General features: G+C 74.8%; 45 protein-coding genes, 1 tRNA gene and 2 pseudogenes. 31 read left to right on the forward strand and 17 right to left on the reverse strand.

The annotated features are described in order from the left end of the window. From ACYVG5_RS18970 to ACYVG5_RS18985, 4 genes and pseudogenes are all read left to right on the forward strand, one after another. Nucleotides 1-792, forward strand: a pseudogene (locus tag ACYVG5_RS18970) (GTP-binding protein HSR1); the annotation flags it as partial. 72 nt (nucleotides 793-864) lie between these two features. Then, nucleotides 865-1,206 carry a hypothetical protein gene (locus ACYVG5_RS18975; RefSeq protein ID WP_222047265.1) on the forward strand — a complete coding sequence of 114 codons (342 nt, stop codon included), beginning with the start codon at nucleotides 865-867 and terminating at the stop codon, nucleotides 1,204-1,206. 65 nt (nucleotides 1,207-1,271) lie between these two features. Beyond that, nucleotides 1,272-2,786: a sensor histidine kinase gene (locus ACYVG5_RS18980; protein WP_222047264.1), complete on the forward strand. Its 1,515-nt coding sequence runs from the start codon at nucleotides 1,272-1,274 to the stop codon at nucleotides 2,784-2,786. Beyond that, nucleotides 2,783-3,445, forward strand: coding sequence for a response regulator transcription factor (locus tag ACYVG5_RS18985; RefSeq protein ID WP_222047262.1), 663 nt, complete (start codon nucleotides 2,783-2,785; stop codon nucleotides 3,443-3,445). The genes ACYVG5_RS18980 and ACYVG5_RS18985 overlap by 4 nt, the downstream gene beginning before the upstream one ends. 74 nt (nucleotides 3,446-3,519) lie before the next feature. Here the strand turns inward: ACYVG5_RS18985 and ACYVG5_RS18990 are convergent, their stop codons facing one another. From ACYVG5_RS18990 to ACYVG5_RS19020, 7 genes are all read right to left on the reverse strand, one after another. Continuing rightward, nucleotides 3,520-3,828, reverse strand: coding sequence for a hypothetical protein (locus ACYVG5_RS18990; protein WP_222047260.1), 309 nt, complete (start codon nucleotides 3,826-3,828; stop codon nucleotides 3,520-3,522). A gap of 85 nt (nucleotides 3,829-3,913) precedes the next feature. Continuing rightward, nucleotides 3,914-5,155: a phosphotransferase gene (locus ACYVG5_RS18995; protein WP_460683443.1), complete on the reverse strand. Its 1,242-nt coding sequence runs from the start codon at nucleotides 5,153-5,155 to the stop codon at nucleotides 3,914-3,916. A gap of 69 nt (nucleotides 5,156-5,224) precedes the next feature. Further along, the gene (locus ACYVG5_RS19000; RefSeq protein WP_460683444.1) at nucleotides 5,225-6,415 is read right to left on the reverse strand and encodes an MFS transporter; all 1,191 of its coding nucleotides are present in this window, start codon (nucleotides 6,413-6,415) and stop codon (nucleotides 5,225-5,227) included. A 95-nt stretch (nucleotides 6,416-6,510) separates the two neighbouring features. After that, nucleotides 6,511-8,055 (reverse strand): precorrin-2 C(20)-methyltransferase, encoded by a 1,545-nt coding sequence (locus ACYVG5_RS19005; RefSeq protein ID WP_222047254.1) that lies wholly within the window; start codon nucleotides 8,053-8,055, stop codon nucleotides 6,511-6,513. After that, complete coding sequence (locus ACYVG5_RS19010; protein WP_222047252.1) at nucleotides 8,052-8,672, reverse strand: precorrin-8X methylmutase; 621 nt, start codon at nucleotides 8,670-8,672, stop codon at nucleotides 8,052-8,054. Before ACYVG5_RS19010 ends, ACYVG5_RS19005 begins: the two co-directional genes overlap by 4 nt. After that, on the reverse strand, nucleotides 8,672-9,868 hold the full coding sequence (gene cobG, locus ACYVG5_RS19015) for a precorrin-3B synthase (RefSeq protein ID WP_222047250.1): 1,197 nt from the start codon (nucleotides 9,866-9,868) through the stop codon (nucleotides 8,672-8,674). Before cobG ends, ACYVG5_RS19010 begins: the two co-directional genes overlap by 1 nt. A gap of 13 nt (nucleotides 9,869-9,881) precedes the next feature. Continuing rightward, complete coding sequence (locus tag ACYVG5_RS19020) at nucleotides 9,882-10,721, reverse strand: DUF4383 domain-containing protein (protein ID WP_222047248.1); 840 nt, start codon at nucleotides 10,719-10,721, stop codon at nucleotides 9,882-9,884. A 205-nt stretch (nucleotides 10,722-10,926) separates the two neighbouring features. On the opposite strand from ACYVG5_RS19020, the gene ACYVG5_RS19025 reads away from it, so the two are divergent. Then, nucleotides 10,927-11,256: a tetratricopeptide repeat protein gene (locus tag ACYVG5_RS19025; RefSeq protein WP_222047246.1), complete on the forward strand. Its 330-nt coding sequence runs from the start codon at nucleotides 10,927-10,929 to the stop codon at nucleotides 11,254-11,256. A gap of 34 nt (nucleotides 11,257-11,290) precedes the next feature. On the opposite strand, the gene ACYVG5_RS19030 is transcribed toward ACYVG5_RS19025, so the two are convergent. From ACYVG5_RS19030 to ACYVG5_RS19040, 3 genes are all read right to left on the reverse strand, one after another. After that, entirely contained in the window at nucleotides 11,291-12,793 is a 1,503-nt protein-coding gene (locus ACYVG5_RS19030; RefSeq protein ID WP_222047245.1) for an alanine/glycine:cation symporter family protein, read from the reverse strand. Continuing rightward, a complete protein-coding gene (locus tag ACYVG5_RS19035) occupies nucleotides 12,793-13,230 on the reverse strand; it encodes a universal stress protein (RefSeq protein ID WP_222047242.1) in 438 nt (145 codons plus the stop codon). Before ACYVG5_RS19035 ends, ACYVG5_RS19030 begins: the two co-directional genes overlap by 1 nt. A 198-nt stretch (nucleotides 13,231-13,428) precedes the next feature. Next, the gene (locus ACYVG5_RS19040; RefSeq protein ID WP_222047240.1) at nucleotides 13,429-14,661 is read right to left on the reverse strand and encodes a cation:proton antiporter domain-containing protein; all 1,233 of its coding nucleotides are present in this window, start codon (nucleotides 14,659-14,661) and stop codon (nucleotides 13,429-13,431) included. 240 nt (nucleotides 14,662-14,901) lie between these two features. Between ACYVG5_RS19040 and ACYVG5_RS19045 the strand changes: the two genes are divergently transcribed. The 5 genes from ACYVG5_RS19045 to ACYVG5_RS19065 all read left to right on the forward strand — a co-directional run bounded on the left by ACYVG5_RS19045 (nucleotide 14,902) and on the right by ACYVG5_RS19065 (nucleotide 22,185). Then, entirely contained in the window at nucleotides 14,902-15,495 is a 594-nt protein-coding gene (locus ACYVG5_RS19045; RefSeq protein ID WP_222047238.1) for an FKBP-type peptidyl-prolyl cis-trans isomerase, read from the forward strand. Between the two features lie 104 nt (nucleotides 15,496-15,599). Further along, nucleotides 15,600-16,850 (forward strand): cytochrome P450, encoded by a 1,251-nt coding sequence (locus tag ACYVG5_RS19050; RefSeq protein ID WP_222047236.1) that lies wholly within the window; start codon nucleotides 15,600-15,602, stop codon nucleotides 16,848-16,850. Between the two features lie 221 nt (nucleotides 16,851-17,071). Next, nucleotides 17,072-20,728, forward strand: a complete 3,657-nt coding sequence (gene cobN / locus ACYVG5_RS19055; protein WP_222047234.1) for a cobaltochelatase subunit CobN — start codon at nucleotides 17,072-17,074, stop codon at nucleotides 20,726-20,728. 96 nt (nucleotides 20,729-20,824) lie between these two features. Continuing rightward, on the forward strand, nucleotides 20,825-21,904 hold the full coding sequence (locus tag ACYVG5_RS19060) for a WD40/YVTN/BNR-like repeat-containing protein (RefSeq protein WP_222047232.1): 1,080 nt from the start codon (nucleotides 20,825-20,827) through the stop codon (nucleotides 21,902-21,904). After that, nucleotides 21,901-22,185 carry a MoaD/ThiS family protein gene (locus ACYVG5_RS19065; protein ID WP_222047231.1) on the forward strand — a complete coding sequence of 95 codons (285 nt, stop codon included), beginning with the start codon at nucleotides 21,901-21,903 and terminating at the stop codon, nucleotides 22,183-22,185. Before ACYVG5_RS19060 ends, ACYVG5_RS19065 begins: the two co-directional genes overlap by 4 nt. 303 nt (nucleotides 22,186-22,488) lie before the next feature. On the opposite strand, the gene ACYVG5_RS19070 is transcribed toward ACYVG5_RS19065, so the two are convergent. Genes ACYVG5_RS19070 through ACYVG5_RS19080 form a run of 3 tightly spaced genes read right to left on the reverse strand, consistent with a single transcriptional unit; the run spans nucleotide 22,489 to nucleotide 24,340 of the window. Further along, the gene (locus ACYVG5_RS19070; protein WP_460683445.1) at nucleotides 22,489-23,217 is read right to left on the reverse strand and encodes an adenosylcobinamide-GDP ribazoletransferase; all 729 of its coding nucleotides are present in this window, start codon (nucleotides 23,215-23,217) and stop codon (nucleotides 22,489-22,491) included. A gap of 41 nt (nucleotides 23,218-23,258) precedes the next feature. Further along, the gene (cobU, locus tag ACYVG5_RS19075; RefSeq protein WP_222047227.1) at nucleotides 23,259-23,780 is read right to left on the reverse strand and encodes a bifunctional adenosylcobinamide kinase/adenosylcobinamide-phosphate guanylyltransferase; all 522 of its coding nucleotides are present in this window, start codon (nucleotides 23,778-23,780) and stop codon (nucleotides 23,259-23,261) included. Then, a complete protein-coding gene (locus ACYVG5_RS19080; RefSeq protein WP_222047612.1) occupies nucleotides 23,777-24,340 on the reverse strand; it encodes a histidine phosphatase family protein in 564 nt (187 codons plus the stop codon). Before ACYVG5_RS19080 ends, cobU begins: the two co-directional genes overlap by 4 nt. Nucleotides 24,341-24,445: 105 nt before the next feature. On the opposite strand from ACYVG5_RS19080, the gene ACYVG5_RS19085 reads away from it, so the two are divergent. Then, a complete protein-coding gene (locus ACYVG5_RS19085; protein WP_222047225.1) occupies nucleotides 24,446-25,246 on the forward strand; it encodes an oxidoreductase in 801 nt (266 codons plus the stop codon). A gap of 154 nt (nucleotides 25,247-25,400) precedes the next feature. Beyond that, complete coding sequence (locus tag ACYVG5_RS19090; RefSeq protein ID WP_222047223.1) at nucleotides 25,401-26,411, forward strand: aldo/keto reductase; 1,011 nt, start codon at nucleotides 25,401-25,403, stop codon at nucleotides 26,409-26,411. Nucleotides 26,412-26,422: 11 nt separating this feature from the next. Here ACYVG5_RS19090 and ACYVG5_RS19095 read toward each other — a convergent pair whose 3' ends face one another. Further along, nucleotides 26,423-26,698 (reverse strand): hypothetical protein, encoded by a 276-nt coding sequence (locus tag ACYVG5_RS19095; RefSeq protein ID WP_222047221.1) that lies wholly within the window; start codon nucleotides 26,696-26,698, stop codon nucleotides 26,423-26,425. A gap of 78 nt (nucleotides 26,699-26,776) precedes the next feature. Next, nucleotides 26,777-27,670: an HAD family hydrolase gene (locus tag ACYVG5_RS19100; protein ID WP_222047219.1), complete on the reverse strand. Its 894-nt coding sequence runs from the start codon at nucleotides 27,668-27,670 to the stop codon at nucleotides 26,777-26,779. Between the two features lie 126 nt (nucleotides 27,671-27,796). Here ACYVG5_RS19100 and ssd point away from each other — a divergent pair, with 126 nt between their 5' ends. The 7 genes and pseudogenes from ssd to ACYVG5_RS19135 form a co-directional block, all read left to right on the forward strand. After that, a complete protein-coding gene (gene ssd / locus ACYVG5_RS19105; RefSeq protein ID WP_222047217.1) occupies nucleotides 27,797-28,906 on the forward strand; it encodes a septum site-determining protein Ssd in 1,110 nt (369 codons plus the stop codon). Further along, entirely contained in the window at nucleotides 28,903-30,057 is a 1,155-nt protein-coding gene (locus ACYVG5_RS19110) for a TadA family conjugal transfer-associated ATPase (RefSeq protein ID WP_222047215.1), read from the forward strand. The genes ssd and ACYVG5_RS19110 overlap by 4 nt, the downstream gene beginning before the upstream one ends. Then, nucleotides 30,054-30,860 (forward strand): type II secretion system F family protein, encoded by an 807-nt coding sequence (locus ACYVG5_RS19115; protein WP_222047214.1) that lies wholly within the window; start codon nucleotides 30,054-30,056, stop codon nucleotides 30,858-30,860. Before ACYVG5_RS19110 ends, ACYVG5_RS19115 begins: the two co-directional genes overlap by 4 nt. Beyond that, nucleotides 30,857-31,624: a type II secretion system F family protein gene (locus ACYVG5_RS19120; protein ID WP_222047212.1), complete on the forward strand. Its 768-nt coding sequence runs from the start codon at nucleotides 30,857-30,859 to the stop codon at nucleotides 31,622-31,624. The genes ACYVG5_RS19115 and ACYVG5_RS19120 overlap by 4 nt, the downstream gene beginning before the upstream one ends. Nucleotides 31,625-31,777: 153 nt before the next feature. After that, complete coding sequence (locus tag ACYVG5_RS19125; protein WP_222047210.1) at nucleotides 31,778-32,068, forward strand: DUF4244 domain-containing protein; 291 nt, start codon at nucleotides 31,778-31,780, stop codon at nucleotides 32,066-32,068. 33 nt (nucleotides 32,069-32,101) lie between these two features. Next, on the forward strand, nucleotides 32,102-32,443 hold the full coding sequence (locus ACYVG5_RS19130; RefSeq protein ID WP_222047209.1) for a TadE family type IV pilus minor pilin: 342 nt from the start codon (nucleotides 32,102-32,104) through the stop codon (nucleotides 32,441-32,443). Then, nucleotides 32,440-32,799 (forward strand): annotated as a pseudogene (locus tag ACYVG5_RS19135) (Rv3654c family TadE-like protein); the annotation flags it as partial. The gene ACYVG5_RS19130 and the pseudogene ACYVG5_RS19135, both read left to right, overlap by 4 nt. 69 nt (nucleotides 32,800-32,868) lie before the next feature. On the opposite strand, the gene ACYVG5_RS19140 reads toward ACYVG5_RS19135, so the two are convergent. After that, complete coding sequence (locus ACYVG5_RS19140; RefSeq protein WP_460683446.1) at nucleotides 32,869-35,376, reverse strand: DEAD/DEAH box helicase; 2,508 nt, start codon at nucleotides 35,374-35,376, stop codon at nucleotides 32,869-32,871. Between the two features lie 190 nt (nucleotides 35,377-35,566). On the opposite strand from ACYVG5_RS19140, the gene ACYVG5_RS19145 reads away from it, so the two are divergent. The 12 genes from ACYVG5_RS19145 (at nucleotide 35,567) to ACYVG5_RS19200 (ending at nucleotide 54,725) form a co-directional block, all read left to right on the forward strand. After that, nucleotides 35,567-37,828: a sodium-translocating pyrophosphatase gene (locus ACYVG5_RS19145; protein WP_222047205.1), complete on the forward strand. Its 2,262-nt coding sequence runs from the start codon at nucleotides 35,567-35,569 to the stop codon at nucleotides 37,826-37,828. 131 nt (nucleotides 37,829-37,959) lie between these two features. Continuing rightward, nucleotides 37,960-38,280, forward strand: coding sequence for a hypothetical protein (locus ACYVG5_RS19150; protein ID WP_222047202.1), 321 nt, complete (start codon nucleotides 37,960-37,962; stop codon nucleotides 38,278-38,280). Next, nucleotides 38,277-39,875, forward strand: coding sequence for an alpha/beta hydrolase (locus ACYVG5_RS19155; RefSeq protein WP_222047200.1), 1,599 nt, complete (start codon nucleotides 38,277-38,279; stop codon nucleotides 39,873-39,875). Before ACYVG5_RS19150 ends, ACYVG5_RS19155 begins: the two co-directional genes overlap by 4 nt. A 196-nt stretch (nucleotides 39,876-40,071) precedes the next feature. Beyond that, nucleotides 40,072-42,927: a type I DNA topoisomerase gene (gene topA, locus ACYVG5_RS19160; RefSeq protein WP_222047198.1), complete on the forward strand. Its 2,856-nt coding sequence runs from the start codon at nucleotides 40,072-40,074 to the stop codon at nucleotides 42,925-42,927. 10 nt (nucleotides 42,928-42,937) lie between these two features. After that, a complete protein-coding gene (locus ACYVG5_RS19165; protein ID WP_222047196.1) occupies nucleotides 42,938-43,681 on the forward strand; it encodes a class I SAM-dependent methyltransferase in 744 nt (247 codons plus the stop codon). Between the two features lie 459 nt (nucleotides 43,682-44,140). After that, on the forward strand, nucleotides 44,141-46,375 hold the full coding sequence (gene tmk / locus ACYVG5_RS19170; RefSeq protein ID WP_460683447.1) for a dTMP kinase: 2,235 nt from the start codon (nucleotides 44,141-44,143) through the stop codon (nucleotides 46,373-46,375). Then, entirely contained in the window at nucleotides 46,372-47,583 is a 1,212-nt protein-coding gene (locus tag ACYVG5_RS19175) for a DNA polymerase III subunit delta' (RefSeq protein ID WP_460683448.1), read from the forward strand. Before tmk ends, ACYVG5_RS19175 begins: the two co-directional genes overlap by 4 nt. Nucleotides 47,584-47,651: 68 nt before the next feature. Further along, nucleotides 47,652-47,724, forward strand: a tRNA-Thr gene (locus tag ACYVG5_RS19180). A gap of 142 nt (nucleotides 47,725-47,866) precedes the next feature. Continuing rightward, nucleotides 47,867-49,105, forward strand: coding sequence for a PucR family transcriptional regulator (locus ACYVG5_RS19185; RefSeq protein WP_222047194.1), 1,239 nt, complete (start codon nucleotides 47,867-47,869; stop codon nucleotides 49,103-49,105). A 270-nt stretch (nucleotides 49,106-49,375) separates the two neighbouring features. Further along, complete coding sequence (locus ACYVG5_RS19190) at nucleotides 49,376-50,863, forward strand: sodium:solute symporter family transporter (RefSeq protein ID WP_222047192.1); 1,488 nt, start codon at nucleotides 49,376-49,378, stop codon at nucleotides 50,861-50,863. Next, nucleotides 50,853-52,328, forward strand: coding sequence for an amidase (locus ACYVG5_RS19195; protein WP_222047190.1), 1,476 nt, complete (start codon nucleotides 50,853-50,855; stop codon nucleotides 52,326-52,328). Before ACYVG5_RS19190 ends, ACYVG5_RS19195 begins: the two co-directional genes overlap by 11 nt. A 417-nt stretch (nucleotides 52,329-52,745) precedes the next feature. After that, on the forward strand, nucleotides 52,746-54,725 hold the full coding sequence (locus ACYVG5_RS19200; RefSeq protein ID WP_460683449.1) for an EAL domain-containing protein: 1,980 nt from the start codon (nucleotides 52,746-52,748) through the stop codon (nucleotides 54,723-54,725). 138 nt (nucleotides 54,726-54,863) lie between these two features. Here ACYVG5_RS19200 and ACYVG5_RS19205 read toward each other — a convergent pair whose 3' ends face one another. Further along, on the reverse strand, nucleotides 54,864-55,358 hold the full coding sequence (locus ACYVG5_RS19205; RefSeq protein WP_222047186.1) for an inorganic diphosphatase: 495 nt from the start codon (nucleotides 55,356-55,358) through the stop codon (nucleotides 54,864-54,866). Between the last annotated feature and the right edge of the window lie 735 nt (nucleotides 55,359-56,093).

Consider the following 56,093-nt stretch of genomic DNA (forward strand, 5'->3'; position numbering starts at 1 on the left):
GGTGAGCGCGGGCCGGGCAGCCGGGCACACGACGCCGACGAGCGGGCGGGGCTGGCCGACGCGCTCGCCGCCGCGGCCGGGGTGCCCTCGGTGGTCAGCGCGGTCGAGCGGTCCGCGTTGCGCCGCGGAGCCGCGCACACCGGCTGGCCGCTGCTGCGCTGGCTGGGCAGGCTGCGGCCCGACCCGCTGGGCCGGCTGCACCTGGGCGACGAGCGGGCCCGCACGTCGCTGCCGGCCGCCGGGGTGGTGCAGCGGGCGGCGGTGACGGCCGCGCTGCGCCGGGCCCGCGACACCGCCGGCGCCGGGCTGCCGCAGGCGTGGCGGGACGACCTGCGCCGCACCGCCGACCTCTCCGAGGAGCGGCTGACCGGCCAGCTGGACCGGGCCGTCGCCGGCACCGACCTGGGCCCGGGCCGGACACCGCTGTGGCAGCGCGGCGTCGGTGCCCTGCAGTGGCTGCTGCTCGTGGTCGCCCTGGCCGGCGCCGGCTGGCTGCTCGGGCTGGTGGCGCTGGGCTGGCTGCAGCTGGACGGCGTCGTCCCGCTGCCCCGGGTGCAGGGCATCCCGCTGCCGACGCTGCTGCTGGCCGGTGGCCTGCTCGCCGGCGCGCTGCTCGCCCTGGTGGCCAGACCCCTGGTCGGGCTGGGCGCCCGGCGGCGGGGGAGGGCAGTGCGCCGCCGCCTCACCGACCGGGTGCAGGACGTCGCCGACGCCGAGGTGCTGGAACCGCTGGAGGGCACCCGGGAGGACCACCAGCGGTTCTGCGCGGCGGTGACCCGCGCCGGGTCCTGAGCCGGCAGGTGGATGAGAGACCTCTCATCCACCTCTCACGGGGCCGTCACCGGGCGCAGCGAGGCTGAGCCGGTGCGCTCCCGTCCGGTCGTCGTCCTCGCGGGGGTGCTGCTCGCCCTGGTGCTCACCGGACTGGGATGGGCCGCGCTGCGGCCGGCGGGCGCCGGTCCCGGGCCGATGCCGCTCCCGATCACCGTTCCGCAGTCCCCGGCCGGACCGTCGGCCCGAACCCCGCCGACGGTTTCCACGGAGCAGGAGCCGGGGCCGGCCGCCCCGGAGCCGCCGGCCCCGACCCCCGGCGACGTCGTCCCGCCGCCACCCATCGACGACGACGATGATGACGACGACGGCGCGGACGATGACGCGGACGACGGCGCGGACGACGGGCCGGATGACGAGCGGGACGACGACTGACCACGACCCGGCCGCTGGGCGCCCGGACGGGGACGACCGGCGAACTCCGTGCGTTGAAGGCTCCGGTGACTCCGAGGCGGGCAGCGACGGGCCGGTGGCGGTGGGGGCCGCGCGCTGCCCGTACCCGGATCATCGGCTGGGTCCTGCTGCTGGTGCTGCTCGCTCTCGCCGTGGTCACGCTGGTCACCTGGCGGCTGCTCGTCAACGCCACCGACGCGCGCATGGATGCCGCCCTGGAGGGCGAGGTCTACGAGTTCCGCCAGATCACCGCGGAGGGCTTCGACCCGAGCACCGGGCAGCCGTTCGCCTCGGTCGCCGACGTCCTCGAGACGGTGATCACGTACAACCTGGCGCGGCCCAACGAGAAGTTCCTCGGCTACGTCGACGGGCAGTACCGCTACCAGAGCCGCCTGCAGGCGCCGGTCGTGCTCGGCGACGATCCCGCGTTCACCGCGCTGGTCGGATCGGTGACCGACACGGTCGCCGGCAGCTACCACAGCGGCGCGGGCGAGGTCCGCTACCTCGCGGTCCCGGTGACCTTGGAGGGCGACCCGGGCCAGGGCGTCGCCGTCGTCGCCTACTTCGCCGACCAGGAGCGGGAGGCCGCCGACGAGACGGCCCGGCTGATGCTGGGAGTCGGCGGGCTGACCACGCTGCTGGCCGCCGGCGGCGCGTGGGTGGTCGCCGGGCGGATCCTGCGCCCGGTGCGGGACATCGCCGCCACGGCGCAGGCGATCACCGACACCGACCTGTCCCGCCGGATCCCGGTCGAGGGCCGCCCGGCCGACGAGCTCGGCGAGCTGGTCGCCTCGGTCAACGCCATGCTGGACCGGGTGGCCGGCGGCGTGGCCGCGCAGCGGCGGTTCCTGGACGACGCCGGGCACGAGCTGCGGACGCCGATCACCATCGTCCGCGGCCACCTCGAGGTGCTCGACCCGGCCGACCCCACCGACGTCCGGGAGTCCGTGGCCCTCGTCGACGACGAGCTGGACCGGATGAACCGGATCGTCACCGAGCTGCTGCTGCTCGCCCGGGCGGAGCAGCCGGAGTTCGTCCGCCCGCAGCCGGTCGACGTCGGGGCGCTGACCGTCGACGTGTTCGACAAGGTCCGGCAGCTGGGCGATCGGGCGTGGGCGCTGGAGGCCACGGCGGACGTCGACGCCGTGCTCGACCCGCAGCGGGTGACCCAGGCGCTGGTCGCGCTGGCCGACAACGCCGTCCGGTACACCGCCCCCGGTGACCGGGTCGCCCTGGGGAGCCAGCTCACCGGTGGTGAACTGCGGCTCTGGGTGGCCGACAGCGGCCCGGGGATCGCCGAGGCCGACCGGGACCGGGTGTTCGAGCGGTTCGCCCGCGGGGCGGCCGGGATCCGGCGCTCGGACGGGGCGGGGCTGGGGCTGTCGATCGTCCAGGCGATCGCCACGGCGCACGGTGGCCGGGTGGTGCTCGACAGCGTCATCGGCCGCGGCTCGACGTTCGCCGTCGTCCTGCCCGCCGTGCTGGCCCCGCTGGCTCCCGACGACCCGGCGGCCTCGCCCGACGCCGGCACCGATCCCGCTGCCCGAGGAGGCCGATCATGAGCCGGGTGCTCATCGCCGAGGACGAACCCCGCATCGCCGCCTTCGTCGAGAAGGGGCTGCGGGCGCACGGCTTCACCACCACCGTCGTCGGCGACGGGGTCACCGCCCGGAACCTGGCCCGCAGCGGGGAGTTCGACCTGCTGCTGCTCGACATCGGGCTACCGGGCATGGACGGGTTCGCGGTGCTGCGCGCCCTGCGGGCCGAGCGGTGCGCCATCCCGGTGGTCGTGCTGACCGCGCGGGACAGCGTCCAGGACACCGTGGCCGGGCTGGAGGGCGGCGCCGACGACTACATGCCCAAGCCGTTCCGCTTCGAGGAGCTGCTGGCGCGGGTGCGGCTGCGGCTGGCCGGTGACCGGCTGGCCGAGGTCACCGTGCTCACCTGCGGCGACCTGGCCCTGGACCTGCGCACCCGGCGGGCCGACGTGGGCGGCCGGGTGGTGGACCTCTCCGCCCGGGAGTTCACCCTGGCCGAAACGTTCCTCCGGCACCCCGGTCAGGTGCTGGCCCGGGAGCAGCTGCTCAGCCACGTGTGGGGCTACGACTTCGACCCCGGCTCCAACGTCGTCGACGTCTACGTCCGCTACCTGCGCAAGAAGCTGGGCGCCGAGCGGATCGAGACGGTGCGGGGGATGGGGTACCGGCTCGTCGCGGACTGACCGGTCCGCACGGCAGTGCGGCCCCCGACCGGGGACCGGTCGGAGGCCGCGGGGTGCGGGGTGCGGGGACGGGGTCAGTCGTCGGGCGTGCCGTCCGGGCTGGCGTCGTCCGGGCTGGCGTCGTCCGGGCTGGCGTCCGGGCTGTCGGTGACGCTCTCGGCCGGGGAGTCGGCGCTCTCGGGGGAGGCGTCCGCGGCCGGCACGGCGGCCGGGGCGTCCGGGGCCGGGGCGTCGTCGTCGGCGGCGGCGGCCACCGAGATCCCGGCGGGCACCGGACGGGTGCGGTCGTCGTCCGCGGCGGCGACGCCGGCACCGGCGACGCCGAGACCGGTCAGCGCGACGCCGAGGGTGGCGATCTTCCAGGTGGCGGGGCGGGCGTTCATCGGGGGTCCTCTCGTCGGTGGGTGGTACGGGATCCAGGTTGTCCGCCGCCGATGAGGGCTCCGGGAGAGGTGGATGAGCACTTCCTCATGTGCGGTCCAGCTCGCGCTCGGCCAGGCCCAGTCGCGCCTCGGTGAGCTCGGGCCACCCACGCTGCTGCACCCGGAACGGGCCGGTCGCCAGCCCCAGGAGCACCGCGGAGATCCGCGGGGCGAGCTCGGCTGCGGGCCAGCGCACCGCCGCGGCGGCGCGCAGCTGCGCGGCGTACCGGTCGACGGTCGCCGGCTCGGGCAGCAGCTCCCCGAGCAGGGTCAGGTGACCCAGCAGGGTGGCCCAGTCGTCGAGCCGCGCACCGCGGCCGGCGGTGTCCACGTCGAGGAGCCCGGTCACCGTGCCCCCGTGGAGCAGCAGCTGGGACTCGTAGAAGTCACCGTGCACCGGCACCAGCGGGTGGTCGCCGGGGTCGGCGGCGGCGAGCCGGTCCGCCAGCCGGGTCAGCCGGGGACGCAGCGGAGCGGCGACCAGCCCGAGGACGGCGGCGTGCCGGGCCACCCGCGCCCGTGCGTCACCGGGGGTGGGCCCGACCGGTGCCGCGGCATCCGGCGCGGGGAGGGCGTCGAGCAGCGCGTCGATCGCGTCGGACGTCGGCAGCCCGGCGCCGTCGCCGCCGGCGAGCAGGTCGCGCATCGGGGTGCCCGGCATCGCCGGCAGGACGACGACGCCGTCCGCGGTGGCTGCCAGCACCGGGGGCACCGGGACGGAGCCGGCCAGGGCGGTGTGCTGGGCGGCCAGCCGCTCGGCGGCCCGGGGGCGCACCACCTTCAGGAACAGCCGCCGGCCGGGCGCCGTCACCTCGATGACCGCCCGCCGCCCCGGACGGTAGGCCCGCAGCCGCAGCCGGGGCCCCTCCAGCGGCAGGCCGAGCGCCGGCAGCCGCTCGGCGACGGCGGCCGCGGAGGCGGCCCAGGACAGGCCCGGCAGCGCCGGGTCCAGCGGCCACCGCCACACCCCGACCTCGACCGGCACGCCGGCCACCCCGCCGGCGACCACGGCGGCGCCGGCCGGGATGCGACTGCCGGTGACCGCGGCCAGGGGCTCGGTGGTCCGGCGCCCGCCGGGCCACTCGACCGTGGCGCTGTACTGCACCGTCGCGGCGGTGCTCGGCTGCAGGGTGACCGATGTCGACCGGAGGTCCTGCAGCCGGCCGCCGGCGGTGGCCAGCACGGTCGACCACAGGTCCTCGGCGGCGGGCCCCAGCAGCAACTGCAGCGACGGCGGCCAGCCGGCGGTCGGCTCGGTCCGGTCGGCAGCGGTCAGCGCAGGGGGCACCCCGTCACGGTCGGTGCGCCCGATGACGGCCCGGTGAGCTCCGGATGAGAAGGCGCTCATCCACCCGGCTCAGCGGGTGAGCACCGCCTCGGACTCGGCGGGCACGGTGCCGACCGGGGCGGCCGCGGTCCGGCGCCGGTCCAGGGTGAGCCCGACGACCGATACCAGGGTCAGCACGATCACCACGGCGCCGTAGACCTCCGCCGTCCGTCCCAGGCCGATCTGCGTGGCGGCGATGCCGGCGGCGATCGCCGGCAGGCTGAACGCCAGGTAGCTGAACGTGAAGACGGCAGCCAGCAGCCCGGCCCGGCGGCCGGGCTCGACGCCTGCGGTGACGGTGCCCATCGCGCCGGCGAACGCGGTGCCGAACCCGTACCCGGAGACCACGCCGGAGGCGAGGAAGAAGGCCACGGAGTCGGTGGACAGCGCGGCGATCGTGCCGGTGACACCGGCGACCAGGACCAGCCCGCCGACGGCCATCGCCGTCGGGCCGGCCACCCGCTGCGTGCTCAGCGACCCGGCCAGGCTGAACACGTTGAGGGCCAGGATCGGCAGCGCCCCGACCGCGTGGTCGTCGATCCGGTACACGTCGGCCATCACCGAGGGGGCCAGCGAGGCGTAGAGCCCGCCCAGCGACCAGGTCGCCAGCAGGCAGGGCACCACCAGCCAGAACGCCCGGCGCTGCGGCGCCGGCACGGCCACCCGGGGAACGAACGACGCGGCCGCGCCGGGCAGCCGCGGCGAGGACTCGGGCAGGAACAGTGCGATGCCCACGGCGGCCAGCAGGCAGATCGTGGTGAGCGCGCCGAAGACCCAGGCGGTCGGGGAGGGCAGGTGCTGCACGGCCAACCCGGCGCCGACCGCCCCCAGGGCCAGGCCGAGGGCTGGGGAGGCGGCGTTCGCCAGCGACCCGCGCGGCCGGTCGGGGTCCTGCAGGTCGAGCAGCGCGGCGCCGAACGCGCCGGTGATCGCCCCGGTGGCCAGACCCTGCACGATGCGGGCGGCGAGCAGCCAGCCGACGCCGTCGGCGACGAGGAACAGCACCATCGACGCCGCCTCGACGACGAGCGCCGCGGTGATCACCGGCCGCCGGCCCACGTGGTCGCTGAGCCCGCCGACCACCAGCAGGGCCAGCAGCAGCGCGAAGGCGTAGACCCCGAAGACGACGGTGAGCAGGCCGGAGCCGAAACCGAACTCCTCGGCGTAGACCCGGTAGAGCGGGGACGGCACGCCCGAGGCGATCAGCACGATCACCTGCACGATCGCGACCGTCCAGAATGCCGCGGGTCGGGACAGGCGACGGCTCGGCACGAGTGGTTGCAAGGCGGAACCGGTCTCCGGTGTTCCCGCCCGCCCTACCGGCAGGCGGGATAGCGGCGGGAGGTGAACACCTGGCCGGACGGCGTCACCCGCGTCTGCGACGAGCCGACGATCACCAGGCAGCGCATGTCGACGGTCTCGGGGTCGAGCTCGCCCAGCGTGGTCACCGTGACCGACTCCTCGGGGCCGCCGACGTCCCGGCCGACGACGACCACCGTCCCGGGCTCGCGGCCCTCCAGCAGCACGTCGCGGGCCGCGGCCAGCTGGTGCGGCCGGGCCCTGGACCGCGGGTTGTACAGCGCCAGCACCAGGTCGGCGGCCGAGGCGTGCCGCAGCCGGTCGACGACGACGTCCCACGGTTTGAGGACGTCGGACAGCGACATGACCGCGAAGTCGTGGCCCAGCGGCGCCCCCACCCGGGCGGCCACGGCCTGGGCGGCGGTGAGCCCGGGCAGCACCCGGACCTCGACGCCGGCGAACTCCGGTGCGGCCGCGACCTCGAGTACCGCGGCGGCCATCGCGAACACCCCGGGATCGCCGCTGGAGACCACCGCCACCCGGCGTCCGGACTGCGCCAGCCGCAGCGCCGCCGCGGCCCGCTCGGCCTCCACCCGGTTGTCGCTGGGGTGCCGGGTCTGCCGCGGGTTGGCCGGCACCCGGTCCAGGTAGGGGCCGTAACCGACCAGGTCGTCGGCGCGGGAGAGCGCCTCGGCGGCCTCGGGCGTGGTCCAGCTGCGCTGCCCGGGGCCCAGGCCGACGACGATCACCTCGCCGGTGCGCAGCGGCTCGTCGTCCGGCCGGTCGGGGTTGTTGCCCGGCCCGGTCAGGGGGGAGGGGAGCAGCGCGAGGGAGAAGTAGGGGACCGTCTCGGGGTCGACCTCGGCCAGCGGGGCGACCCTCTGCCGGTCGGTGGTGGCCCGCTCCACGTAGTACGCCCGGTCGAGCACGCCGGCGGCCTCGAAGGCGTCCCGGACGTTGCCGAACGTGCGGCCCAGCTTCAGCACCGCGGCGGAGTCGGTGGTGGCCAGCCACTCGGCCAGCTCCTCGGTGGGGAGTGTGCCGGGCAGCACGGTGAGCACCTCGTCCCGCTCGACCAGCGGCCGGCCGAGCACCGCGGCGGCGCCGCTGACGCTGGTCACGCCGGGCACCACCTCGGTCGGGTACCGGTGTGCCAGCCGCTTGTGCATGTGCATGTAGGAGCCGTAGAAGAACGGGTCGCCCTCGGCGAGGACGACGACGTCCCGGCCGGCGTCCAGGTGGGCGGCCAGCCGGGCGGCGGCGGCCTCGTAGAACTCGTCGATCGCGCCCTGGTAGCCGCCGGGGTGCTCGGTGGTCCCGGTGGTCACCGGGTAGACCAGCAGCTCCTCGGTCTGGCCGGCGCGCAGGTAGGGCGCGGCGAGCGCGCGGGCCACCGACCGACCGTGCTGTGCGGCGTGGAAGGCGACGACGTCGGCCGCGCCGATCAGCCGGGCCGCCTTGACCGTGACCAGCTCCGGGTCGCCGGGCCCCAGTCCCACCCCGTACAGCCGCCCGCTCGTCCCCGGGCCAAAGTCGCGACTTTGGCCCTCCTGGATGCTCATTCGGCGGTGCTCGCGATCGCGTTCACGGCGGCGGCGGTGATCGCGCTACCGCCGCGCCGGCCGCGGACGACCAGGTACTCCAGGTCGGCGGCGGCGAGCGCCTCCTTGGACTCCACCGCCCCGATGAAGCCGACGGGTATGCCGATCACGGCGGCGGGGCGGGGTGCCCCGGCGGCGACCATCTCCAGCAGGTGGAACAGCGCGGTCGGGGCGTTGCCGATGGCCACGACGGCGCCGTCCAGCCGGTCGCCCCACAGCTGCAGGGCCGCGGCCGTGCGCGTCGTCCCCAGGTCGGCGGCGAGCGCCGGCGTGCGCGGGTCGTTCAGCGTGCAGATCACGTCGTTGTCCTTGGGCAGCCGGCGACGGGTGATCCCGGCGGCGACCATCTGGGCGTCGCACAGCACCGGGGCGCCGGCGGACAGCGCCTCCCGGCCCCGGGCGACGACGTCGGGGGAGAACGCGAGGTCGGGCACCAGGTCCACCTGGCCGCAGGCGTGGATCATCCGGACCGCCACCCGGGCGACGTCCTCGGGCAGCCCGGAGAGGTCGGCCTCGGCGCGGATCGTGGCGAAGGACTGCCGGTAGATCTCGGCGCCGTCGTGCTCGTAGGAGTGCATCAGTCCTCTTCGACTCCGCTGCGTTGGATGTCATAGCCGGCCGGGGTCGCGACGACGTCGACCACCCCGCCCTGTGGTCGGCCGCAGCGGCGTCCGCAGCCGGCCCAGTGCTGACGTGCGCCGCCGGCCGGTAGCGCTCCGGTGGTGACCGCGGCGGTGGCGTCGCCCCGCACGTCGGCCAGCGACTTCGCGCAGCCCGGCCGGCCGGCGCAGGTGGTGACCCGCAGCCAGGGGCTCGCCTCGTCGAACACCATGCCGGTGCGGTGCAGGTCGACGGCGGCGTCGTCGACGGCGTCCTCGGCGAGGTCGGGCACGGCGACGCTGCGCCACGGGGTCAGCTGCACCTCGTCGGCCAGGCGGGCGAGGAGGTCGGCCTGGTCGGCGCCGAGCCGGCCGAGCCGGACGACGCCGAGCAGCGCCGTCCGGCCGTCCACCTGCGTCACCGCCCCGACCGGCCCCACCACCGGCGCGCCCGGCACCTCCACCGCGGGGCCAAAGTCGCGACTTTGGCCCCGGAGGCGGGTGGCGACGCGGGCTGGGCCGTCGTCGAGCTCGGCCAGGCGCCAGGCGGTCGCGCCCTGGGCGTCGCGTTCGGCGAGGAACGCGCGGGCGGCGGCCAGGGCCAGCGGAACGGCGTCGGCCGGGGCGGCCCGCCGGCCGGAGTCGATGCCGCCGAGGGTCAGCGCGACCTCGGTGGCGGAACGGGCGAGCAGGCCGACGTCCCCGCCCAGACCGGCCACGTCGCCACGGCCGTCGTCCAGGGTCAGCAGGAAGCGGCCGGGCAGCCCGGCCAGCGCCGGGTCGGCGCACAGGCCGGCGTCCAGCGCGGTCACCCAGGGCCGGACGTCGAGGTGACCGCCGCCCGCCCGGCCGGACAGGACGCTGGCCAGCACGTTGCGCACCCGCTCGTGGGTGGCGCTGGGCAGCAGGCCGACCGCGGCCAGCCGATCGCCCAGGCGGGGCTCGGCACCGGCGGGCAGGCCGCGCAACTGCAGGTTGCCCCGGCTGGTCAGCTCCAGGTGGCCGTCGCCGAGGTCGCGGGCCGCGCCGGCCAGCACCCGGAGTTGCGTGGCGGACAGCAGGCCGCCGGGGATGCGGACCCGGGCCAGCGCGCCGTCGGCGGCCGGGTGCGTCTGCAGGGCACCCGGGCAGGCGTCGACCCGGCGACGGGTCGGGGCGGGCGCGGCGGAGGACATGGCGCCCGCGAGGCTACTTCCCGGCCACCCGCCGGGCTCCGTGCCGCCGTCGGCGGGCCAGACCCGCGATCCGGTCGCGGACCGATGCAGGAGGGGCCGCAGGGAGCGGGCCACCGGCCGGTGCGGTGCGCTGCGCGTCGACCTGCAGCCACACCCGGCGCCGGTCCGCCCGGGTGTGGACGGCGTGCATGGCCTGGACGCGGCGCCGCTGCTCGTCGGTCGCCCGGTGCTCGAGGACCGCGAGCTCCGCCTCCCGCATCGCGGCCTCGGCGGCGAACTCCTCGGCGGTGGAGGGATAGGACTCCGGCGGCTCGGCCGGCCCGGTGCCGGCGTGGGCGTACGGGCTGTCGGGCGGCAGGTTGCCGCTGATCCGGCCGTAGGCGCCGAGCACCAGCAGCACGAGCCCGACGACGACGGAGAACAGCACGTTGCTCATCTCGAAGGCCAGCACGTTGAACGAGGTGCGCAACGCGGCCAGGTTTCCCAGTGCGGACAGCAGGAACAGCGACCCGATGACGATCATCACGGTGGAGGCGACCCGGGGCCCGCGGAGGTCAGCGCCGATGAGGAGGGCGGCGGTGACCAGCGAGAGCACCGAGAGCAGGCCGTTGGAGGACAGGCCGAGCACGTCCTCGCCCTCGGTGGAGAAGAAGTCCAGCCCACCGCTGAGCCCCAGCACGCCGAAGAGCAGCAGGAACAGCGCGACGACCAGCGCACCGGCCCGTTGGACCCGGTACACGCCCGGCGTGGGTGCGCCGCCCGGCGTGGGTGCGTCGTCCGACGCGGGGCCCGCGCCGGACGGGGCGGGAGCGGACCGGGGGGTGTGGTGCGGGAGGTGGCTCTTCAGGTTCATGGCGTACTCCGTCGGTGGAGTCACACGGCACGGTCATGTCGTGATGCGATACTAGTCGTCTTTGTGATGCGCGTCTCCTCTCGGACGGCGTCCGGCTCCGCGGGAGACGTGCGGGCGACCCGGGCCGGTTCCGCGCCCTCCCGGTCAGCCGCCGCGGGATGGGCGCGCGGACGGCCGCTGTTGTGGTGCTGGAGAGGAGAACGACATGACCGAGCCGCACGAGATCGACCTGCACTCGGAGTACCTCCGGGCGGACCTGTTCTTCGCCATGGGCCAGCCCACCGAGGCCGCCCGGCTTCTCGAGCCGCTGGTCGCCGCCGAGCCCGACCACCAGGCCGCGCTCGAACTGCTGGCCCGCAGCTACTTCGGGTCGGCGCAGCTGGCCCGGGCCGAGCAGGTGCTGACCCGGCTGGTCGAGCTGGCCCCGGCCAGCGGGTGGGCCCGCCGGGCGCTGGCCCGCACCCTGGAGCGGCAGAACCGGTCGACCGAGGCCGTCGTGCACCACCGCATCGCCGACGCCCTCGGCGCCGCCTGAGCCGGCGGGCGGGCTGCGGCCGGGCCCGACCCGGTCAGACCCGCTCGCTCGCCGGGCGGATGTCGCCGTCGGCCAGCCGCCTGCGGTAGCCGAAGATCTCCCGCTTCACCACCCCGGCCATGAGGTAGAGGCCGATGATGTTCGCCAGCGACATCGCGAAGATCATGCTGTCGGAGAAGCCGATCACCGCGTCGAGCGTCGACGATGCCCCGATGACGACGAAGAGGCAGAAGACGAGCTTCCAGGTGCGGTCCACGACCATCGACTCGCCGAACAGGTAGGTCGCCGCCTTCAGCCCGTAGTAGCTCCAGGCCAGCATCGTCGAGTAGGCGAAGAGGATGACCGCGATGGCCAGCACGACCGGGAACCAGGACGCCACCGTCTCGAACGCGGCCGATGTCGTCTGCACTCCCGGGGCGCTCGAGTCGTCGGCGTAGGTGCCGGTGATGACGATGGCCAGGGCCGTCATGGTGCAGATGACCACGGTGTCGATGAACGGCTCGAGGACGGCGACGTGGCCCTCGGTCGCCGGCTCGTTGGTCTTCACCGCCGAGTGCGCGATGGCTGCGGACCCCAGCCCGGCCTCGTTGCTGAAGGCCGCCCGGCGGAAGCCCTGGATCAGCACCCCGACGATGCCGCCGAACCCGGCCTCCGGGCTGAACGCCTGGGTCACGATGTCCGCGAGCGCGCCGGGGACCGCCGTGATGTTGGCGACCAGCACGGACAGGCAGGCGAGCACGTAGAAGACCGCCATGAACGGCACGATCTTGTCCGTCACCCGGGCGATGCTCTTGATCCCGCCGATGATCACCGCACCGACCAGCACGGCGAGCACCAGGCCGAAGACGGCGCCGGCGGCGCCGAAGCCGAGCAGCCCGTCGTCGCCGCCGGTCACCGACCGGGCCTGGCTGAAGGCTTGGTTGGACTGGAACATGTTGCCCCCACCGACGGCGCCGCCGAGGGTGAAGATGCAGAACGCGATCGCCAGGACCTTGCCGAGGGTCCCCATGCCCTTCTCGGCGAGCCCCTTGCTCAGGTAGTACATCGGCCCGCCGGAGACCCGGCCGTCGGGGTAGACGTTGCGGTACTTCACCCCGAGCGTGCACTCCACGCCCTTGGTGCACATGCCCACCAGCCCGGCGATGATCATCCACAGGGTGGCGCCCGGACCCCCCAGGGAGATGGCCACCGCGACCCCGGCGATGTTGCCCAGACCGACGGTTCCGGAGACCGCCGTCGCCAGAGCCTGGAAGTGGGTGACCTCCCCGGCGTCCTCGGGGTCGTTGTAGTCGCCGCGGACGAGCCTGAGCGCGTGCCCGAAGGCCCGGAACTGGAAGCCGCGCAGGTAGATGGTGAAGAAGAAGCCGGCGACCACCAGCCACACGACGATGAGGGGCAGCTCGACGCCCTCGTCGATGAAGGTCAGCGGGACGCTGTAGAAGACGATGCCCGTGATGAAGTCGGAGATCGGTGCGAAGACGTCGTTGACCTGCTCGTCGAAGGAGGCGGCCAGGACCTGCGCGGACGGGGTCGTCATCACGGCACCACCAGGACGGGAACGGGGGAGAGCTGGATCAGGCTGCTCGGCGTCGAGCCGAAGAGCAGCGTCCGGACCCGGCTCTGCCCGATCCGGCCGACCGTGATCCACGCCGCGTCGTGCTCACGGGCCAGGGCGACCAGCGTCTCGGCGGGGTGGCCGTGCCGGACGACGCCCTCGACCTGCAGGTCGCCGATGGTGGACAGCCGGGCGACCACCGGGTCGAGCACCAGCTCCTGGGCGGCCCGCGACTCGCGTTCCTTCTCGATCGAGCGCCGTTCGTTCTCGTCGGCGTTGGTGAAGGCGTAGGGCGACCAGGGGACGACGCAGGCGAGCACCAGCCGCAGTTCGTGTCGACGCGCTGCGTCGGCGGCGGAGTCCGCTGCCCGTCCGCTCGCCTCGCTGCCGTCGAGCCCCACGACGATCGATGCGGACATTGGCTGAACCCCCAGCCGTCGCGGACGTTGCCGGAAAACTAGTGGGCTACGTCACATTCGTGCCAGTGCTGGCGGGAAGGGCGGACCGGCTCGCGGTGGCCTCGCCGGGGCCGTCGGCGGCCCTCGATCGAGGGTCCTCGATCGGCGGCCCCTCGATCGACGGCCCTCGATCGGCAGCCCTCGGTCGGCTGCCCGTGATCAGCTGCCGGCGATCCTGCGATAGAGATGACGTGCCGGGGTCGCGGTGACACCGTGCGCGATCGTGCTCGCGACCACGACCAGGCTGCCGGCGGCCCACGCGCGAGGATCGGTCACCCCGTCGTGGTGGCTGAGCATCAGGTAGAAGACCGCGCTGACCCCGACCGGGCCGAACCAGCCGAGGAAGACCGCGTCCCGGGGCCGCAGGCCCACGGGACGGAGGAGGGCCAGGAGGACCGGTGGCCGGCGGAGGATCAGTACCGCGAGGGGGAACAGCACCGCTGCCCAGCCGAGCTCTGCCCAGTCCGACCACGGCAGGGTGATCCCGACCAGCAGGAACAGCGGGAAGCCCAGGTAGCGGTTCACCCCCTCGTCGACGGTGTCCTGCTCCGCCATCTCGTCGTTGGCGACGGTGGAGTTGTAGGCGAGGCCGGCGACGAAGACGGCGAGGACGCCGTCCGCGTTCAGCAGCCGGGTGATGCCCAGGACGGCGATGGCCAGCATCAGCGTGAGGACGAACGAGGAGCCCTTGTCGACGTCCTGGTTCCTCATGCCCACGCTGACCGCCTTGCCGGCGGCGAGCCCGATGACGATGCCGACGACCACGCCGGTGCCGACCTGGTAGAGGCCGTCCAGCGCGGCGTGCCCCAGGGAGTCGCCGAGCACCAGGGCGATGCCGAGCAGGACCAGCGGCAGCGCCAGCCCGTCGTTGGACCCGGACTCCATCGAGAGCAGTTGGCGCATCCGCGCCGGGAGGTGCTCCTCCGCCGGCTTGCCGGTCACCACGCTCGAGGCGAGCACCGGGTCGGTGGGCGTGATGCAGGCGCCGATCAGCGCGGCCAGCGCCAGGGGGACGCCCAGCAGCAGCCAGGCCAGGCCGGCCGACAGGGCCGCCATCCCGGCCATCCCGGCCAGCACGAGCACCGTGGTGGGCCGGACGATCGGACGCAGCCGGCGGACCGGGTAGCGCAGCGCCACCCCGATCAGCGAGATGGCGAGCAGCACGCGGGCCACCTCGAGCAGCAGCGTGTGCTGCCTGCCCTCCGGCACGCCGAGCAGGCCGAGCACCTCCGGCCCGACCAGCACTCCCATGAGCAGGGCCAGGAGTGGCTCGCTGAGCGGCAGGTTCCGGATCTGGCTGGACACGGTCGCCAGCAGGACGGCCAGGCTCCCGACGAGCGCGTAGCCGAGGTGCAGGTCCTCCACTGGGTGTTCAGCCTCCGGAGCGGTCACGGTGTGATCGGCGCAGGGGGTCTCCGCGGCCGTGGGGAACGATCATGGGGCAGGCCGGGGGCCACCGCGAGTCGGTCGGCGGGCCGGGACGACCGCGCGTGGCTACAGTCGGGGCTCCGCCGTCCCGGGCGCCTGCCGCTGGGACCGGGCGGCCGTCGTCCTCCACCGCACACGGAACCGCGACGAGGTCCTTTCGCCTCGGCGCCCCGACTCGAGCCCCTGCTCGGCCAGGAGAGCCCCATGATCCGCCGCACCGCCCGCCACGGCCTGCTCGCCGTCACCCTGTCGTTGTCGCTCGCTGCCTGTGGTGGCGGCACGGACGAGGGAGCGCAGGAATCCGGGAGCAACGCCGCCGGGACGACCACCGCGGAGGAAGCCCCTCCCGGGGCGGCGACCTCGCAGGCGTGCGAGACACGGGGGGCGACGGCCGAGCCGGCGGCCGGGATCACCACCGACCTGGGCACGGCCCCCGAGGTGCCGCCGTCGGACGCCCCGCCGCCGTGCGACCTGGTGATCAGCGACGTGGTGGTCGGATCCGGTCCCGAGGCCGTCGGGGGATCCACCGTCGCGGTCAAGTACGTGGGGGCGTTCTACGAGACCGGCGAGGAGTTCGACTCCTCCTGGAGCCGCGGGGCGGACGAGACCCTGCCGGTCACCCTCGGTGCCGGGCAGGTCATCCCCGGTTTCGAGCAGGGGATCAGCGGCATGCAGGTCGGTGGACGCCGGATGGTGACCATCCCCAGCGACCTCGGCTACGGCCCGCGCGGTCAGGGCCCGATCCCAGGAGGAGCCACCCTCGTCTTCGTGATCGACCTCGTCGAGGTCAGCGCCTGACAGATCGCCGTCGGCGCCGGTGCGCGAGCGCCGTTCCGTGAGCAGGTGGGGAGTGACATGCCAGAGCTGGACATCGTGGTCGCGACGGGGCAGGAGCCCCGGGCGTGGTGACGGCGGGCATTCCCCGGCTGGATGCCGTCGACAGCAGCGTGGCCCTGCTGCGGGAGGGATACGCGTTCGGTGCGGGGCGGTTCGCCCGCTGCTCGACCGACGTCTTTCAGACCCGCCTGCTGGGCCGCACGGCGTTCGTCGCCTTCGGTGCGGAGGCAGCCCGGCTGCTGTACACGCCGGACCTGATGACCCGCCGTCGCGCGATCCCGGCCACGGCCCTGACCCTGCTCCTGGACCTGGGCAGCGTCGAGATGCTCGAGAACGGGGAGCACCGCCGTCGCAAGCGGATGTTCATGTCGCTGATGACCCCGGCGTCGCTGACCGACCTGGCGGACACCGTCGAGCGGGAGTGGCGGAGCTCGGTACCGACGTGGCAGCAGGCCGGCGAGGTCGTCCTGATGGAGGAGGTCCGCGAGGTGCTGTGCCGGGCGGTCTGCGCCTGGAGTGGGATCCCGCTGGAAACCGGAGACGTGCCCCGGCGGACCCGGCAGCTCGCCGCGATGGTCGAGGGCGCCGGGTCGGTGGGGCCGCGGAACCTGCGCGGCCAGGTCCTCCGGCACCGCGCCGAGCAGTGGGCCGGCACGGTGATCGACCAGGTCCGCAGCGGAGCGCTCCAGGTGGCGGAGGGGACGGCGGCGCACGTGATCGCCTGGCACCGGACGGCCGACGGAGCGCTGCTGGACACCGACCGGGCCCGGGTCGAGCTGATCAACGTGCTGCGCCCCTCCGTCGCGGTCGCCCGGTTCATCACCTACGCAGCCCTGGCCCTGCACCAGTACCCGGACTGCCGGGCCAGGGCAGCCGAGGACGACGGGTACCTCCGCTGGTTCGTGCAGGAGGTGCGCCGCTACTACCCGTTCTTCCCGATGGTGGGTGGCCGGGCACGGCGGGAGTTCGAGTGGCGCGGCCGGCGCTTCTCCCCGGGGTCGTGGTTCCTGCTGGACATCTACGCCACCAACCACGACCCGCGGATCTGGGCCGAGCCCGCCGCCTTCCGGCCCGAGCGCTTCGGCAGCTGGGACGGCGACCCCTACACCTTCGTGCCGCAGGGCGGTGGTGACCACGACACCACCCACCGCTGCGCCGGGGAGTGGCTCACCATCTCGCTCGTGGAGCGGGCCATCCGGCTGCTGAGCACCGCCATGACCTACGAGGTCCCGCTGCAGGACCTCAGCGTCGACCTGTCCAGGATGCCGGCGGCACCCAGCAGCGGCATGCGCATCTCCCGCGTCCGGACGGCCTGACCGGCCCGGCCGCGCTGTCGGGGCCGCCGGAGGGAGGCGGTAGCGTCCACGGCAACCACGGCAGCGCAGCGAGGCGATCGCACCGGCCGCCCGGGGTCACCGGAGCGGCGGCCGGCGGTGCGAAACCGGCGCCGCCCCGCACCTGTGCGCCCGCGGGGGAGGCGGGCGCCTCGGCTGCCGTGCCCGACGACCCGGGGCGCGGACCCCGAGGGAGGCACTCCTTGAGCGCACGCACCTTCACCCTGCTCTCCACGTCCGACACCGACCTGCTGTCGGCCCGGTCCAGTGCCGTGACCTGGCGGCTGGGCAACCCGTCGCGACTGGATGCCGCGGGCATGGTCGCGCTGGCCGAGGGCAGCGACCTGGTGGTCGTCCGGATCCTCGGCGTCCGCCGGCAGTACGAGGAGCTGCTGGCCCCGCTGCTGGCCGGCCCGGCGCCGGTCGTCGTCCTCGGCGGCGAGCAGGTGCCCGACGCCGAGCTGATGGAGCTCTCCACGGTTGCGATGGGCGTGGCGACCGAGGCGCACGGCTACCTCGCCCAGGGCGGGCCGGACAACCTGGCGCAGCTGCACCGGTTCCTCGGCGACACGGTGCTGCTGGACGGCGAGGGCTTCGAGCCGCCGTCCGTCGCCCCCGAGTGGGGTGTGCTGGAGCGTGCCTCAGCGGTGACCGAGGGCCCGACCGTCGCCGTCCTCTACTACCGGGCGCACCACCTGGCCGGGAACACCGCCTTCGTCGAGGCGATCTGCACCGCGATCGAGGACGCCGGCGGCCGGGCGCTGCCCGTCTTCACCGCCTCCCTGCGCAGCGTCGAGCCCGGCCTGGTCGACGTGCTGCGCACCGCCGACGCGCTGGTCGTCACGGTGCTCGCGGCCGGCGGCTCCAAACCCGCCACCGCCTCGGCCGGTGGGGACGACGGCGCCTGGGACGTCGGCGAGCTCGCGAAGCTCGACGTCCCGGTGATCCAGGGGCTGTGCCTCACCAGCAGCCGCGCGCAGTGGGCCGCCAACGACGACGGGCTGTCCCCGCTCGACGTCGGCAACCAGGTCGCCATCCCGGAGTTCGACGGCCGGCTGATCAGCGTGCCGTTCTCGTTCAAGGAGACCGACGCCGACGGCCTCACCTCCTACGTCGCCGACCCCGAGCGGGCCGCGCGGGTGGCCGGCACCGCCGTCGCGCACGCCCGGCTCCGGCACACCCCGCCGGCCGAGCGCCGCATCGTCGTGATGCTGTCCGCGTACCCGACCAAGCACGCCCGGATCGGCAACGCCGTCGGGCTGGACACGCCCGCCTCCGTCGTCCGGCTGCTCGCCGCGATGGCCGGCCAGGGCTACGACGTCGGCCCGTTCGAGGGGCCCGGCGCGCTGCCCGGCCTGGCCGACCTGGACGGTGACGCGCTGGTGCACGCGCTGATCGCCGCCGGCGGCCAGGACGAGAACTGGCTGACCGAGGAGGTGCTGAGCGGCAACCCGGTGCGCATCGGTGCCGCCGACTACCAGGCCTTCTTCGCCACGCTGCCCGTCGAGCTGCGCGCGGCGATGGAGGAGCACTGGGGCCCCGCACCGGGAAAGCTCTTCGTCGACGAGTCGACAAACGGACACGGCGACATCGTCTTCGCCGCGCTGCGGGCCGGGAACGTCGTGGTGATGGTCCAGCCGCCGCGCGGCTTCGGGGAGAACCCGATCGCGATCTACCACGATCCCGACCTGCCGCCGTCACACCACTACCTGGCCGCCTACTGGTGGCTGCGGTCTGGTCGGGATGCTGGCGGATTCGGGGCGCACGCCATGGTGCACGTCGGCAAGCACGGGAACCTCGAGTGGCTGCCCGGCAAGACCGTGGGGATGTCGGCGGCCTGCGGTACCGACGCGGCGATCGGCGACCTGCCGCTGGTCTACCCGTTCCTGGTCAACGACCCGGGCGAGGGCACTCAGGCCAAGCGCCGGGCGCACGCCACCCTGGTCGATCACATGGTGCCGCCGATGGCCCGCGCCGACTCCTACGGCGACATCGCCCGGCTGGAGCAGCTGCTCGACGAGCACGCCAACATCGCCGCAATGGACCCGGCGAAGCTGCCCGCCGTCCGCCAGCAGATCTGGACGCTGCTGCAGGCCGCCAAGCTCGACTCCGACCTGGGCCTTGCCGAGCGGCCCGAGGACGACCACTTCGACGAGATGATCCTGCACGTCGACGGCTGGCTCTGCGAGATCAAGGACTCCCAGATCCGCGACGGGCTGCACGTGCTGGGCACCCCGCCCAGCGGCGGGAACCGGGTCGATCTGGTGCTGGCGATGCTGCGGGCCCGGCAGATCTGGGGCGGTGCGGTCGCGCTGCCCGGGCTGCGGGAGGCGCTCGGCCTGACCGAGGACGGCACCGCCGGGCTGAGGGCGACCGACGCGGTCGAGGCGCAGGCCGCCGCGCTGGTGGCCGGCATGGAGGCGGCCGGCTGGGCAGAGATGGCCATTTCTGCCCTCGTGCGCGAAGTGCTGGGCCGGGACGACGAGGCGGTCGCCGCGGTGCTGCGGTTCGCCGTCGAGGAGGTCGTGCCCCGGCTGGAGCGCACCACCGACGAGCTGGACATGACCCTGCACGCCCTGGACGGCGGCTACGTGCCGGCCGGGCCGTCCGGGTCGCCGCTGCGCGGGCTGGTGAACGTGCTGCCGACCGGGCGCAACTTCTACTCCGTCGACCCGCGCGCCATCCCCTCCCGGCTGGCCTGGGAGACCGGGTCGGCGATGGCCGAGTCGCTGGTCGAGCGCTACGTCGCCGACACCGGCGCGCACCCCCGCTCGGTGGGCCTGTCGGTGTGGGGCACCTCGGCGATGCGCACCTCGGGTGACGACGTCGCGGAGGTCCTGGCGCTGCTCGGCGTCCGGCCGGTCTGGGACGACGCCTCCCGGCGGGTCACCGGGCTGGAGCCCATCCCGCTCGACGAGCTGGGCCGGCCGCGGATCGACGTGACGGTGCGGATCAGCGGCTTCTTCCGGGACGCGTTCCCGCACGTGGTGACCATGCTGGACGACGCGGTGACCCTGGTGGCCGGCCTCTCCGCCGAGTCCGACGCCGAGAACTACGTGAAGGCCCACGTGGACGCCGACCAGGCCATCCACGGCGACCGCCGGCGGGCCACCACCCGGGTGTTCGGCTCGAAGCCGGGCGCCTACGGGGCCGGCCTGCTGTCGCTGATCGACTCCCGCGACTGGCGCGGGGATGCCGACCTGGCCGAGGTCTACGCCGTCTGGGGCGGCTACGCCTACGGCCGGGATCTCGACGGGGTCAACGCGCGGCCGGACATGGAGACCGCCTACAAGCGGATCGCGGTGGCCGCCAAGAACGTGGACACCCGCGAGCACGACATCGCCGACTCCGACGACTACTTCCAGTACCACGGCGGGATGGTCGCCACCGTCCGTGCGCTGACCGGGGCTGCGCCCGCGGCCTACATCGGCGACTCCACCCGGCCCGAGCAGGTGAAGACCCGGTCCCTGCTCGAGGAGACCTCCCGGGTGTTCCGCGCCCGCGTGGTCAACCCCAAGTGGCTGGCCGCGATGCGCCGGCACGGCTACAAGGGCGCGTTCGAGCTGGCCGCGACCGTCGACTACCTCTTCGGCTACGACGCCACCACCGGGGTGGTCGCCGACTGGATGTACGAGAAGCTCGCCCAGACCTACGTGCTCGACCCGGAGAACCGGGAGTTCATGGAGAAGTCGAATCCGTGGGCCCTGCACGGCATCGCCGAGCGGCTGCTGGAGGCGGTCGACCGGCAGATGTGGGCCGATCCCGACCCGGCGCTGCTCGCCGAGCTGCAGCAGGCCTACCTGGACACCGAGGGCGACCTCGAGGGCGGGGACACCCCGGCGCGAGCCCACTCCCGCTGACGTCGTGCCCGCCACCTGGGGCCAAAGTCGCGACTTTGGCCCCAGCGGGACGACGGGGACCGATGATTTCGTCGGCGCCCGGCGGTCTACTGCTGCATGACCACCACGCTGCTGGCGATCGGCACCCGCAAGGGGCTGTGGCTCGCGACGAGCGACGACCGGCGCACCTGGACCCTGTCGCCGCCGCACTTCCTGATGACCGAGGTGCCGAGCATCGGCATCGACACCCGCGAGGGGCGCGCCCGGCTCATGGTCGGAGTGCGCTCGGAGCACTTCGGCCCGACCGTCGTCCACTCCGACGACCTCGGGCAGACCTGGACCGAGCCGGACGGCGGCGCCATCCGGTTCCCGGCCGACGCCGGTGCCTCGGTCGAGCGGATCTGGCAGCTGCAGCCGGACTCCGCCGACCGGCCCGGGGTGGTGTGGGCCGGCTGCGAGCCGATCTCGGTCTGGCGGTCGGGCGACGGCGGCGAGCACTTCGAGCTGTGCCGTGGCCTGTGGGACCACCCCCACCGCTCCGACTGGGGCGCCGGTGCGGGCGGGTCGGCCGCACACACCGTCATCCCCGGGCCCGAGGGAACGGTGCACGTCGCGATGAGCACCGGCGGGGTCTACCGGACCCGGGACGGCGGGGCCTCGTGGCAGCCGCGCAACGCCGGCATCTCCGCCTACTTCCTGCCCGGGCCGGCACCCGAGTTCGGGCAGTGCGTGCACAAGATCGCCCGCGACGCCGCCGACCCGCGGAGGCTGTACGCGCAGAACCACCACGGCGTCTACCGCTCCGACGACGACGGGGACTCCTGGACCTCGATCGCCGGAGGGCTGCCCTCGGACTTCGGGTTCGTGATGCTGGCCCATCCCCGGCGGGCAGGAACCGCCTGGGTGGTGCCGCTGGTGGCCGATTCGGAGCGGATCCCGCCCGGTGGTGAGCTGGCGGTGCACCGCACCGACGACACCGGGGCGACCTGGCGCCGGTCGGCCGCCGGGTTGCCCGCCGGCGAGTTCAACGCCGTCCTGCGCGACGCGGCAGCAGTGGACTCGGCCGATCCGGTGGGCGTCTACCTCGGCACCCGCGGCGGGGCGGTGTACGCCAGCGCCGACGAGGGGGAGACGTTCAGCCAGGTCGCGGACCACTTGCCCGACGTGCTCTGCGTGCGGGCGGCGGTGCTGCCGTGACGGTGCGGTTGCTGGTGCCCCGGCTGCTCGCCGGGTGCACCGCCGGGCAGCGCGAGCTGGCGATCCCGCTGGTCGGCCCGGGCACCGTCGGCGCAGTGCTGGACACGGTCGCCGCCGACCACCCGGTGTTCGACCGGCGGGTGCGGGACGAGACCGGTGCCCTGCGGCGGCACGTCAACGTCTACGTCGACGGGGAGGACGTCCGCCGGCTGCAGCACCTCGCGACGCCGGTCGGGCCGGACGCCGAGGTCATGGTGATCCAGTCCGTGGCCGGTGGCTGAGCGCAACGGCACGCCGGGTGGCGGGCCCGGCGTCGTGCAGCAGCGCGTTCCGACGAGCCGCGCGGGGCACCGACCAGCAATGGGCATCCTCAGCAGGCTGATGGGCACCGCAGGAAACACCGCCGCCCGTACCGGTCGTTCCGCCGGGCGGGCCACCGGCCGCCCCACCACCGGGCGCCGGGGCATGAAGGCCGCCACTCCCAGGGCCGGCGGCATGCGCCGCGGTAGCGCCACCCCCGCCGCGTCGGGAGGCCTGGGGAGGCTGATCGGCTCCTTCACCGGACGGCGCTGACCGTCCGGGGCTCAGGGCAGCAGGACGGCGGCGGCGAGCAGCGTGCCCGTCGCCGTCACCTCGCCCATCGCTCCCATCACGTCGCCGTTCACCCCGCCCAGCCGCGCGCGGGCCCGGGAGAACAGCGCTTCCGACGCGGCCATGCCCAGGCAGACCGCGGCCACCAGCCCGAGTGCGGCGGGAGCGTCGTGGCTGGCGCCGAACGCCCCGGCCGCCACCGCTGCGACGAGGGTGACGGCGGTGCCGGCCAGCCACGACCGCGAGACGGTGCCGGCGACCGCCTGACCCAGCGACGATCCCTCGGCGATCGGCACCCCCCGCAGCCCGGTGCGGGCCATCGCCACCCGGGCGGCGACCGCGGCCGCCGGCAACGCCGGCCAGCCACCGTCCACGGCCAGCAGGTGCGCCAGGCAGGCGACCTGCAGCAGCAGCGCGAGCACCAGGGTGAGGACGCCGAACGGTCCGACGTCCCCGGCGCGCATCACCGCCAGCGCCCGCTCCCGCCCGCGCAGCGGACCCAGCCCGTCGGCGGTGTCGGCCAGCCCGTCCAGGTGCAGCCCGCGGGTGAGCGCGGCCAGCACCACGATGCCGAGGACGGCGCCGACGAGTGGACTCGCGTACCGGGCGCCCAGCCAGGCCACGCCCACCGCCACCGCTCCGAGGACCAGGCCCACGAGCGGCGCCCAGGGCAGCACCCCGCGGGCGGACGCGGCCGCCGGCACCCGGACGGAGCTGAGCATCCCGAACGACTCCGCGGGGCCGGCCCACCACGCACGGCCCGTCATCGCAGCCGCTGGGGCAGCCCGGCCACCACGAACCACACCTCGTCCGCGGTGGCGGCCAGCCGCTGGTTCACCGTGCCGAGGGTGTCCCGGAACAGCCGCCCGGAGCGGGTCTCGGGCACCACCCCGAGCCCCACCTCGTCGCTGACGGCCACCACGTGCGCCGGTGTCATCACCCAGTTGGTGACCAGCGCGTCGCAGCGGTCGCCCAGCCGTCCCAGCGCCGCGGCGTCCGCCTCATCCCACACGCCGGTCTCGTCCATCAGGGCCGCGACCCAGGTGGTGACGCTGTCGACCAGCACCGTGCCGCGACGCAGCAGCTCGGAGGGGGCGGTGGTCTCCAGCGTCGTCCAACCCGCCGGGCGGCGGGCCCGGTGGGCGGCGACCCGGGCGGCCCATTCCGGATCGGACGGGTCGCCGCTGGAGGCCGCCAGGTAGAGCACGTCGCGCCGGTCGGCGACGAGCTGCTCGGCGTACGCGGACTTCCCCGACCGCGAGCCGCCGAGCACCAACACCCTCATGCCAGTTCCAACCGGGTCACCGAGCCGTTGTGCGGGGTGACCGCCGGCATCGCATCGGGCCCCAGCCCGGCGACGACGGCCTGCAACGCCCGGATGGTGTCGCCGTGGGTGACCAGCGCGACGACATCGGCCGGCGGGTCGGCCCGCAGCCCGGCGAGGTGACCGGCCACCCGAGCGTGCAGCTGGGCCAGGCTCTCCCCGCCGTCGGCGGACCAGTGCGGATCGGTCCAGTCGACGAGGTCCCACAGCTCGCGGGACGGGCGGCCCTCGAGCACGCCGTAGCCCTGCTCGCGCAGCGCGGGCGTGCTGCGCACCGGCAGTCCGGTGGCTCCGGCGCAGTGCTCGGCGGTCTGCACCGCGCGGCGCAGATCGCTGGAGAGCAGGGCGCCGGGGCCGTCGCCCGCCCGGGTCAGCGCCGCCAGCTCGGCCGCCGCAGCGGCCGCCTGCCGGTGGCCGAGCTCGGTGAGCGGTACGTGCGCGGTCTGGCCCTGCATCAGCCCGGCGGCGTTCCACTCGCTCTGACCGTGCCGGACGAGCAGCAGGGTGAGCGGTCGGGCCATGGTGGGGGCAGCGTAGGCCGCCGGGGGCGCGACCGGCCGCGCACCTCCCTGCTCGACGGCGAGCTGGCTGCGGGGCGTACCCACCCGGCTCGTAACGTCGCAGCCGTGACGATCCCGCTGCGGCCCGGCGCCGCCCGCACCGCCGGCCGCCCGGCGCCGCGCCCCACCGGTCCCGACCCGCTGGCCCCACTGCTGGACCTGCCCGGTGTGCGCGATGCCGCCGAGGAGGCCCGCGCCGCGGTGGACCGGCTGCTCGCACACCGGGTGCTGCGCCGGGAGTCGGCCGGGGTGAGCGCCGAGTCGGCGCTGCGCGGGGCCCGTGCCTCCGCTGCGCTGGACGGCGTCGACCGGCCGCTGGCCGACGTCCGGGGCGGCGCGGTCGAGGACCCGATCGTGCAGGGCGCGCTGCGGGTGTCCGCCGGCCTCGGGTCGATGGTGGAGACCTGGGACCGGGCGCCGGGGCAGGTCCTCGCCCGGCTGCACGTGCTGGCCGCCACCGACCTGGTCGACCCGGCCGAGCTCGGCCGACCCGCCGGGCAGGCCGGGGCGCGGCTGGCCGGGCTGTTCGCCGTCATCACGGCGACGACCACCGTGCCGGCAGTGGTGCTGGCCGCGGTCGTGCACGGCGAGCTCGCGGCCCTGGCGCCCTTCGGATCGGCGGACGGCGTGGTCGCCCGCGCCGCCGGCCGGCTCACCGGGATCGCCCGCGGCCTGGACCCGAAGGCCGTGTCGGTGCCCGAGGTCGGCTTCACCGAACTGGGGGCCCCGGCCTACGTCGCGGCCCTCGACGGCTACCGGTCCGGGAGCTCCGCGGGCCTCGCCGGCTGGCTGGTCCACTGCTCCCGGGCCACCGCGCACGGCGCCCTCGAGGGCCTGGCCATCTGCGAGAGCCTGCTCCGCGGGTGAGGTGGGTGCACGTCGTCGTCCTGGCGGACGACACCGCGGCCTGGTGCCGTCCCCTGGTGCGTGGAGCCGCTTCGTCCCTCGGTCGCGGAGGCCTCCGGCCCCCACTCCTCGGGACCTCTGCCGCAACCGATCGGACAGCGGGGACACTCGGGCCATGCGCTTCCTCGAGGTCGACGGTCTAGGCCAGGTCAGCCGGGTGGGGCTGGGCACGTGGCAGTTCGGGTCCAGGGAGTGGGGCTACGGCGAAGACTACGCCACCGGGCCGGCCCGGGACATCGTCCGGCGGGCCCGGGAGCTCGGCGTCACCCTCTTCGACACCGCCGAGGTCTACGGCTTCGGGCGCAGCGAGAAGATCCTGGGTGAGGCGCTGGGCGGGGAGCGCAGCTCGGTCGTCGTCGCGAGCAAGATCTTTCCGGTCGCGCCGTTCCCCGCCGTCGTCCGCAACCGGTTCGAGGGCAGTGCCCGCCGCCTCCAGCTCGAGCGCATCCCGCTCTACCAGGTGCACCAGGCCAACCCGGTCGTCCCGGACTCGATCACGATGACCGGGATGGGAGAGCTGCTCCGCGAGGAGCGGATCGGCGCGGTCGGTGTCTCCAACTACTCGCTGGAGCGGTGGCAGGCCGCCGATGCGGCGCTCGGCCGGCCGGTGGTCAGCAACCAGGTGCAGTTCTCCCTCGCCTCCGCCGGCCCGCTGACCGACCTGGTGCCCTTCGCCGAGCGGGAGGGCCGCGTGGTGATCGCCTACAGCCCGCTGGCCCAGGGCCTGCTGGGCGGCCGGTACTCGGCGACCCACCGGCCCGGTGGGGTGCGCGCGATGAACCCGCTGTTCGGCACGGAGAACCTGCGCCGGGCCGAGCCGCTGCTGGCCCTGCTGCGCGAGGTGGCCGCCGCGCACGACGCCACGCCGGCGCAGGTGGCGCTGGCCTGGCTGCTCGGCCTGCCCCGGGTCGTGGTGATCCCCGGCGCCTCCACCGTCGCCCAGCTGGAGTCGAACGTGGCCGCCGCCGACCTGGCGCTCACCGACGCACAGCAGACCGACCTCACTGCCGCGGCTCGGGAGTTCCGCCCGCAGTCCTCGGCCCGCACGCTGGTCGACGAGGTGCGGTCGAGGTTCGACGGGGCCCGGTCGAGGTTCGACGGGGCCCGGTCGAGGTTCGGGGTCTGACCGCTGCCGGGTCAGCGCGGGGCGAGCAGCAGCCCGACCAGCGCCGTCACGACGATGCCTCCCAGCGCCGCGGCCGCGGCGACCAGCCACTGCCCGGTCGCCGCCCCGCCGACGACGCCGAGCAGCACGGCGACCCACGGCCCGCTCCTCGACATCACCATGCCGATCCGGGCAGAGGGGGGCGGCCGGCGCCCACGGCGTGACGGCGACGTCCGTGCGGTCTGGCCGAACAGCGCGGCCGCGACGCACACGGCGGCCACGGCGAGCCAGGCCAGCGCGGTGATCATGCCGGGCAGGATCGCCGATGAGTCCGGTCCTCCGGTGGTGCAACGCCGGGGACGAGCCCGCCGTCGGGAGCCCAGGGGTCAGGCGTCCCGGCGAAGCCACCGGCCGACGGCCACGGCGGCCGGGACGGGCCGGCCGGTGAGCAGCGCGGGCGCGGGGGTCATGGCGGGGGGCATGGCGAGCCCGGAGAGCCGGAGCGCGCGCCGGCGCACGTACCAGGCCAGCCCGGCGACCGCCGCCCCGACGCCCATCGCGGCGCCGGTCACCATCGGTGCCCGCTGCCCGGAGAACCGCGACCTCAGCGCCACCGGCCGGCTGAAGGTGAGCACCGGCCAGCCCCGTTCGCCGGCGATCCTGCGGAGCCCCCGGTCGGGGTTGACGGCCGTCGGGTGGCCGACCGCCTCGAGCATCGGCAGGTCGGTGGCCGAGTCGCTGTAGGCCCAGCAGTCGGCCAGGTCGTAGCCCATCTGGGCGGCGACCTGGCGGACGGCGACCGCCTTGTTCGCGCCGTAGGCGTAGAAGTCGATCTCGCCGGTGTACCTGCCGTTCCTGGTCACCATCCGGGTGGCCACCACCCGGTCGACGCCGAGCATCTCGCCGATCGGCTCCACCATGTCCGCGCCGCTGGTGGAGACGATGACGATCTCCCGCCCGGCCGCCCGGTGCTCCTCGATCAGGTCCGCGGCCTCGGCGTAGACCAGGGGCTCGACGATGTCGTGCAGCGTCTCGCGGACGATGTCGTGGACCACCGCGACGTCCCAGCCGGTGGTCATCGCGGTGATCTGGCTGCGCATGCGCTCCATCTGGGCGGCGTCGGCGCCGGCCAGGGAGAAGACGAACTGGGCATAGGCGCCCTTGAGCACCGCCCGGCGGTTGATCAGCCCGCCGTGGAAGAACGGCCGGCCGAACGCCAGGGTGCTGGACTTGGCGATGACGGTCTTGTCCAGGTCGAAGAACGCCGCTGCGCGGGTCATGATCCACGAGGGTAAGCGCAGCGGGCAGCTCCGGGGCCCGGCACGCCGTCGTCCACACCCGTACGGGTCCTCCACAGATGTCCGCGCGGCCTTCCGTGGCTCCGCCGGCGCCACTGCGCTGTCCCCGTGACCTCCACCCCGTCCCGCGCCCCGGGTCCGCTCGCCGACGCCGTCCCCCGTCCGCTGGTCGTCAGCACCGACGAGGTGCTGCTGGACGACCTGTTGCGGTTGCTGGCCGCGGCCGGCAGCACTCCCGAGCTCACCTCGGGCGGCGGTGCGCTCCGCCGGGCGCACCGGACGGCCCCGGTGGTCCTGCTCGGTGCCGACGTCCTCGGCGCGGCGCCGGTGCGTGCGCTGCCCCGGCGGCCGGGCGTGCTCGTGGTGCTGACCAGCGAGCCGGGCCCCGAGGTGTGGTCGGCCGCGGTCGAGGTCGGTGCGGAACGGGTCGTCGTGCTGCCCCGGGACGAGGCCTGGCTGGTCGAGCGGGTGGCCACCGCGGTCCGCGGGCCGAGCCGCCCCGGCTGGGTGGCCGTGGTGGGCAGCTGTTGCGGCGGGGCCGGGGCGAGCACCGTGGCCACGGCGCTGGCCCTGGCCGCCGGCGCCGGCACCCCCGGCCGGGTGCTGCTGGTCGACGCGGACGGCTGGGGCGGCGGTCTGGACCTGCTGCTGGGAGCAGAGCGCACCCAGGGGCTGCGCTGGCCGGAACTGACCGGTGTGCGGGGCGGGGTGTCCGGGCCCGCGCTGGTCGCCGCGCTGCCCGACGCGCACGGCGTCCCGGTGCTCGCCGCCTCGCGGGAGGCTCCCGAGGAGGTGCCGGGAGACGCGCTGACCGCGGTCGTGGTCGCGGCCCGGGACAGCGGGCACGGGGTGGTCGTCGACCTGCCGTGCCGCACCCGTGCGGGCGAGGCCGTCCTGGACGCGGCCGACCTGGCGGTGCTCCTCGTGCCGGCCCGGCTGCGCGCGGCCGCGGCTGCCCGGGCCATGGTCGGCGCACCGGATGGTGCGCCCCGGCCCTGGTCGGGCGCGCGGGTGGTCACCCGGCCGGTGCCGGGTGGGCTGTCCCGCCGGGAGGTCGCCGACGTCGTCGGCCGGCCGGTGCTGGCCGAGCTGGCGCACGACCGGTCCGCCGTGCCACGGGGCGAGCGGGGGGAACCACCCTCGGTCGCGGCCCGCTCGCCGCTGGGCGTGCTCAGCCGGCAGCTCCTGGCCGAGCTCCCGCACGGCGGCCCGGGGTGAGCGTCGGGGCGCCCGGGCCGCTGGTCGAGCGGGTCCGGGCCCGGCTCGCGGCCGGGCCGGGTGTGGTCAGCTCGGCAGCGGTCGCGGCTCTGGTACGGGAGGAGTCCGGGGGCCTCCTGGGCGACCGCGCCGTCCTGGAGGCGGTTCGGATGGCCAGCGACGAACTCTCCGGCGCCGGCCCGCTCGAGCCGCTGCTGCGCACTCCCGGGGTGACCGACGTGCTGGTCAACGGGCCGGACCAGGTCTGGGTCGACCGCGGATCGGGCCTGGAGCCGGCGGATGCCCGGTTCCCCGACGAGCAGGCGGTCCGCCGGCTGGCGGTGCGGCTCGCCGCCGCGGCCGGACGGCGGCTGGACGATGCCGCTCCGTGGGTCGATGCCTCGCTGCCCGACGGCACCCGGCTGCACGCGGTCCTGCCGCCCGTCTCGGGCGGGGGTACCTGCCTGTCGCTGCGGGTGCTGCGCCGCGCGCGGCTGTCCTTCGCCGACCTCGCTGCCCGCGGAGCGCTGCCCGGGGCGGCCGCGGACCTGCTCCGTGCCGCGGTGCAGCGCCGCGCGGCGTTCCTCGTCACCGGCGGCACGGGCAGCGGCAAGACCACGGTGCTCTCGGCGTTGCTCGGCCTGGTGCCGCCGGACGAGCGGCTGGTGCTCTGCGAGGACGCGCCGGAGCTGTGGCCCGACCACCCGCACGTCGTCCGGCTGCTCACCCGGCCGCCCAACGTGGAGGCGGTGGGCGCCGTGACGCTGCGCGACCTGGTGCGGCAGGCGCTGCGCATGCGGCCCGACCGGCTGGTCGTCGGGGAGGTACGTGGTGCCGAGGTCGTCGACCTGCTCGCCGCGCTCAACACCGGCCACGACGGCGGCTGCGGCACGCTGCACGTGAACCGGCCCGCCGAGGTGCCGGCCCGGCTGGAGGCCCTCGGCGTGGCGGCCGGTCTGGGCCGGGTCGCGGTGCACAGCCAGGCGGCCGCCGCGTTGTCGCTGGTGGTGCACCTCCAGCGGGCCCCGGTCGGCCGGCGCGTCGCCGAGGTGGCGGTGGTCCGCCGGCGGCGCGAGCTCATCGAGGTCGTCCCCGGATGGCGGTCGGACGGCGGGGAGAGCCCGGGCCGCGCCGAGCTGGCCGCGGTGCTGGGCTGCCGGGTGCCGGGATGACCGGTGCCCTGTGCTGCCTGGCCGCGGCCGCGGTGTGCTGGCCGGCCCGCGGGGTCCAGGAGCCCCCGGGCCGACTGCGCGCCACGCGGTCGGTGCCCGCCGTGGAGCTCGGCGCACTGGTGGACCGGCCCGGCGCGGTGGGTGCCGGTGGGCTGCTGGCGGCCGCGGTGGTGGCGGTGGCCAGCACGCCGCTGGTGGCCGCGTTGGCCGGCGTGTGCGCCGGGGCGGCCGTTCGCGCCCTCCGGGGCGCGCGCCGGGCGGCCGAGGGCCGGCGGCGCGTGCAGGCGGTCGCGGAGGGCCTGGGCGTGCTTGCCGCCGAACTGCGGGCCGGCCGGTCGGTCGAGGAGGCGGCCGACGCCGCCGTGGCCGGCTGCCCGGACGAGGTGGCCGGGGCCGCGCTGGGCCGGGTGCTGCGACCCGGCGCCGGGCCACCGACTCCCGCGGCCGGCTCCCCGGGCGACGTGGACGGCGTCCTCGCCCGGGTGGCGGCCGCGGTCCGGCTGAGTGCCCGGACGGGCTGCTCGCTGGCCGGCGTGGCCGCCGCCGTCGAGGACGACCTGCGGGCCCGGGCCCGGGCGGAGACCGAGCTGCGGGCGGCGGTGGCCGGGCCCCGGGCCAGTGCCGCCGTCCTGGCCGGCCTGCCGGTGCTCGGGCTGCTGATGGGCGGTGGCGTGGGTGCGGATCCCTGGCGGGTGCTGACCACGACCGGCACCGGCACCGTCCTCCTGGTCTGCGGCGTCGCGCTGGAGCTGGCCGGGGTGGCCTGGTCGGCGCGGCTGGTGCGGCGTGCGGTGACCCGGTGACCGCCGGCGGGCCGGCGCTCGCGCTCGTCGCGCTGGGCGCTGCGCTGCTGCTGTGGCGGCCGCCCGACTCGGTCCGGCGGGATCGGGTCCGGCAGCTCGCTCCCGCATCCCACGGCGTCCTGCCGGACCGCGCGTCGCGCAGGGCCCTGCGTGGCCCCGCCGGCCCGGGCGCGGGCCCGCCCGGTCGGCTCCGCCGGCGGGCGGAGGCAGCAGTGGCCGGCGTCGCCGCCTTCGCGGTGCTCGGCGGCGGCCTCGGCGGGGCGGTGGCCGGCGTCGGGACGGCGGTCCTGGTCGAGCGGCTGCTCCGCCGCGGAGGAGGGCCGCCGGCCGACGACGGCGTCCGGGACCTGCCGGTGGCCTGCGACCTGCTGGCGGTCTGCCTGGCCGCCGGCACACCGATCGGCGCGGCGGTCGCGGCGGTCGCGACGTCGGTGCCCGGTCCCCTCGGCGTCGAACTCGACCAGGTGGGCGTCCTGTACCGGCTGGGTGCTGCCCCGCGTCAGGCGTGGTCGGGGGTGCCTGCGCCGGTGGCCCCGCTGGCCCGGGTGCTGGTGCGCGCGGGCGAGTCCGGCTCGTCCGTGGTGCCCGCGCTGCAGCGGCTGGCCGGTGATCTGCGCACCGCCCAGCGGAGCGCGGTCGAGGCAGCGGTCCGCCGGGCGGGGGTCTGGGTGCTCGCGCCGCTGGGCGTGTGCTTCCTCCCGGCCTTCCTCTGCCTGGGGGTGGTGCCGATGGTGCTCGGCATCGCCGCGGACGTCTTCGGCTGACCGGCTCCGGCCAGCACACCGCGCCCTCCCGGGCCGGCCGGTGTCCCCAGCCGGAACTGCGGTCCACAGCTGGGCCGGCGACCGGTCGGAACGGGGTTGCCGGCCGCAATCTCGGGAGCGACGGGCCCGCCGGTGGCCCACGGAGGAGGAGCCATGACCAGCACGGTCCCGACCACCCAGCAGGAGCTGCAGCGACAGCCGGAGAGCGCCGGTGCGGCGGCGGTGCCGCCGCCGGACGGGCAGCGGTCGGTGCGGCGGCGGCTCGCCCGGCGGTGGGCCCGGGTGCAGGAGTCCGGCGAGGCGGGGATGAGCACCGCCGAGTACGCCGTCGGCACCGTCGCGGCCTGCGCGTTCGCCGCTGTGCTCTACCAGGTGGTCACCGGCGGGTCGGTCGTCGACGCCCTCGGCGACCTCGTGCAGTCGGCGCTGTCGACCCTGTCCTGACCGATGTCCGCCCGTCGCGACCGGGAGGCCGGGATGGTTACTGCCGAGACGGCGGTGGTCCTCCCGGTCCTCCTGCTCGTGCTGGCCGCCGCGGTGGCGGCGGTCGTCGTGGTCGGAGCCCAGTTGCGGTGCGTGGACGCGGCCCGGGAGGGGGTCCGGGCCGCTGCCCGCGGCGAGCCGATCGCGGTCGTCGTCGAGCTGGCCGGTCGGGCGGCGCCCGACGGCGCCCGGGTCGAGGTGTCCACCTCCGGGACGACGGTGACCGTCACGGTGACCGCTGCGCTGCAGCCGCTGGGTCCGGTGCCGCTGCACGTCCCGGTGAGCGCAACCGCGACCGGCCTGCGTGAACCGGGCGCCGACCGGGCGGTGCCGTGACAGGGCACCGCGCCGACGCGGCGGAGGCAGGAACCGGGGAGCGGGGGTCGGCGACGGTGTGGGTCGTCGCCCTGGCCGGCCTGCTCGCCGCGGTCGGCGTCGCGGTGGTCCTCGTCGGTGGAGCGGTGGTGGGCCGGCACCGGGCGGGTGCGGCGGCCGATCTGGCGGCCCTGGCCGGCGCCGGCCGGGCCGTGTTGGGCGATCCGGCGGCATGCGCGGTCGCCAGCACGGTCGCCGCCGCCAACGGGGCATCGGTGGACAGCTGCCGGGTAGCGCCGGGCGCTGTCGTCGAGCTGCACGTCCGGGTGCCCGTCCGGCTCGGGCCGCTGGGCGTGGTCGACGCCCGCGGCCGGGCCCGCGCGGGGCCGGCGCCGCCGGAGCTCGGCACGGTCGCGACCGGGCAGCCCGGTTCGGTCCCGGACGGCTCAGAAGACCAGGTCGTCGGTGAGGGCGTCACCAGGGGCGGCGGCCCCGGCCGGGGCATCGTCGTCGGCCGGATCGCTGCCCGTGTCCCGGCCACCGTCCGCCCGCTCGTCCAACTCCCGGTCCGCGGCCGCGGCCAGCTCGTCGAGCACCACGTCGAGCAGCCGGACGGCACCGGGCTTGTCCAGCGGCTCGTTGCCGTTGCCGCACTTGGGCGACTGCACGCACGACGGGCAGCCGGCCTCGCACTCGCAGCTGGCCACCGTGGCCCGGGTGGCCTGCAGCCACTGGCGCAGCACGGCGTAGCCGCGCTCGGCGAAACCCGCGCCACCGGGGTGCCCGTCGTAGACCACGATCGTGGCCGCACCGGTGTCCGGGTGCAGCGCGGTCGACACCCCGCCGAGGTCCCACCGGTCGCAGGTGGCCATCAACGGCAGCAGCCCGATGGCGGCGTGCTCGGCAGCGTGCAACGAGCCGGGCAGCTCCGACTCGGCCAGCTCGGCCCGGGTGATGGCCCGCTCGTCGAAGGTCAGCCAGACCGCCCGGGTGCGCAGCTGGCGGGAGGGCAGGTCCAGCGGGAACTCGGCGAGCACCTCGCCGGTGCCCAGCCGGCGCCGCTGGTAGGCGACCACCTGGTTCCGCACGTCGACCACGCCGGTGTGCGCGGTCACCGGCCCCAGCCGGCGGGTCCGATCGATCGAGACGACGGCGTAGTCGGTGACGTCGCGGGACACCGTCGTCCACTCCGGGCTCTCGGGGTGCACGACCGCGCAGGCGTCCGCCACGTCGAACTCGTCGACGACGTAGCTCTCCCCCCGGTGCACGTAGAGCGCCCCGGCGTGCACCGCGGAGTGCGCCGCCCCGCCGTCGACGGTGCCCAGCAGGCGTCCGGTGGCGCCTTCGATGATCGACACCGGCGGGTCCCCGTCGCCGCGGATGTCGACGTCGGGCCGTCCGCGGCCGGCCCAGTACCAGCCGGTCGGCCGGGAGCGCAGCTGCCCGGTCGCGACCAGGTCGGCGATCTGCTCCTCGGCGGGTGCCCCGCCGAACTCGACCAGCTCCTCCGGTCGCAGCGGCAGCTCGGCGGCGGCGCAGCACAGCTGGGGCCCGAGCACGTAGGGGTTGGTCGGATCGGTGACCGTCGCCTCCACCGGCCGGCCGAACACGGCTTTCGGGTGGTGGGCCAGGTAGTGGTCCAGCGGATCGTCACGGGCGATGAAGACGACCAGCGACTCCCGCTGCGCACGCCCGGCCCGGCCGGCCTGCTGCCACAGCGAGGCCAGCGTGCCGGGGTACCCGGCCAGCACCACCGCGTCGAGGCCGGCGATGTCGATGCCCAGTTCCAGCGCGTTGGTGGTGGCCACCCCGAGCAGGGCTCCGGTGGACAGCGCGCGCTCCAGCTCGCGGCGCTCCTCCGGGAGGTAGCCGCCCCGGTAGGAGTCGACCCGGGACACCAGGTCGCCGCGTCCCCGGTCGGCGAGCACCCGGCGGGCCTGGTCGGCGACGGACTCGGCGCTGCGCCGCGACCGGACGAACGCCAGTGTCCGGGCGCCCTGCTCGACCAGGTCGGCCAGCAGGCCGGCGGCGTCCGAGGCAGCGGAGCGGCGCAGCGGTGCGCCCTGCTCGCCGGTGCGCTCGGTCAGCGGCGGCTCCCAGAGGGCGAACGTCGCACCCGGCCGGGGCGAGCCGTCCTCGGTCACCGCGGTGACGGGGGCGCCCACGAGCCGGCTTGCGGCCGCGGCCGGGTCGGCCACGGTCGCCGAGGCCAGGACGAACACCGGGTCCGCGCCGTACCGCCGGCAGATCCGGCGCAGCCGGCGGAGCACGTGCCCCACGTGCGAGCCGAAGACGCCGCGGTAGGCATGGCACTCGTCGACCACCACGTAGGCGACCCGGCGCAGGGTGCTCGACCACTTCTGGTGTGCGGGCAGCACCCCGCGGTGCAGCATGTCGGGGTTGGTCACGATCCACCGCGAGTGCCGGCGGACCCACTCCCGCTCCTCCATCGGGGTGTCGCCGTCGTAGGCGGCGGGCCGCACCGAGGGGTCGGCGAGCGCGGACACCGCGGCCAGCTGGTCGCGGGCCAGCGCCTTGGTGGGCGCCAGGTAGAGAACACAGGCCCTGGGGTCCTCGGCGAGGGCGGTCAGCGCCGGCAGCTGGTAGGCCAGCGACTTCCCCGACGCCGTCCCGGTCGCGACCACCACGTGCTGCCCGCTGCGGGCGAGCTCGGCGGCAGCCAACTGATGGCTGAACGGGGCGGGCACCCCACGGGCAGCCAGGCGGTCGCGCAGCTCCGGCCGCATCCAGGAGGGCCACTCGGCGAGCCGGCTGCACCGGGCCGGGAGCCGGTGGACGTGGGTGACCGGGTCGTGTTCGGGGTCGGTACCGGTGAGCAGCGCCTCGAGCAGGTCGGCCCCCGGGAGGACGTCCGGCGGGGAGCCGGCGGCGGTGTCCCGGGCAGCGGTGTCCCGGCCGTCGGTCGCGACCGGGGAAGGGTGCAGCGACGTCACCACCCCACTGTCACACCCCGGCGCAAGCGGTGTTGCGGCCCCGGCACTTCTCACCGCCCGTGTGATCCGCCTCACGCCCAGGTCTGGTGGTCGAGCTCCCGCTACGGCACAGTGCAGCCACGCCGCGACCACCCTGGGGAGCAGGCCCCGGGTTCCCACCGCAGCGTTTCGTCTCGCGTGGAGGACCGGAATGCCAGACACCGAACTGTCCGGAGGCGACCTCACCCTGGTGGCGGTCGTCCTCGCCATCTCCCTCGCCGCCCTGGGCTTCGCCTACTACCTGTCCCGCGCGGTCATGGCCGCCGACCAGGGAACGGTCAAGATGCAGGAGATCGCCAAGGCGATCCAGGAGGGAGCCGGCGCGTTCCTCCGACGGCAGTTCCGCACGCTGGGGATCTTCGCCGTCATCGTGTTCCTGCTGCTGCTCGTGCTCCCGGTCTCCGACGGTGGGCTGGGTACCCGGCTGGGCCGGGCGGTGTTCTTCCTGATCGGCGCGCTGTTCTCGGCGATGGTCGGGTTCATCGGCATGACCCTGGCCACCCGGGGCAACGTGCGGGTCGCCGCAGCCGCGGCCGCCGGTGGCCACCGCCCGGCCTTCCGGATCGCGTTCCGCACCGGCGGCGTCTGCGGGATGATCACCGTCGGCCTCGGCCTGTTCGGTGCCTCCCTGGCGCTGCTCCTGTTCCGGGAGACCGGCCCCGTGGTGCTCGAGGGCTTCGCCTTCGGTGGCGCCCTGCTGGCCATGTTCATGCGCGTCGGGGGCGGCATCTTCACCAAGGCCGCCGACGTGGGAGCGGACCTGGTCGGCAAGGTCGAGGCCGGCATCCCCGAGGACGATCCACGCAACGCCGCCACCATCGCCGACAACGTGGGCGACAACGTCGGTGACTGCGCGGGCATGGCCGCGGACCTCTTCGAGTCCTACGCGGTCACCCTGGTCGCCGCTCTCATCCTCGGCCAGGTCTTCTTCGGCCCGGTGGGGATGGTGTTCCCGCTCGTCGTCGCGGCGATCGGGATCATCGCCTCGGTCGTCGGCATCCTGGCCAGCAACCCGACCGCCGGGGACAGCTCCTGGATGGCGCCGATCAACCGCGGCTTCTTCACCTCCGCCGCGGTCTCGCTGGTGCTCGTGGCGGCCGCCTCCTTCACCATCCTCCCGGCGATCTCCGACGGGTTCGACGTCGCGGTGAGCCCGCAGGTGCTCGGCTTCGTCTCGGTGCTGATCGGCATCGTGCTCGCCGCGGCGATCCAGCAGCTCACCGGATACTTCACCGAGACCTCCCGGCGGCCGGTCAAGGACGTCACCCGCAGCTCGCTGACCGGGCCGGCGACGGTGATCCTCTCCGGCATCTCCCTCGGCCTCGAGTCGGCCGTGTACGCGGCGTTGCTCATCGGGGCCGCCGTCTACGGCGCGTTCCTGATCGGCGGGGCCGCCGCGCTCTACGCCGTCGCGCTGGCCGGTACCGGGCTGCTCACCACGGCCGGGGTGATCGTCTCGATGGACACCTTCGGTCCGGTCAGCGACAACGCCCAGGGCATCGCCGAGATGTCCGGGGACATCGACGCCGAGGGCGCCCAGGTCCTCACCGACCTCGACGCCGTCGGCAACACGACCAAGGCGATCACCAAGGGGATCGCCATCGCCACCGCCGTCCTCGCGGCGACGGCCCTGTTCGGCTCCTACAACGCCAGCATCGGCGACGCGCTGGAGGATGCCGGCGCCACGCTCGGTGACGCGTTCACCCTCTCCTCGCCCAACAACGTCGTCGGGGCGGTCATCGGCGCCGCGGTCGTCTTCTTCTTCTCCGGGCTGGCGATCAGCGCCGTCTCCCGGGCGGCGGGCCGGGTGGTCTTCGAGGTGCGTGAGCAGTTCCGCACCAGGCCCGGGATCATGGACTACTCCGAGCGGCCGAACTACGGCGCGGTGGTGGACATCTGCACCAAGGACTCGCTGCGGGAACTGGCCACCCCCGGCCTGCTCGCCGTCCTGGCCCCGGTCGCCGTCGGCTTCGGGTTGGGCTTCGGCCCGCTGGCCGCCTACCTGGTCGGCGCCATCGCGACCGGCACGCTGATGGCGGTCTTCCTGGCCAACTCGGGTGGAGCCTGGGACAACGCCAAGAAGATGGTGGAGGACGGCGCCTACGGCGGGAAGGGCAGCGAGGCGCACTCCGCGACGGTCATCGGCGACACCGTCGGCGACCCGTTCAAGGACACCGCCGGGCCGGCCATCAACCCGCTGATCAAGGTGATGAACCTGGTCGCGCTGCTCATCGCCCCGGCGGTGGTCGGCCTCTCCGTCGGGCAGGACTCGAACACCGCGCTCCGGGTGCTGATCGCGGTGGCCGCACTGCTGGTCATCGTCGGTGCCGTGGTGGTCAGCAAGCGGAGGTCGGTCGTGGTGGGTGGTGACACCGACACGGCCGCTCCGTCGCTGACCACCCGGGCGTCGTGAGCGGTGCCGGCGGTCTCCCGTTGTGGACGGCCGGAACCGGTGTGGACGACGGTGCCCGAAGTGGTGGGTGGGCTTCCTAGCGTCGCTCTCGTCGGCCCCGGCGGGGGGCCGCCGCCGCGCCGGGAGGCCCTGTGTCCGACCTCATCTCCGTCCAGCTCGATGTGCTGGACGTTCTGCTCGACGAGCTGTCGGCGCTGGGGGCGGAGCTGGGGCAGGAGGGTGAGCTCGGCGCGGTCACCGGACGCACGCTGGGCACCGCGCTGGACGGCGCGGTCGGTGCGGCGGCCGGCGACACCGGTGCGCTGTGGGCCACCGGCCTGGCCGCACTGGCCACCCGCGTCCTCGCCGTCACCGCCACGCTCGACGCGGCGTTGTCGTCGTACCGCGCTGCCGACGCCGCACTGGCCGGCCGGCTCGGTGCCGGCCGCCCCGGCCTGGTGGTGGCCCGGTGAGCGGCAGGGGCGCCGGGTCGCGGCTGGGCGGCATCGCCGCCTGGGACATCCCGCAGCTGCGCGCAGCGGCCGGGGCCCTGGGGCTGATCGCCGAGCGGTTGGTGCCGTGGCGCTTCCGATTGGACGCGGTCGGTCGCCGGCTCGGCACGGCGGAGTGCTGGTCGGGCCCGGCCGGCACGGTGGCGGCCGCAGCCCTGCTCGAGGTGTCCACCGTCAGCAGCGGGGTGCAGGCCGCCCTGGAGGAGTCGGCACGGCTGCTCGGCGCCCTGGTCGCCGCCGCCGACGAGGCGCAGGAGCTGGCGGTGGCCGCGCTGACCACGGCGGCGGTCGGGGGAGTGGAGTTGAATGCGGCCGGCGACCCGATGCCCGGCCTCGGGTTGGTCCCTCCGGTGGAGACGGCGGAGCAGCGGGTCGATCGCGCCGCCGCCGCGCTCTTCCGGCCGGGCGGTGTCTGGCGGCCCCCCGCTGCCCCGGTCGATCCGGCGCAGCAGGCACACCTGCTGGCGGACGAGGCGCATGCGGCGGCCGCGCGGGCGCTCGCCGCAGCGGTGCTCGCCGGTGAGCCCCTGGCCGCGGGGTGGGCGGATGGCGCCGTCGGCTTCGCCGATTCCGCCGCGCGCCCCACCCTGTTCGGGCAGGTCACGCCACCGCCGGTACCCGTCCCCGCGGAGGACCCTGGCCGGGTGACTGCCTGGTGGGCGACGCTGACCGCCGCCCAGCAGTCCGCCGCGGTGAACGCCGCCCCCGCGGCCGTGGGCGCACTCGACGGACTGCCGGCCTGGGCCCGGGACCAGGCCAACCGGATCATGCTGGACCGGGCGCTGCAGGAGCTCGCGCCCGGCAGCGACCCGCACCGGACAGCTGCGGCGGTCGCAGCGGAGATCGACCACCAGGAGGACGCCGGGCAACAGGTGCAGCTGCTGCAGTTCCAGCCGGATGACGACCTGGTCGGGCTGGCCCTCGGCGACCTCGACACGGCCGCCGCGGTCGCCGTCCTGGTGCCCGGGATCCTCACCAGCCCGGACGACGACCTGGCGGGGCTGACGTCGGACGCTGCGGGCGTGGCCACGGCCGCGAAGGCCGCCGCACCCGGGCTGGCCGTGGCCACCGTGGCCTGGCTCGGCTACCGGACACCGGCCACCGTGCTCGCTGCGCCGTCCAGCCAGCTCGCCCAACGCGGCGGGCCGGCCCTGGATCGGGCACTGGACGGCTGGGCAGCGGCCCGCACCGCGCCCGGGTCCCCGCTACCGGCCCGCACCACGGTGGTGGCGCACAGCTACGGCACCCTCGTGGCCTCCCGCGCCGCACAGGCGCCCGGTCAGCTGGCCACCGACGCGCTCGTCCTGCTGGGCAGCCCGGGCACCGAGGCGCTCACGGCCGCGGACCTGGAGGCGGCGGAGGTCCATGGCGCCTGGTCGCCGGCCGATCCCATCTCCTGGTCCGGCTGGTTCGGCCGGGGGCCGGTCAGCCCGTGGTTCGGCGACACCCCGCTGCCCACCGAGGTCACCCAGGGGCACACCGAGTACTACGACCCGGACCGGGTCACCCTGGCCGCGATCGGCGAGGTCGTGGCCGGCACCCGGCGGCAGTCCTGAACGCCGTCCGCCTGGGGCGGGCCCGGGGTCGCCGGCGGCCCCCGGGCCCGCTGCGGCGCGCCCGTCCTCCCTCGCTGCCCGGCCCCCGGACGGAGACGTGGCCTACCGTGGCCCTCGCCGAGTGGGTGCACGCCAGTGCTCCCACGTGCGTCCGGGTCCTCCCGGCGCCTGCAGTCAGCACCCCGACAGGAGCACCGTGCCGCCCACCAAGACCTCGCCAGCAGCCGCAGCCGCCGCCTCCGGCCCCACCACGCGCACCCCCCGCAAGCGGGCCGCCGCCGGCGGGGGGAAGCCGCTGGTCATCGTGGAGTCCCCGGCGAAGGCCAAGACGATCGCGGGGTACCTGGGCAGCGACTACGTCGTCGAGGCCAGCGTCGGGCACATCCGTGACCTGCCGCGGAACGCTGCCGACGTGCCCGCCGCCCACAAGGGCGAGTCGTGGGCCCGGCTGGGCGTCGACGTCGACAACGGCTTCTCCCCGCTCTACGTGGTCAGCCCCGACCGCAAGCAGCAGGTCACCCGGCTCAAGCAGCTGGTGAAGGAAGCCAGCGAGATCTACCTCGCCACCGATGAGGACCGCGAGGGCGAGGCCATCGCCTGGCACCTGATCGACACCCTCAAGCCGACCGTGCCGGTCCGCCGGATGGTCTTCCACGAGATCACCCGGGAGGCGATCGCCCGCGCCGTCGCCAACCCGCGAGAGCTGGACACCGCGCTGGTCGACGCCCAGGAGACCCGCCGCATCCTCGACCGGCTCTACGGCTACGAGGTCTCGCCGGTGCTGTGGAAGAAGGTCCTGCCGAAGCTGTCGGCCGGGCGCGTGCAGTCGGTGGCCACCCGGATCGTCGTCGAGCGGGAGCGTGCCCGGATGCGCTTCACCGTAGCCGACTACTGGGGCCTGGAAGGCACCTTCGACGTGGGGCGGACGACGTCCACCGACGCCGGGGAGCCGGCCCGGCTGAACGCCACGCTGGTCACCGTCGACGACCGCCGGGTGGCCACCGGTCGCGACTTCGACGCCGACACCGGCACCGTCACCAGCGACGTCGTGCACCTGGACGAGGCCGGTGCCCGCGGGCTGGCCGCCCGGCTGGAGAGCAGCAGCGTCACGGTCAGCCGGGTCGACGAGCGGCCCTACCGGCGGCGTCCCTACGCCCCGTTCATGACCTCGTCCCTGCAGCAGGAGGCCGGCCGCAAGCTCGGCTGGTCCTCCCAGGTGACGATGCGCACCGCGCAGCGGCTGTACGAGAACGGCTACATCACCTACATGCGCACCGACTCGACGAACCTGTCCGAGACGGCGCTGAGCGCGGCCCGCAGCCAGGCCCGCGAGCTCTACGGCGACGCCTACGTGCCGGCGGAGCCGCGCCGCTACGCGACCAAGAACAAGGGCGCCCAGGAGGCGCACGAGGCCATCCGTCCGGCCGGCGACTCCTTCCGCACCCCCGGGCAGCTGGCCGGCCAGCTCGGCCGCGACGAGTTCCGGCTCTACGAGCTGATCTGGCAGCGCACCGTCGCCTCCCAGATGGCCGACGCGGTCGGGCAGACGGTGTCGATCCGGCTGGCCGGGCGGTCCAGCACGGACGAAGCCGTCGAGTTCTCCACCAGCGGTCGCACCATCACCTTCCCCGGCTTCCTGCGTGCCTACGTCGAGAGCAGGGACGAGGGTGCGGCCACCGACGAGGAGGCCGACGACGCCGAGCGCCGGCTGCCCCGCCTGGAGCGGGGGCAGCGGCTCGACATCGCGGCGCTGGAGCCCAAGGGCCACGCCACCACGCCACCGGCCCGGTACACCGAGCCGAGCCTGATCAAGGCGCTGGAAGAGCTCGGCATCGGCCGCCCCTCCACCTACGTCTCGATCATCCAGACCATCCAGGACCGCGGGTACGTGTGGAAGAAGGGCTCGGCGCTGGTGCCGACCTTCGTCGCCTTCGCCGTGGTCAACCTGCTGGAGCAGCACTTCGCGGCGCTGGTCGACTACGACTTCACGGCCTCGCTGGAGGCCGAGCTCGACGAGATCGCCGCCGGCGACCTGCGCCGGGTCGACTGGCTGACCGAGTTCTACTTCGGCGGTGGCGGCGGGCACGCCGGCGGCATCGCCGCGTCCGGTGGCCTCAAGTCGATCATCGGCCAGCGGCTGGAGGAGATCGACGCCCGCGGCGTCAACTCGATCCCGCTGCGGGCGACCGCGCCCAACGGCGAGCCGGTCCTGGTCCGGGTCGGCCGCTACGGGCCCTACCTCCAGGCCGGCGGCGAGGAGGGCGCACGGGTGAGCATCCCGGAGGACATCGCGCCCGATGAGCTGACGGTGCAGAAGGTCGCCGAGCTGCTCGACGCGCCCTCCAGTGATCGGGAGCTGGGCACCCACCCGGAGACCGGGCACCCGGTGGCGGTCAAGGCCGGCCGGTACGGCCCCTACGTCACCACCGTCGTCCCCGAGGGCAGCAAGGACGCCCCCCGCACGGCGAGCCTGTTCAAGTCGATGTCGCCGGAGACCGTCACCTTCGAGCAGGCGCTGCAGCTGCTCACGCTGCCGCGCACGGTCGGGGCTGCCCCGGACGGCGAGGAGATCCAGGCGCTCAACGGCCGGTACGGGCCCTACGTGAAGAAGGGCACCGACTCGCGCTCCCTGGACGACGAGGAGGCGCTGTTCACCGTCACCCTCGAGCAGGCGCTGGCGATCTTCGCCCAGCCCAAGCAGCGGGGGCGCAAGGCCGCCGCCGCACCGCTCAAGGAGCTGGGGGCCGACCCGGTCAGCCAGGGCCAGGTCACGGTGCGCGAAGGCCGGTTCGGGCCCTACGTCACCGACGGTGAGGTCAACGCCAGCCTGCGCAAGGGCGACGACATCGAGTCGATCACCCTCGAACGGGCCGCGGAGCTGCTGGCCGACCGCCGTGAGCGGGCGCCGGTGAAGAAGAAGGCCACCAAGAAGGCCGCCGCGAAGAAGACGACGGCGAAGAAGACCCCGGCCAAGAAGACCCCGGCCAAGAAGGCGACCGCGAAGAAGACCGCGGCCGCGGAGACGGCGGCCGATCCGGTCTCCGCCGGCTGAGCGGGGCGCGGTGGAGGACTGGCAGGCCCGGCGGGCGTCGTTCGGTGCGGTCGCGGCCGACTACGCCGCACTCCGGCCGGGCTATCCGGCTGAGGCGGTCGCCTTCCTGCTCGGGAAGCGGCCGCGGCGGGTCCTGGATCTGGGCGCCGGCACCGGGCTGCTGACCGACGGACTGCTGGACGCCGGGCACGAGGTGGTCGCCGTCGACCCCTCGGGACCGATGCTGGCCGAGCTCGCCGCCCGGCTGCCGCAGGTGCAGGTGCAGGTCGGAGGAGCCGAGTCGGTGCCGCTCCCCGACGCGTCGGTGGATGCCGTCGTCGCCGGGCAGGCCGCGCACTGGTTCGACCCGGTGCCGGCCGCCGCCGAGCTGCGCCGCGTCCTGCGGCCCGGCGGGGTCGTCGGTTTCGTCTGGAACACCCGCGACCAGCGGGTGCCCTGGGTGCGCGCACTGGGGGAGCTGCTGGCCGCCGAGTCCCGCGACCACGAGGCCGACCAGGGCGTCGTGGACCGGTTCGCCGCCGCGCTGCCGGCCACGGTGGAGGTGGCCGACTCGTCGGTGGTCCAGCGGGTGGGCCCCGAGCAGGTCGTCCGGGGCATCGGCACCCGCAGCTACGTGGCCACGATGGACGACGCCCGCCGGGCGGAATTCCTCGGCCGGGTGCGGCACCTGCTGGCCACCCGTCCCGACACCAGTGGTGCGGAGCTGCTCGACCTGCCGTACACGACCCGGGCATACCGGCTCGTTCCACGCTGAGCGCCCCCGGACGACGACTCGCTCGGGTGCGGTGCCCGATGGCGAGGACCCGGCGGAACGGCCGCACCGTCGTCCCGCTGCGGGTAGGCGGCGCGCAGTTCCGCGGCGTACGCGGCGGTGCAGGCGGTCGCCTCCCGGTCGTCCGGCCGCTGGGCCCCAGGCGGCCGGTCCGGTGCCGTGGGCGCAGGCCGGTCCGACGTCACTGCGCAGAACGCCGGAACCGTCGTCTCCGGCCGGTACGGTTGCTGCGCCGAGCCCGACCGACCACCGAGCCCGACCGCACCCAGCGCCGCCTTCTCCCCGGGGGTCTCGATCAGCTCCGACCCGACGGCCGGCCCGTCGCCGCGACGTTCCGACCGGGACGTACCGTCCACGGACGGCGTTCCGGGCGTGCCCGCCGGCGCCCCCCGGAAGGCGGGCCCGCCTCCCGGCGCCACCGCGCTGCCCGGGGATCCGCTGGTGTCCCCGCCCGGGGCCGACGGACTGCCACCCGCCGGCGTCCCCACGGCGCCGGACGCCCCGGCCGGCCTGCCGTCCGAGCTGCACCTCGGGGCGGACGGGCCGGCCCCCTCCGGTGCCGAGCCGGCAACGGGCGACCCGGCGGCCGACGAGCTCGGTGCGCCGTCGGCGTTGTCCCTGGCCGCCAAGCTGCGGGCGGTGCTCCGCGTCCGCGACTTCCGCAAACTGTGGCTGTCGATGTCGCTGTCCAGCTTCGGCGACTGGCTCGGCCTGCTGGCGATCACCGCCACGGCGACCTCGCTGGTGGACAGCTTCGCCGGGCAGAACTTCGCGCTCGGGGCCGTGCTGCTGTTCCGGCTGTTGCCGGCCATCGTGCTGGGCCCGCTGGCCGGCGCGTTCGCCGACCGCTTCGACCGGCGCAAGACGATGGTGGTCACCGACCTCCTCCGCTTCGGCCTGTTCGCCTCCATCCCGCTGGTCGACGAGCTGATCTGGCTGTTCATCGCCCAGTTCGTGATCGAGGCGCTCAGCCTGTTCTGGATCCCGGCGAAGGACGCCGCGGTGCCGAACATGCTGCGCAAGGACCAGATGGAGCCGGCCAACCAGCTCTCCCTGGTCACCACCTACGGCTTCACCCCGGTGCTCGCCGCGGTCGTCTTCGCGCTGCTCACCTCCCTGGGGGGCCGCACGAGCGAGCTGCTGCCCGGCACCAACGAGGTCGACCTGGCGCTCTACGTCAACGCGCTGACCTTCCTGGTCGCCGCGGTCGTCATCTGGAACCTGCCCTCGATCAGCGGCCGCCGCTCCGGCCGTGCGCAGGACAGCGGGCTGAGCTTCTTCGGCTCCCTGCGGCAGGGCTTCTCCTTCGCCGGGCACACGCCGCTGGTGCGCGGGCTGGTCGTCGGCATCACCGGCGCGTTCGCCGCCGCCGGAGTGGTCATCGCCACCGGTCAGGCCTTCGCCAACGCCCTGGGTGGTGGACAGGCCGCCTACGGCCTGCTGTTCGGCGCCGTCTTCATCGGCCTGGGCCTGGGCATCGCGCTGGGGCCGAGCGTGGCCAAGGACCTGTCCCGCGAGCGGCTGTTCGGGGTCGCCATCGTCGGGGCCGGCGTGGTCGTGGTGCTGCTGGCCTGCACGTTCACGCTGTGGATCGCCCTGCTGCTGGTCGTGCTGATGGGCTTCTTCGCCGGCATCGCCTACCTGGCCGGCTTCACGCTGCTGGGCACCGAGATCGACGACGCGATCCGCGGGCGCACCTTCGCGCTCGTGCAGTCGCTGGTCCGGGCCGCGCTGATCCTGTCCCTGGCGCTGGTGCCGTTCGGGGTGGGGCTGCTCGGCCAGAACTCCGTCGACGTCGGGGCCTTCGTCATCCCGGTCACCGGCGAGCGGGTCATGCTGCTCGTCGCCGGGGTGCTGGCCGTGGGCGTCGGTGTGGTCGCGTACCGGCAGATGGACGACGGCCGGCCGGTGCCGCTGGTGGCCGACGTCGTCACCGCGCTGCGCCGCGACACCACCGCCCGCCGCCGGCTGGCCGGGGGCGGCGTGCTCATCGCCTTCGAGGGCGGCGAGGGCGCCGGGAAGTCCACGCAGGTGAAGCGGCTGCAGGAGTGGTTGATGCACGAGGGCTACGCCGCCCGCGCGACGTTCGAGCCCGGCGCGACCGCGTCGGGAGCGGGCATCCGCTCGATCGTGCTCGATCCGGCCAGCGCCGGGCTGTCCCCGCGCTCGGAGGCACTGCTCTACGCCGCCGACCGGGCACAGCACGTGCACGACGTCCTGCGGCCGGCGCTCGACGCCGGCGAGGTCGTCATCACCGACCGGTTCGTCGACAGCTCGCTGGCCTACCAGGGGGCGGGCCGGGCCATCCCGATGGACGACGTCCGCTCGATCTCGCGGTGGGCCACCCAGGGTCTGCGGCCCGACCTCACGGTGCTGCTGGACCTGCCGCCCGAGGTGGGGCTGGCCCGGGCCCGCGGTCGCGCCACCGCCGACCGGCTGGAGGCCGAGTCCCTGGAGTTCCACCAGCGTGTCCGGCGCACCTTCCGCGCGCTGGCCGAGTCCGAGCCCGACCGGTACCTGGTGCTGGACGCCACCGGGACGGCTGACGAGCTCACCGGGGCCATCCGCGCCCGGGTCGCCCAGCTGCTGGCCGGCCTGCCGCTGCTGGCCCGGCCCGAGGACGCCCGCCCGGCAGGGGAGGGAGCGGCCGACGTGGCTCCCCAGTTGCGCCGGTGAGCGCCCCGACGGCCGGGCCCCGCGTGCAGGCCGCCGGCGCGGGGGTGTGGGCCGACGTGATCGGCCAGCCGGACGTGGTCGCCGAGCTGCAGGCGGCCATCGCCCAGCCGGGCTCGATGACGCACGCCTGGCTGTTCACCGGCCCGCCCGGATCGGGCCGGTCGGTCGCCGCCCGGGCCTTTGCGGCGGCCCTGCAGTGCCCCGCCGGTGGCGACGGCACCTGCCACGCCTGCCGCACCGCGCTGGCCGGCACCCACGCCGACGTGCACCGGATCGTGCCGGAGGGGCTGTCGATCGGGGTGCTGGAGGTACGTGAGATCGTCCGGACCGCGGCCCGGGCGCCGTCGCAGGGGCGCTGGCAGGTCGTGGTGGTCGAGGATGCCGACCGGATGACCGAGCAGGCCGGCAACGCCGTGCTCAAGATGCTCGAGGAGCCGCCGCCGCGGACGGTGATCCTGCTGTGCGCACCGTCGCTGCACCCCGACGACGTGCCGGTCACCATCCGCTCCCGCTGCCGGGTCGTCGGGCTGCGGACCCCACCGGTGGATGCCGTCGCGGAGGTGCTGGTCCGGCGGGACGGGATCGACCCGGCGTTGGCCGCCTGGTCGGCCGCCGCGGCCGGTGGGCACGTCGGCCGGGCCCGGCACCTGGCCCGGGACGAGTCGGCCCGGCTGGCCCGCAAGGCCGTGCTGGACATCCCGCTCTCGCTGGTCTCGCTCGCCGCCTGCCTCAACGCCGCCGATGACCTGGTCGGCTCGGCGAAGGACGAGTCGGACAGGGCGGTGGCCGAGGTCGACGGTGCGGAGACCGACGCGGTGAAGGCGAGTCTGGGCGTCGGGGCCCGGGGGCCGGGGGTCGCGGCCGCCAGCCGCAGCGCCGGTGTGCTGAAGGACCTGGAGAAACGGCAGAAGTCGCGGGCCACCCGGCTGGGCCGGGACTCGCTGGACCGGGCGCTGGTCGATCTGGCGGCGCTGTACCGGGACGCGCTGATGATCAGCGCCGTGGACTCGGCCGCGGGCGCGGGGGCGATCCCGCTGGCCCACCCCGACCGGCGCGCCGACGCGACGGAACTGGCTCGCCGGATCGGTGCCGAAGGGGCGCTGCGGCGGATCGACGCGGTTCTGGCCGCGCGCACCGCGCTGGAGCAGAACGTGAAGCCGCAGATCGCGATCGAGGCGCTCACCGTGGGGCTGCGGCTGCCTGCCTGACCGCCCGGCAGGCCCGGGGGTGGCGCCGGGAACCGGGATGGGTGCCGTAAGCTCAGCGCCGCACGCCCGCCGCCTTAGCTCAGTCGGTAGAGCATCTCACTCGTAATGAGAAGGTCGTCGGTTCGATTCCGACAGGCGGCTCTCCTCCCCACAGCGGTTGCCCTAACTGGGGGCTTCCCCGGTGGAGCTCGGCCAGCTCACCGGCGCGGCCCTGGCGGGACCGCTACCAGTCACCGAAGTCGGGGTAACCCCCGCCGGTATGGCGATGGCTAGGGTCGCCGGCATGCAGGACCAACTCGCGCCTGAACACCTCTCCGTCCAGGAGGTCCTGGGGTTGCCGCCCCTGAGAGGCGCGTCCGTGGTCGCCGGTGCGACGGGGCTGACCGCCCGAGTCGTGCGGATGAACATGATGGAGGTGCCGGATGTCCTGCCCTGGGTCAGAGCCGGGGAGCTCCTTGTCACCTCTGGCTACCCGATGCAGAGCTTCGATGACGACCAACTGATCGCGCTGATCGAAGGATTGAAGCGCAAGGGCGTGGCCGCGCTCGTCGCCAAGATCGGCGGGAGATACGTCGGTGGCTTCTCCTCAGCGGTGATCCGACGCGCGGACGAGCTGAACTTCCCGGTCGTGGCCATGCCCCTCGACCTGGCTTTCACCGATCTGCAGGAGACCTACTTCTCCGAGGTGATCGACCGCCACCGCCGTGCGCTGGCGGGTCAGGCAAGGGTTCGCGAGTTCGGTGAGTACCTCCGGCAACTCATGAACGAGCGATCTTCGGCATCCGAGCAGGAGCTCGCCACGGTCTTCGACGTGCTGGCGGTGCCGGTCGGCACGTCGGTCCACGTCTGCGTGCTGCGCGTGGGCCGCCCACTCACGTTGAGTTCCTACCAGCGGCTGTGCGAGCGCATCACGAGGTCGATGGGCCCGACCGCGCAGCGCGTCCTGCTGTTCCCCTACGCGGATCACATCGTCCTGGTCGTACCGCAGGGGTGTGTGCAGGAGGTCCTGGCTTCCCTCCGCGAAGCCCTGGACGTCCTGGCCCCGAGCGAACCAGCGGTCAGGTGCGGGGTCGGGAACCGGGCCGACTCCCTCGTCGAGTGGCGGCGCTCGTTCGGCCAGGCGAATCGAGCGCTCCAGGTCACCGAGGGAGATCCTCGGGCCGGTATCGAGCGCATCCTGTGGTTCTCCGAGACGGGGACCCACCAGTTGGTCGATGCGCTCGTGAGCCAGGGACTGGCTCCGGCCTTCGTCCAGAACGCCCTGGGGGCGCTCCACCAGGATGACGAGATGCTGAGCACCCTCCACGTCCTGCTGACGAACAACTGCTCGATAGTCAGGACCGCCGGGGACATGACGTTCCACTACAACACCATCCGCAATCGCCTGGCGCGGCTGGAGTCCCTGGTCGGTCCCTTCGTCGACAGTGGGCATCGCCGAGCGGAACTGCTCCTCGCCTGCGAGACCAGGAGCCGCCTCACGGGCGAGGGCGCGGTTTCCTTGAACGGCACTGGCGGCGACTGACACCTCCGGGCCGCGACGGTGGCTGTCGTGCACATTGTCCGCAGTCGCAGGTCGCTCCTACTGTCGCCAGATGTGACGCCTCTCGCATCACGTTGGACGTGAGGTGAGGCATGGTCGCGCGACAGCCCAGTGAGATGACCAGGAGGTCTCCGTGCCCATCGGATTCTGGATCGCGCTTGTCCTTCAAGCCTCGATCCTCATCGCCGCATTCCTCATGAGTGGCAGGTTCCTCGCCCGAGGCGTCGAGGACGAGCAGGCGGGGACGGGTCGATGAACGGGACGGTCGCGACCGTATTCATCGTCTACTTCGTCGCCGTCTTCGCCGTCGGGCTCCTGGCCGGGCGTCGGACCAAGGGGACGACGGAGTCGTTCTACCTGGGGGACCGGGGCATCTCCGGTCCCCTCACCGCACTCACGTACCTGGCCAGCATGGTGAGCGCCGGCGCCCTGATCGGCTGGACGTCGCTCTCGATGCTGTGGGGACCGTTCTTCATCTGGGTCGCCGTGTTCTTCACCCTTGCCATCTTCCTGACCTGGTACCTGCTCGGCCCACGCGTCATGGTGCTCGCGAAGAGAGTCGGCGCGGTCACCATCCCCGACTTCATGCACGCGCGGTTCGACGGCAAGTCGCCCCGGCTGCTCTCATCCCTCATCCTGCTCGTGTTCCTGGTGCCCCTGCTGGCGGCCAACTACTTCGCGGCCGGCCTCCTGATCGAGCGTCTGACGCCGTTCAGCTACACGAGTGGCGTCTGGGTGTTCGGTGCGCTCGTCTTTCTCTACGTGGCGTTCGGTGGCTTCCGGGCGGTGGTGTGGACCGACGCCATCCAAGGGCTGATGCTGGCCATCGGAGCGTCCATCCTGCTCGCCGTCGCCGTCTACGAGGTCGGGTTCGGCGGCCTGGGCGGCTCGCTGTCGGAGAGCAACCCCACCGGAATGGTGTCCTGGCCCACCGGCATCGAGCCGGGGAGCAGCTACTTCATCTCCTTCATCATGCTGAACTTCTTCGGAGCCTTCGGGGCGCCGTACTTCATCGTGCGGTTCTTCTCCGTCCGAAACGCGCGCTCCCTCCGTTCCGGTTTCGTGCTGGTGATGTCGCTGGTCGCCATCATGGAGATCGTGGTGGTCCTGATCGGCCTGTACGCACGAGCACTGTTCCCCCAGCTGACCGAGGACCCGGATAGCACCTTCCTCGTGATGGCGGAGGAGTTGCTCCCGCTGTTCGTCAGCACCATCGTGCTCGCTGCCCTCGCGGCCGCCATGATGTCGACGATCGACTCGATCCTGTTGGTACTGGCATCGACGGTCGAGAACGACATCATGACGAAGACGTTCAATGTCTCGTTGAGCAATCACCAGCGTGTGCTGGTCGCACGAGGGACCACGCTGGTCATCGGCGTGCTCAGCATCATCTACGCGCTGAACCCGCCGGAGCTGCTCGCCTTCCTGCTCTACCCCGCGTTCGGCGTGCTCGGTCTGGTATTCGGTCTGCTCTTCGTGGGCGCGGTGTACTGGCCGCGCTTCAACAAGCCGGGGGCGCTGACGGTGATGATCGTGGCGCCGGTCTCGTTCATCGTGTGGAACCAGCTCGGCAACCCGCTGGGGCTGTACCACATCCAGGTGGCCCTGCTCTGCACCGTGCCGGCCATGTTGGCGGTGACCTACCTGACGCCTCCGCCGCCCGCCCGCGTGATCGAGCAGTTCTTCCCGTCCCGGCACAGCGGTGAGCCCGCCCGGGTGGAGAGCACGGATGCCCAGTAGCCCGTCGTCGACCCTTCCGCTGGCCGGAGACGTCACCGGCCTGGACACGTCGACGCTGGCCCGGCTCATGCGGGACGGCGACGTCTCCGCCGCTGAGGTGATGCGGGCCTGCCTGGCCAGGATCGCTCTGGCGAACGGGGAGGTGAACGCCATCGTCACCCTCCAGGACGAGGCGGCGCTCCTCCAGGCCGCGGCCGAGGCCGACGCGCAGCTGCGTTGCGGTGGGCAACGTCCACTGACCGGGATCCCCGTGGTGGTCAAGGACAGCATCGCGACCGCCGGCATGCGGACGACCTGGGGCAGCAAGCTCCTGGCCGACCACGTCCCGCGAGCCGACGCCTCGGCGGTCGCGCGGCTGCGACAAGCGGGCGCCATCGTGGTCGGCAAGGGGAACACCCCGGAGTTCGCCACGGACCTCCAGACGGACAACGACCTGTTCGGGCCGACGCGTAACCCGCTGGACCTCAGGCTCACACCCGGTGGCTCGAGCGGTGGGGTCAGCGCTGCCGTGGCAGCCGGCTTCGCGCCGCTCGGCATCGGCACCGACTACGGCGGCTCGATCCGGTGGCCGGCCCAGTGCGTGGCACTGGTCGGACTTCGCCCCACCTGCGGGCTGGTCCCGGGCACTGGCCAGTTCGCCCACTCGTATCGCGACCAGGGACTTCCCAACGCGCTGGGGTTCCAGGCCGGGCTGCAGACCATCGGTCCGATGGCTCGTTCGGTGGACGACCTCGAGCTGGCGTTGACGGTCATGGCGGGTCCGGACGGCAAGGATCCGCACGCGGTTCCGGTACCTCTTCTGCCATCTCGCACCGTGGAGTTGTCGCGCCTCCGGGTGGGCTGGTTGCCGGGCGAAGGGAGCCACCCGGTGCGCGCGGACATCCTCGACGTGCTCCGCGGACTCGTCCAGACGCTCGAGGCCTCCGGCTTGCGCGTCGAGGAGCGTGATCCCGGCGTGCTCCGGAGAGCGGAGGAGGTGTTCACCCGGGTGCGAGCCATCGAAGGGATGGCAGACGTCCGCCCGCTGGTCGACGGCCGGGAGGGTCAGCTCAGTCCGCACCTCAGGGACGTCCTCGCGGCGAGGCCCGGCCACGTCGCTGAGTACCTGGAGGCCATGGCGGAGCGTGACTACCTGCGGATGCAATTGCTGGAAATGCTCGAGGAGGTTCCGCTCGTGCTGATGCCGGTCTCGCTGACCCCTGCCTTTCCCCTCGGGGATCGAGAACTGAGGGTCGACGGGCAGCACGTGAACTACTGGAAGATCGTCGCCCCGTGCCGCGCGATCAGTCTCTTCGGAGTTCCGGCGGCGTCGGTTCCGTGCGGGAGGTCACGCGACGGGATGCCCGTCTCCGTGCAGATCGTCGGCCGGCCCTTCCGTGACCACGAGGTACTCGCGATGGCTCGTCGCATCACCGACCTCGTCCCGCATCCGCTGGGCGCGGCCGGAGAGGGCGCCCGCCGCTGATCGCGCCGCGCTCGGCGGCCGGCAGCCCGGGCGGGGCCAGGTCAGTGGTGGGCGTCGCCGTCCTCCGCGCCTCCCCATGCGGCTCGCGCTGAGAAGGTCGTCGGTTCGATTCCGACAGGCGGCTCTCCTCCTGCCCACGCCTCGTTCCCGGGGTGGGGCGCTGCGCCGCAGGCAGCCGGGACCTTCGGCCCTCCGCCGATTTGCGCCCACTGCCCTGCGCACGGTGACACTGCAGGAACGCCGGGTCGCGATCTCCGCACCGCGGCCGGCCGCTCGTCGCGGTGCAACTGTCGTCGGCTCACGCGGAGGAGCGGAGTGGTGCTCAACGCCGGCCCGAGCCGTATCGGCACCGGGTCGCTCCTGACCCGGGGCGGTGGTCCGCGGCAGTCTGCTGGCCGCTCGCGGCTGCGGTGGCAGGTGGCCGTTCCGGTCGTGCTGGTCGTCGTCCTCGTCCTGGCCATGCTCCCGAGCGTTCCGTTGCCGCAGCAGTCGGCCCTGGTGCCGGTCCTGCTGACGCTCCTCTGCTGCCTCGACCTGTTCAGCGTCGTCCTGCTGATCGGGCAGTTCCGGGTGACCGGGGAGCCGCGGATCCTGGCCGTCGGATGCGCGTACCTGTTCGCCCTGGTCATGCTGCTGGCCCGGGGGGTCTCCTTCGCTGCCGAGCCCGGGGCGTCGGGCTGGTGGGGCGGGGTCCCGGCGGCTGCCGCGTGGCTGTGGGTGCTCTGGCACACCGGCTTCGTGATCCTGCTCGCCGGCGCGATGGTGCCGTGGCCGGCCGCGGCCGCCGCCCCCGTCCCGCTCGCCCACCGCACCCGGCTGGCCGGCCGGGCGATGGCGGCGGCGGCGCTCGTCGCCGTCGCCGTGGGCGCCGGCCTGCTCCTCCTGGCCGACCGGCTGCCCCGGCTGATCGAGGGCACGGACACGTCCGCGCTGGTGCAGGTCACCGGGCCGGTCGTGGTGCCCGTCGTCGGCCTGGCGGCCGGCGTCACGGTCCTCGCGGCCCGGCGGCGGACGGGGCCCATGCGGTGGACGGCGCTGGCGGCCGCGGCATCGTTCGGCGACGTGCTGCTGACCCTGTCGACCGACGCCCGCGCCAGTGGCGCCTGGTACGCCGGGAGGTCGCTGTCGATCCTCGCCGCGGGTGTGATGGTGGCGGCGCTGCTGGCGGAGTTCAACGGCATCCGGCAGCGCCTGGCGGTCGAGGGCGAGCGGCTGCGCGGTGCGCTGGACCGGACGAACGAGCTGGAGCGGCTGCAGCACACGCTCCTGGGGCACATGGCCGACGGCGTGCTGATGTGGGACCGCAACGGCGAGGTCGTCGCCAGCAACCCGGCGGCCCGGACCCTGGTGGGGCTGACCGCCGACCAGATGGAGGGCAGCGTCCTGCAGGAACTGGCCTGCCGGGCGTTCCGCCCGGACGGCACCCCGTGGGGGACGGCGGGACTCCCGTCGGAGACCACCTTCGCCACGGGCGAGCCCTGCCGCGACGAGGTCCTGCTCCAGTCCCTCGGGGGGCCGCTGCGGTGGCTGTCCGTCACCACCGAACCCGTGCGCGGCCCGTCCGGGTCGGTGGACCACGTCGTGTCCTCCCTCACCGACGTGACCGAGCAGCACACCGCCGCAGTGGCCGGCGCCGAGGCCCGCCGCGCCCGGCGCGCGATCATCGCGGAGGTGGTCGAGCAGGGCGGGCCGGAGATGGTCTTCCAGCCGATCGTGGAGCTCGCCACCGGTCGGGTCGTGGGCTTCGAGGCGCTGGCCCGCTTCCCCGGCCCGTCACGGCGGGGGCCCGACGAGTGGTTCGCCGACGCGGCCGAGGTCGGGCTCGGGGTGGAGCTGGAGCTGTCCGCCATCCGGGCGGCGCTCGGGCAGCTCGACCGGCTGCCCCCGGGCGCCCACCTCTCGGTCAACGCCGGCCCGGCCACCGTGGCGTGCCCCGCGCTGTCGGACCTGCTGAGCGGTGTCCAGCCGTGTCGGGTGGTGCTGGAACTGACCGAGCACGTCGGGGTGGACGACTACTCGCAGCTCGCCGAGGCCCTGGACCGCCTGCGCTGCCTGGGCCTCCGGCTCGCCGTGGACGACGCCGGGTCGGGCTTCGCCTCGCTGCGGCACATCCTCCACCTCGCACCGGACGTCATCAAGCTCGACGGCGCCCTGGTCACCGGCCTGGACGGGGACCCCGCCCGGCGCGCGCTGGCCGGGGCACTGCTGGCGTTCGGGGCGGAGATCGGCGCGGACGTCGTCGCCGAGGGCATCGAGAGCGCCCGGGAGAGCGCGGTGCTGCAGCGCCTGGGCTGCCAGCTGGGCCAGGGGCACCACCTCGGTCGACCGCGGGCGCTGCCGCCCGCCCCGGAACCGGACGGGGCGTCGTCCGTGCCGGGGCTGTCCGGCGTCCGGTGACCGTCGGTCGTCCCGCCGCGCGGCGACGTGGGCCGGGGACGACGAACGCCCCGGCCGGGACGGCCAGGGCGCAGGGGAGTGGTGGACGTCGGTTCGACCGCCGGCCCGGCTCCGCGGGGCCGGCGGTCGAACGAGAGCTCAGTGCTCGGGCGGAGCCTCGAGCGCCCGCTCGCGGGACGCGTCGATCTCGGCCTCGGCCGCCTCGCGGCCGACCCACTCCGCGCCCTCGACCGACTTGCCCGGCTCGAGGTCCTTGTAGGTCTCGAAGAAGTGCTGGATCTCCAGCCGGTCGAACTCCGACACGTCCCCGATGTCCTTCAGGTGGGCCATCCGGGGGTCGGTCGCCGGCACGGTGAGGACCTTGTCGTCCCCGCCCGCTTCGTCGGTCATCCGGAACATGCCGATGGCCCGGCAGGTGATCAGGCAGCCGGGGAAGGTGGGTTCCTCGAGCAGGACCAGGGCGTCCAGCGGGTCACCGTCCATGCCCAGCGTCTCCTCGATGTACCCGTAGTCGGCGGGATACCGGGTCGAGGTGAACAACATCCGGTCGAGGCGGATGCGTCCGGTGGCGTGGTCCAGCTCGTACTTGTTCCGCTGGCCCTTGGGGATCTCTACCGTCACGTCGAACTGCACGCCCGCTAGTGTGGCGTACGACCTCTCGGCTCCCGTCAGCGGAGGTCACTCATGGGGGTGAGCAGCATCTCGTCGGTACCTGGCGGCGCGCCCGGAGAGCCCCCGCAGCCGTCGCTCGACGAGCCGGACGCGCCGGCGCCGCCGGACGGGACGCCCGTGCCCGGCCCGGTGAGCGACGTCCCCCCGGCTCAGGACGCCGCCGACCCCGCCGGGGCTCCGGACGGGAGTGCGCCACCGGACGGTGGGACGTTCCCCGCCGCGCCCGCGGCCGAGCCGGGCGCAGCGGCGGAGGGCGAAGCGGCCCCGGACGGCGGGGCGGCCCCGGACGGCGCCACTCCGCCGGCGGCCCCAGCAGCCCCCGGACCGGCTCCCGAGCCGGACCCCGGCACGGACGCGGGCGGGCCCGCCGACCCGGACGGCGACCTCCGCTCCGCGCCGCTCTCGCCGGCCGCCGGCCCGCTCCGGTCCGTGGACCCGCCGGAGGAGCAGCCCGAGCCGGATGCCCTGGAGCCGGCACCCGCTGCGCCCGAGCCGGCCCCGCCACCGGACGACATGCCCGAAGCGGCCGCACCCGCTGCACCTGGGCCGGCCGCCGACGCACCGGCAGCCGACCCGCCGCCCGCGGCGGCAGCTGTCCCCACGCCGCAGGCACCTCCGGCCCGGCGTCCCCGGCCGGGGCCGGCGCCGCGCCCATCGGCCCAGGCCGGCCCGCCGGCCGCCGCCATGCCGTCCGCT

The sequence above is a fragment of the Modestobacter lapidis genome (genome assembly GCF_054780755.1).

Excerpts from the sequence above, each read along its gene's own strand:
- ACYVG5_RS18985 (WP_222047262.1), top strand. The coding sequence starts at position 2,783 with ATGAGCCGGGTGCTCATCGCCGAGGACGAACCCCGCATCGCCGCCTTC.
- ACYVG5_RS18990 (WP_222047260.1), bottom strand. The coding sequence starts at position 3,828 with ATGAACGCCCGCCCCGCCACCTGGAAGATCGCCACCCTCGGCGTCGCG.
- ACYVG5_RS19005 (WP_222047254.1), bottom strand. The coding sequence starts at position 8,055 with ATGAGCATCCAGGAGGGCCAAAGTCGCGACTTTGGCCCGGGGACGAGC.
- ACYVG5_RS19010 (WP_222047252.1), bottom strand. The coding sequence starts at position 8,672 with ATGCACTCCTACGAGCACGACGGCGCCGAGATCTACCGGCAGTCCTTC.
- cobG (WP_222047250.1), bottom strand. The coding sequence starts at position 9,868 with ATGTCCTCCGCCGCGCCCGCCCCGACCCGTCGCCGGGTCGACGCCTGC.
- ACYVG5_RS19020 (WP_222047248.1), bottom strand. The coding sequence starts at position 10,721 with ATGAACCTGAAGAGCCACCTCCCGCACCACACCCCCCGGTCCGCTCCC.
- ACYVG5_RS19025 (WP_222047246.1), top strand. The coding sequence starts at position 10,927 with ATGACCGAGCCGCACGAGATCGACCTGCACTCGGAGTACCTCCGGGCG.
- ACYVG5_RS19030 (WP_222047245.1), bottom strand. The coding sequence starts at position 12,793 with ATGACGACCCCGTCCGCGCAGGTCCTGGCCGCCTCCTTCGACGAGCAG.
- ACYVG5_RS19035 (WP_222047242.1), bottom strand. The coding sequence starts at position 13,230 with ATGTCCGCATCGATCGTCGTGGGGCTCGACGGCAGCGAGGCGAGCGGA.
- ACYVG5_RS19045 (WP_222047238.1), top strand. The coding sequence starts at position 14,902 with ATGATCCGCCGCACCGCCCGCCACGGCCTGCTCGCCGTCACCCTGTCG.
- ACYVG5_RS19060 (WP_222047232.1), top strand. The coding sequence starts at position 20,825 with ATGACCACCACGCTGCTGGCGATCGGCACCCGCAAGGGGCTGTGGCTC.
- ACYVG5_RS19070 (WP_460683445.1), bottom strand. The coding sequence starts at position 23,217 with ATGCTCAGCTCCGTCCGGGTGCCGGCGGCCGCGTCCGCCCGCGGGGTG.
- cobU (WP_222047227.1), bottom strand. The coding sequence starts at position 23,780 with ATGAGGGTGTTGGTGCTCGGCGGCTCGCGGTCGGGGAAGTCCGCGTAC.
- ACYVG5_RS19080 (WP_222047612.1), bottom strand. The coding sequence starts at position 24,340 with ATGGCCCGACCGCTCACCCTGCTGCTCGTCCGGCACGGTCAGAGCGAG.
- ACYVG5_RS19090 (WP_222047223.1), top strand. The coding sequence starts at position 25,401 with ATGCGCTTCCTCGAGGTCGACGGTCTAGGCCAGGTCAGCCGGGTGGGG.
- ACYVG5_RS19095 (WP_222047221.1), bottom strand. The coding sequence starts at position 26,698 with ATGATCACCGCGCTGGCCTGGCTCGCCGTGGCCGCCGTGTGCGTCGCG.
- ACYVG5_RS19100 (WP_222047219.1), bottom strand. The coding sequence starts at position 27,670 with ATGACCCGCGCAGCGGCGTTCTTCGACCTGGACAAGACCGTCATCGCC.
- ACYVG5_RS19115 (WP_222047214.1), top strand. The coding sequence starts at position 30,054 with ATGACCGGTGCCCTGTGCTGCCTGGCCGCGGCCGCGGTGTGCTGGCCG.
- ACYVG5_RS19125 (WP_222047210.1), top strand. The coding sequence starts at position 31,778 with ATGACCAGCACGGTCCCGACCACCCAGCAGGAGCTGCAGCGACAGCCG.
- ACYVG5_RS19130 (WP_222047209.1), top strand. The coding sequence starts at position 32,102 with ATGGTTACTGCCGAGACGGCGGTGGTCCTCCCGGTCCTCCTGCTCGTG.
- ACYVG5_RS19145 (WP_222047205.1), top strand. The coding sequence starts at position 35,567 with ATGCCAGACACCGAACTGTCCGGAGGCGACCTCACCCTGGTGGCGGTC.
- ACYVG5_RS19185 (WP_222047194.1), top strand. The coding sequence starts at position 47,867 with ATGCAGGACCAACTCGCGCCTGAACACCTCTCCGTCCAGGAGGTCCTG.
- ACYVG5_RS19190 (WP_222047192.1), top strand. The coding sequence starts at position 49,376 with ATGAACGGGACGGTCGCGACCGTATTCATCGTCTACTTCGTCGCCGTC.
- ACYVG5_RS19195 (WP_222047190.1), top strand. The coding sequence starts at position 50,853 with ATGCCCAGTAGCCCGTCGTCGACCCTTCCGCTGGCCGGAGACGTCACC.